Genomic DNA, 54,922 nt, shown 5'->3' on the forward strand with positions numbered 1-54,922 from the left:
TCGTTCACCACACACCCGAGATTGCAGCGGAACAGGCCAAGGCGGCAGATGCCCGGATCACCGCAGGTGATGCACCCGACATGTGCGGAATTCCCTTGGGGATCAAAGACCTGTTCTGCACCAAGGGCGTGCCGTCGCAGGCGGCGTCGGGCATCCTTGAGGGCTTCAGGCCGGAATACGAAAGCACTGTCACGACACAGTTGTTTGACGCGGGTGCTGTCATGCTAGGCAAGCTCAACATGGATGAATTCGCCATGGGCTCGTCCAACGAAACTTCGGTCTATGGCAACGCCGTGAACCCGTGGCGGCGGGGCAACGAAGATACCGCGCTGACACCCGGCGGGTCGTCCGGTGGGTCGGCCTCCGCCGTTGCTGCGGATCTGTGTCTTGCGGCCACGGGCACCGATACCGGCGGGTCCATCCGCCAGCCCGCCGCCTTCGTGGGCATCACCGGCCTCAAGCCAACCTATGGTCGCGTTTCGCGCTGGGGGATCGTCGCTTTTGCCTCTTCTCTGGATCAGGCAGGGCCGATGACGAAAGACGTGCGCGACAGCGCCATCATGCTGCAGGCGATGTGCGGTCACGATCCGAAAGACAGCACCAGCGCCGACCTGCCCGTGCCGAATTTCGAGGCCGCTTTGACTGGCGATATCAAAGGCAAAACCATTGGTATTCCAAAGGAATATCGGGTTGATGGGATGCCGGAAGAGATCGAAAAACTCTGGTCCGATGGCATCGCGATGATGAAGGATGCCGGGGCCAAGATCGTCGATATCAGCTTGCCGCACACCAAATACGCGCTGCCTGCCTACTATGTGATCGCCCCGGCCGAGGCGTCATCCAACCTCGCCCGCTATGACGGTGTGCGGTTCGGCCACCGCGCGAAGTTGTCCCAAGGCGACGGCATCACCGAGATGTACGAAAAGACCCGTGCCGAAGGCTTCGGGGCCGAGGTGCAGCGCCGGGTGATGATCGGCACCTATGTGCTGTCGGCGGGCTTCTATGACGCCTATTACAACCGCGCGCGCAAGGTCCGCGCGTTGATCAAGAGCGACTTCGAACAGGTGTTCGCGGATGGGATCGACGCGATTTTGACGCCCGCAACGCCGTCAGCAGCCTTCGGCCTTGGCGAAAACATGGACCCGATCCAGATGTATCTGAACGACGTCTTCACGGTGACGGTGAACCTCGCCGGGCTGCCCGGTATTTCGGTTCCTGCGGGCATCGACAAGCAAGGTCTGCCGCTGGGATTGCAGTTGATCGGGCGCCCCTGGGAAGAGGCCGATTTGCTGAACACGGCCTACGCGCTTGAACAGGCCGCCGGATTTGTAGCCAAACCGGCGAAGTGGTGGTAACTTCCGCGAAAAGGCGAAGACAGCAGGTATCCAGTTATGAGAACGAGTCTGATCATTGCAGTGGCGTTTGCGTCACTGACCGCATGCGGCAGCACGGAAACACAGCGCGCTGCTGGCGTGGGGTTCAGTGACTACGCGCAGTTTGAAATCGAACGCGCCCGGCGTGAAGCGGCCCTTTCGGCCCCCCGCCAATCGATCGTTCCGCAGCCTCAGGTCAACAGTATCCCCGGCGCGCCAGGGCAACAGACAGGTGGTGCGATCGCTGCAAGCGAATTGGCGGCGGCGGGTATCGGGCAGAACCAACCTGTGACGTTGCCGCCGCAGACCGCCCCGGCCGGAGCACCCGGCCGCACGGGTGGCCTGGACGCGGCACCGGGTAATCCCGCGCCGGCCTTGGCCAACAACGCCAGCGGTATCTCGGATGAGCAGAGCTTTGATGCCGTGTCGAATCGTGAAACGATCGAAAGCGACGCGGAACGCCGCGCCGCCCAAGCGGCGGCCCGTCAGGAAATCCAGCCGACCGCGGTGCCGCAACGCCCAAGCTCGACCGGGCCCAACATCGTGGAATACGCGATCAATGCGCCGAACGTGAAGGGACAGGAGTGGTACAGCCGTTCGCTGTTGTCCGGGCAGGGGCGGTTCCAGCGGAATTGCGCCCAATATGCGAGCGCGGACGAAGCACAAAGGGCGTTCCTCGCCCGCGGTGGCCCGGAACGCGATCGCTTGGGCATTGATCCCGATGGGGATGGCTTTGCCTGTGGCTGGGACCCGGCACCGTTCAAGCAGGCGGCCGGCAACTGAGTCTGACAACCTACCAATCGCCGAATTGCGGGCCGCGCCGCGACGGCACACGGCCCGATATGGTGGTGATCCATTACACGGCAATGGAAAGCGCGATGGCGGCGCGCGATACGCTGTGCAATCCTGAAACCGAGGTTTCTGCCCATTACCTGATCGCGCCTGATGGCGAGGTCATGCTGCTGGTGCCTGAAGAAATGCGCGCCTGGCATGCCGGGGCCGGGCGATGGGGGGATGTGACGGATGTGAACAGCCGCTCGATCGGGATCGAACTGGCGAATGACGGCCGTAGCCCGTTTGCGGCGGCACAGATGGATGCGTTGACCACCCTGCTGAAAGGCATTCAGGCCCGTTGGGACATACGGCCAGAGCGGGTCATCGGGCATTCCGACATGGCGCCTGGACGCAAGATCGATCCGGGGCCGCGCTTTGACTGGCGTAGGCTGGCGCTGGAAGGTTTGGCTGTTTGGCCTGGGGACGCCAAAGCCGATAAAGAGCAGTTTATCCCGTTACTGCGCGCGTTCGGATACACGGCGGATGCGCCTGACGATGTGCTGATCAGCGCCTTCCGCTTGCGGTTTCGTCCGCATAAGACCGGACCATTGGATGCCTGCGACCTTGCGATGATCGCCGATCTTGCCCGACGTTTCCCCGTTGACGCAAACGCCGCTTGGGCCTAACGAAATGCTTGCGCGGATGGCTGGATGGCCGCGGGCCTTTGGGCGCGAGGAAAGTCCGGACTCCACAAAGCACGGTGCCGGGTAACCCCCGGCGGGGGCGACCCCAGGGAAAGCGCCACAGAGAACAGACTACCTTGCACGCAAGGGAAAGGTGAAACGGTGGGGTAAGAGCCCACCGCGCGAGCGGCAACGCAAGCGGCACGGCAAGCCCCACCGGGAGCAATGCCAAATAGGGACCGCGCGCCTTCGGGCAGGGCTGCTTGGCCCCAGCAGGTCCGGGTTGGCAGCTAAAGGGCGTCTGGTAACAGGCGCTTTAGACGAATGGTCATCTCGGGTGGTCCGCCACCTATGACAGAATCCGGCTTACAGGCCATCCGCGCATAACGTCATCTTGCCTTTGCGGTTGACAGGCGCGCCTTGCGGCGTAAAAGGCACCTTCAGTCAGATTCATGCGATGTGCCAGCCAGGCCCGCAACCAGGAGAGATGAGACATGGCGAAGCCGACCACCATCAAAATCCGCCTGAACTCCAGCGCGGGGACCGGGCATTTCTACGTCACCAAAAAGAACGCACGCACCATGACCGAAAAGATGGTCGTGCGGAAATACGACCCCGTCGCGCGCAAGCACGTCGAATACAAGGAAGGCAAGATCAAGTAAGGATCAGCCTCTATCGCGACAGTGAACGGCCTCGCTTTTGCGGGGCCTTTGTCATTGGGATATGAGGGTCAGCAGCAAGGCGAGGATCAGACCACCCTGCGCGATGAGCGTCAGAAACATCCCGTAAAAGCGCAACTGCCATGGCGTGCCGTGGATGCCGAAATAGGTCGCGTGCATCAGCCGACCGATCGTAAATGTCGCGGCAAGCGGGATCAACAGCCAGCCCGGCCCGTTCTGTACCTCGATCAGCCCCATCAAAATGAGAGCCAGTGGAATCTGTTCCGTCGCATTCGCCTGCCCCCGGATTGCCTTGGTCAGCACGCGGTCGTCATTGTCGCCAAGTACAACTCCGTCGCGGCGACGAATGAGGATGACTTTGATGGTGAGCGCCAGAATGAACAGGCCATTCAGGAACGCGGCAATGCTTGTGATGGTCAGGGCCATATCGCCTCTTAGAATGCGGAGTTGATGGTCAGACCGACCGAGAAATTATTACGCGTAAAGCGGCCAACGTTACTTTCGTCCCGCCCGCCGCTGATCGTCAAGCCGGGGCTGAAACCGGCATATTCAATGTTCGGAAAGCCGAGGTTGATGCGGTAAAAGACACCCTTGTCGTTGCGGGTATCGGTCCAGAAGGGCGGGTTGGGGTCTGGGTACTCGGCAACGCGGATACCGGCATTTAAACTCACAGCTGCGGGACCGATCAGGTCCGAAAATGCATACCCGTATTCCAGTTTCCATTCTTCAAAGGTCTGACTGGAAGCGTCGCCATTGCTTGTCACATAGCCCAAAGTGCCAGAAATGCGGTCGCCGCTATCCAACCGATAACTCAACGTGGTGCGATAGGTGTTTCGTGCGCCTTTGCCCAATCCTTCGCTTTCGAAGTCTTGCCATTCCCTTTGTGCGGACAATGCGAGGGTTGTCCGGTCCGAGGCGCGCAAGGACCGATTGAATGAAATGCGCCGAAAGTCATAGTAAGGCTCTCCGCCGAAGTCGAATGAACCCGCAGCGATCTCGGCACCGCCGATACCGTTTGAAAAAGCGCGCTGATAGCGTAGCGCCGCTTGATAATAGTCTGTCGAAAATTCACCGGAGTCGACGCGGACCGTCTCGCTTTCATTGCCTGGAACAGGTTGTGTTTCGTCTTCCAGCTGCACGCGGCTAAGCTGGTATTGAAATGCGACACTCGCGCGGTTGCGTTCGTTTTCGAAGAACCGGTAGGACGTGCCAAAGCCAAGCGTCGCGCGGACGCCGGCCAATGCGAGAGAGTCGGCAGAGAGGTTGCCGACAAAATTGCCCAAATCATCGACCTCGTTCTGCTCCGCACCCCCATTCACATTGTTCGACGGCACGACCGAGAAACTCAGGTTCGTCGACCACGGATTCCTTTGCGTCACAACCCGTGCGTCCTGCAACGTGCGTGCGCGTTCTTCAGGGTTGGGCGCGTTGTTCAACGCCCGCCGCAGCCAGAACGTCGCCAGCGTGAACCGCTCTTCATTCGTGGCCGCCAGAGCCGTCAACCGGGCGGCCTCATACCTTTGTTCGTCAGTCCGCGACAGCGCGAAGGCGCGAGCGCCCGCCCGACGGCCCTCTGCCGCCTGTCCGACGCGCGGAGCACCCGCCGCAAGGATGATCAATGCGATCCGATCATCCGGGTTCGCCTCGAGAAGCGCCTGCGTAATTTGCAGGGCAAGTTCCGTATCACCCGCCAGAAGCGCCTGCCGCGCGATCACCCGCGCTTCGCCCAGCGGAACGTCTACCGTCGTCTGGGCCAAAACCGGCTGAGCCAGCAGCCCCAAAACCAATGTCAGTGCCTTGATTGCTTTCATTTCGCCTCACATGTGCGGGTGTTCCGCTTTGCTCTGTCATCGGCCGTCGTTAGGCAATAGCAACGCATGCACAAAGCAGCAACGTCATATGCGTCAGCAGGCTTTTGCCTCATTCACCCATTCCCTATAGTCGGTCCACGACCAGTTCATATTGCCGGAGAAGCACATGCCCATCACCCCAGACCAACAGGCCGAAATCGACGCGCTTCGCGCCAATCCGCAGCCCACCTTGCGGGCGGTGGCCCCGGGGATGGAACAGCACCTTTACCAGGTACATGACGTTTTGGACCACGGTTTTATTCGCGTGATCGACTATATGGGCGATGACGCGGCGATCTGTCAGGCGGCGCGGGTGTCTTACGGCAAGGGGACCAAGTCGGTGTCCAACGATGCCGGGCTGATCCGCTATCTGATGCGCCACTGGCATTCGACCCCGTTCGAGATGTGCGAGATCAAGCTGCATGTGAAGCTGCCCGTCTTCGTCGCCCGGCAATGGATCCGGCACCGGACGGCGAATGTGAACGAATATTCGGCGCGGTATTCGATTTTGGATCGGGAGTTTTATATTCCGGAGCCGGACAAGCTGGCGGCGCAATCGGTCGTGAACAATCAGGGCAGGGGGGAAGCGCTGTCGGGCGATGAAGCGGCCCGTGTGCTGGAGTATCTGAAGGGCGACGCCGCCCGCTGCTATGACCATTATCAGGAAATGATCGGGCAGGAGGACCAGCAAGGTCTCGCCCGCGAACTCGCCCGCATGAATCTGCCCGCCAATATCTACACCCAATGGTACTGGAAGGTGGATTTGCACAACCTCTTCCACTTCCTGCGGCTGCGGGCAGACAGCCACGCGCAATACGAAATCCGGGTCTATGCGGAGGAGATTTGTAAGGTGGTGGCCGACTGGGTGCCCGCGGCCTATGGCGCGTTCGAGGACTACCGGATGGGCGGGGCGACGCTATCGTCAAAGGCGATTGACTGTTTGAAGCGCATGCTCAAAGGTGAAAATGTGACGCAGGAGACCTCGGGCATGAGCAAGGGGGAATGGCGGGAGTTTGAGGGGGTTTTGAACGACCCCGCGTAGTGGGGAAGAAACGCTCCAGTGGAGCGTTTTATGTTGAAAACGGGCGCGCCGCGAGGCGTGGCCAGGGAGAGTTCTTTTTGGGTGAAAAGAGTAAGCGTCTTGCGAGTTTTATAGAAAGCCATCCATTCTGTGCTTTTTGTGGTGGTGATGTACCGACCCAAACGATTGAACATTGCCCACCCAGAGTTTTCTTCTTAGGCAAACAGCGACCTAAGTCACACGAATATCCAGCTTGTCAGCGCTGTAATCATGGTTCAAGTGCTGGCGACCAAATTGCTGCGTTATCAGCTTATATAATGGGATCTGCGCTAAACCAGGAACTACCGTTTGAACACTTTGAAAAGCTATATTCAGGAGTAAGAAACAATCAACCCGAAGCGATTGACTACTTTGGTGGGAATGATCAGAATATCTGGGCCAAAGTGAATGGGCTCTTTATTCCACTGGTAAAGACCTCGGTTGATAATCAGATATTTCATGATTGGTTGAATCCTTGGGCGGCCAAGTTGGGTTATGCGTTATGGTACGAACACCACGGATCGGCTTTGCCCGAAACCGGCGGCGTTGGAGTACGCTGGATGACAAATGAGTCGATACTTCAAGGCAAGTTTCCAAACGATGTCTTTCAGCAACTGGGCCATTCAGGCGAGGTTCGTCAAGGCAACTGGTCAACATCAAAACAATTTTTCTATCGGTATGGAGTAAATGAAAAGGAGCGATTTGCTTTCTTTATGCCTATCATGTTCGAAAGCTGCGGCGTTTTGCTCTACGCATTTGAGAACAAGGAGCAACTTGCGCGTTTTCCGAAAATGGCCGCCTTTTCCACATCTGCAAGTGAGGGAATATCGCCGTTAGTGCATAGTTAACCAAACTTCCGCCCGGCATCGCTGGGCAGCGCCCGGACCTCCCCCACGGGGAGGGCGCTTCTGCAACGTCAAACCCCGCACAACTGTCGCATTGGAATTGACCGGCCCGCCACGCACGCATGTCGTTGCGCCCACCCCGAGGTCCGTGCGCTGCCCTACTGTCGTGCCCTGATTGCTGCGCCCCCTGGGCTCCGCCCGTTCGCGCCTCAAACGATCCCCCGGATCGTTTGCGGGACGGCGCTCACCCCCGAGGTCCGGGCGCTGCCCTTAATGCAGCATGCGCCGCCCGCCGCGACGATAACGCCCTCAACACGCGGCAGACATTGGAAACCTGCCCCGCATTTTCAAGTCAGGATAACCTTTCCTTGTGCATACATTAATGAATGCCTAACTGATATGCGAGTGGCGCGCGGTTCTGGCCGGGTGCTCAACATATGAATGCTCGCGTGCAGGTGGGGCGTGTGCGGGGCAAAGGAGGGTTATTTGGTTTTTTTCCGCGCAATACCGTTTTCACTGAATGTTTTCATCCGCTTTCTCCCCATCGCCCCATTCCTCGCTATTGTGATGTTCTGCTATATGATCGTTGCCTGGGTCGTTTCATTGATCCTCGGCCTGATCTCACCGCCATTGGCGCTGTTGGTGATCTTCGGCGTCGCGCTGGCGGCGGCTGTCGTCCCGGCGATGGTCGGTATTCGCCTCGCATTGCAAAGCCGCGGTGTGACGCCTGCGGTGACGTATGGCGAGCTTTTGCTGCCCTCGATCATGTATGGAGTGATCGAGGCTGTTTTGAACTGCGTTCTGGTCGCTGTGGTTTTGTGCATATTCGTCTTGTTGGCCCCGATTGGGTTTGGTGATGTTTTCCGCCTGCTGCAGACCGGAAATCTCGATATTCTGGAAAACGTCACCGGTGTTGATCCGGTTCTGGTCGGCGGGGCCTACTTTGCGATCTCGGCAGGCTATCTGGTGATCCGGTGCCTGCTGCTGGTACCGCTTGGCGCGGCGGCGATCGGACGCGATCCTGATGGGTCTTTTTACACACCGCTGAAGAATTTCGGCGCTGGCTTCTGGCCGCTGATGCTCTTGTCGATATTATCGGCGATCCTCATGTATTTTTCGGTATTCATTGCGGTATTCGTCGTATCGCTTTTCGCCGATGCAATGAGCTTTGCCGAATTGATGGTGGCGATGGACGCGGCAAATGACGGTTTTTGGTTTAGCGGTATCCCGGCGATCGTTTGGGGCGTCATTGCAGTGACCTACGCGGTGACGTTGTTGGGTTTCGCGCTGCAATGCGCTGGCGCTGCGCTGGTTTGGTTGCAACTTGCCGATGGTCCGGGCCCGGATGGAAGTGTCGCTGTGCCGCGGATTGCAGAGGACGATCTGCGTGATCTTCGGAAAAGCCGTATGCCTATGCGCCGACAGTAGGTCGGCGGTGATGTGGCCCTTCTGCAACGATGACCATCGCCCTCTTTAGGCGGCGATATATGATATAACGCATTGACCAGACTAAGAAAAAGTCAGCGCAGAACGCTGGTAGATCCGACTAGGCCATATTCCGCTGTTGCTGATCTGCAAAAGTTGACGCCACGACATCCTCACGCATTAACGATTCGTTAAGTATTGAGAGACAGCTTGAGATTGTACCTGCAAACGTATGCAGATTGCGATTTCAGTCAGTCAAGATCGGTGTCACACCTCTGAATTTGGTAAATTTTCGTCGATTTGGCTTATGACCCCACGTCACTGGGGGAATGTTAACGTCAGGTTCCCCTCACGAGCGGGGGGTGTTGTCCGGTACAAACGTTTTGAGAAATCATTGCTGGGGACGAACATGAACATCAAGACTGTTGCGACACACAACGACAACGATGCCAAGCGTCGGGCTTTCTCACCTATTCAAATGGACCTGGTCGAGCGCCTCGCGCTCGAGGCCGATACACGGACCGCCACCATACCTCTGATGCAACAAGATGCACGCGGTGTGCAGAACAGGCTGGCTGCCTAATCCAACGACACGGATGCGGGCGCGTCCTAATTCTCGACTGACAGATTTCCCGCCATCTTGCGTCCGTCGCGCCCTTCTATCAGATCGAATGAGACCTTCTGGTCGTCCGCCAGTCCGGTCAGTCCAGATTGCTCCACCGCAGAAATATGTACAAAGATATCAGACCCGCCATCCTCGGGTGCGATGAATCCATAACCTTTCGTCGTATTGAACCATTTTACGGTGCCACTTGGCATTTATCCGTCTCCTCTGTGTCGCGCCCTCATGGGCTGGGCAGGTCTTGGGCCCCGCGACAAAGCGGTCTTCCCTTGGCCTTGTAGTTGTAAAATTAAGTGTTTTAGGAAAAAGGCAAATGACAGGACGTCACACCCGTAAATGTGGCGATCTTTCGCACATAAGGAGAGTGAATTGCGATTTTTTGGATTGAAATCATGCGATACCTGCCGCAAAGCGCTGAAATCCTTGGCAGAAGCTGGATACACGCCAGAGGTGATCGATGTCCGCGCAGACGGGGTAAGCGCCGCCGATCAGGCTGCGATGGTGGCTGCTGTCGGTGACGCGGTTGTGAACAAGGCATCGACCACCTGGCGCAATCTGTCAGAGAAAGAGCGCGCGAACACACCAGCCACGCTGTTGGCCGCTTATCCCACGTTGATGAAGCGGCCTGTGATCCAGCACGACGGTCACTGGACGGTCGGTTGGAAAAAGGACGTGCAAGCCCGTTATCTTGATCAGCCCTGACGGAAGATCGCACGATCCAGCGATAATGCACCGGCACCTTTGAATACCAGGATCAGCAGACACAGCATCCAGAGCGCCCGCTGGTCCATGATCAAGGCGTCCGATGGTCCGTCAAACCAGGCACCCAGCGTGCCTTCATGTGCGATCCCGCCATGGCCATAGAGGTCGGTCAGGGATTGCACCACGATGAAGCCGATCATCCCCAGCGCGGCAAGCCGCGTCAGCAGCCCCACGATTATAAAAAACGGTAGGACGAATTCGGCGATCGTGCCGCTGACCACTACCGCCCAGTGGAAAAAATTCAGCTGCGATATGTCGTAGCCGACCGCCTCCATCGCCTTTGGGAATATCTGCACGTACGCGCCCGAGCCTGGCGTGAAAATCCCGAAGATGCCATCGCCCACCTTGGTCAGCCCGGAATTCCAGAAATACATCAACAGGACACCGGCGAAGACGAGCCGCGCAAGCAGGGGGAGCACTTCATCCCCAACCCGGTTCAAAGGTGCCGTGACGGGTTCAAGCGGGGAATTTACCATGTTCATCTTTCGAGGCCTTTCAATAAATCTCTGTCACCGCACCCTGGCCCAAAAGCAGCCCCAGCAGTGCACCGATGTCGCAATCACCGATCGCATCGCCCAGCGGCACGCCATCGATCAACGCTGCCATGCAGTCTGCCGTGGCTGTGTCGAGCGGATGTATCTCGGGGTCGAATTGCACCCGCGTGACAAGCACAGCCTCCGCCTGCATGGCGGGTTTGGGCGCGTCAGATCGGGTGTTGGCGCGGTGAATGCCGTAGATCGGGTAGTTCGAGCGGACAAGGCATATGGCCGGTGCGAACCGCAGTCGCCCAGCGGCCAAAGCGTCGGGGGCCAAAGCACCTAATGCCTGCGGGTCCAAGGGGGCTGCGTCCGCTGCATGATAAGCGTGGCGCAAGGCCAACTCTAGCCGGGCTATATCCGGCAGATAGGGTACGGACTGGGCTGGTCCAAAATTGCTGAGAAAGGCGGGCATCTCTGCCCCGTAGAACATCATCAACGGCGAAGAAGGCGGATGCTGGCGCAGGAAAACGCCGGCCATGGCCTTGAAGAACTGATCACCGACCAGTTTGCGAATGACCGGAAACGCGGTTTCCAGCGCCTCGGTCAGGCTGACGGCGACGTTGTTGCGGTAGACATCGAAGCGTTTGCGCGCCGCCTGTCCATCCGGGTTCCGCAGACCATCGGGCGCAGGCATATCCGGGTTCAGCAACCCGTCGCGAAATGTCGCCTGATCGACATTCATGCCGTTAACGTGGCGAGCGCTTTTTGCGCCCGCGCGACCTCATCGGCAAGCACGGGCCATGCGGGCACGTCGGTATCCCATTCGACCAAGACGGGTCTGGCCCCGGACAGTGCCAGCGTTTCATCCAGTAGCGTCCAGACCGGATCGGCGACCTCGCGGCCGTGACTGTCGATCAAAAGGGGCGCGCCGGTTTCGTCCTCGTCTTCGTCATGCCCACCGACGTGAATTTCACCCACCGCATCGAGCGGAAAGGCGGCGATGTAATCCCGCGGTGATATCTGGAGGTTGGTCGCGCTGACGAAGACGTTGTTGACGTCCAAAAGCAGGCCGCAGCCTGTACGCGCCACAAGGGCGCGCAGGAAATCGATTTCCGACATGTCGGATCCAGCAAAGGCGAGATAGCTGGACGGGTTTTCCAACAGCATCCGGCGGTCCAAAGTGTCTTGCACCTGATCGATATGCCGTGCGACGCGGTCGAGCGTTTCGGCATTGTAGGGCAGTGGCAGCAGGTCGTTCAGGAAATGGCTGTCATGGGTGGACCAGGCCAGATGTTCGGAAAAGCTGGCGGGGTTCAGCCAGCCGACCAGATGTTTAAGGCGCGCGAGGTGGTGTGGATCAAGGTCACCCTCGCCCCCGATCGACAGGCCGACGCCGTGCACGGAAATGGGGAAACGTTCGGACAGGTGGCGCAGCTGCGCGATGGGACGACCGCCGTCACCCATATAGTTTTCGGCATGGATTTCGAGCCAGCCAACAGTGCCGGAATCCTGCATGATCGCACTATAGTGCTGAGGTTTGTAGCCGACGCCAGGACGGTTAGGCAGTGATTTTGATTGCATGGCGTCGAACATCAAAAGGCCCCGTCGGTAAGGTTGTAAGGTGGGTCGGAACCCACCTTACATGTTGATCCGTTTATGCAGGCAGATCGCGATCCAGCTCTTCCAACGACCCTTCGCGAGGTGTGCCATCTGCCATTGTGGGCAATTCCATCGTTTCGCATGTGCCTTCGGGCACCAGCGTCCAGGCGTTGCCTTGATAGTCCACGGTGGACGTTCCCGCACAGGTCGTGCCCGGACCCGCGGCGCAGTCATTCTCACCGGCCAGCGAAACGCCATAGCATTTCACGTCGCCTGCAGCGGCGGCGGTTGTGGACAGACCGGTCAGCGCAGTTGCGACAGCACCAGCCAGGGCGAGGGTTTTGGTTGTATTCGACATCGAAAATTCCTTCGTCTCGGTTTCGTTATGCATTTATCGCATAGCGGCGATGCGCAGACTTTAGCCCGCGGACATGACGGGATGCCACTCACAGCCCCGTGCATCGCGTTTCTGTGAGTATACGTGACGATTTGACAGAAAAATACTGAAATATCCCTTAAAAACAAAGGGCCCGCTAGATCATTGTCTGGCAGGCCCCCCAACAATGCCTGTTGGGATTGTTACAAAAGGTCGGGTGGCTTGGCGGAAACCGACAATGTGCTCACGATCTCGTCCAGCGGTTTGACTTGGGTCTTCGTTTCGCCAAGGTGCCGCGCAGTCACCGTCCGTTCGGCCACTTCACGCGCGCCGAGCGCAAGAATCACGGGGACCTTGCCCACCGAATGCTCGCGAACCTTGTAGTTGATCTTTTCGTTGCGCAAATCGGCTTCGGCCCGGACGCCAGCGGCTTTCAGAGCCTCCACGACTTCGGCCGCGTAATCGTCGGCGTCAGATACGATCGTGGCAACCACTACCTGCCGTGGCGCCAGCCAGAAGGGGAGTTTGCCTGCGTGTTCCTCGATCAGGATACCGATGAAACGCTCGAATGATCCGAGTGTCGCACGGTGCAGCATCACCGGGCGATGCTTTTCTCCGTCGGCGCCTATATAGCTTGCGTCAAGCCGTTCTGGCAGCACGAAGTCGACCTGATGCGTGCCGCATTGCCAATCCCGGCCAATCGCATCGGTGAGGACAAATTCGAGTTTCGGACCATAAAACGCCCCTTCACCGGGGTTCAATTCCGGCTCGATGCCCGCTGCGCGCGTCGCGGCAAGCAATGCCGCTTCGGCCTTGTCCCACGTTTCATCTGATCCAGCCCGCTTTTCGGGGCGATCCGAGAACTTGACCTTGAATTCATCAAATCCGAGATCGTGATAAATCGACGAAAGAAAATCGATATAGACCGCTGTTTCGCTTTCGATCTGGTCTTCGCTGCAGAAGATATGTCCATCATCCTGCGTAAAGCCGCGTACGCGCATGATCCCATGCAAGGCGCCCGAGGGTTCATAGCGGGCGCATGACCCGAATTCCGCCATGCGCAGCGGCAGGTCACGGTAAGATTTCAGGCCGTGGTTGAAGATTTGCACATGACAAGGACAATTCATCGGCTTCAGCGCATTGACGCGGGTATGGCGCGGGTCATTGACCCGTTCGTCGAAATTCTGGGCGTTATCGCCATCTTCGGTCCGGCTTTCATCGACTTCGACGATGAACATGCTTTCCTGAAATTTTTCCCAATGGCCTGATTTTTCCCACAATTTCCGGTCGACGACTTGTGGTGTATTCACCTCCACATAACCGCCCGCCCGCTGCTTGCGCCGTATGTAATCCTGCAACTGCGTGTAGACGGTCCACCCGTTCGGATGCCAGAACACCTGACCCGGTGCCTCTTCCTGCATGTGGAACAGGTCCATTTCGCGGCCCAGTTTGCGATGGTCGCGTTTGGCGGCCTCTTCCAACCGGTGCAGGTAAGCCTTCAAATCCTCCTTGTTGCGGAAGGCCGCGCCATAGATGCGCTGCAGCATCGGGCGGTTCGAATCTCCGCGCCAGTAGGCGCCCGCGATGGACATCAGTTTCCAGCTATCGCCCGGTACTTGCCCCGTATGTTGCAGATGCGGGCCGCGGCAGAGGTCCTGCCAGTCGCCGTGCCAGTACATGCGTAGCGGTTCATCGCCCGGAATCGCATCGATCAGTTCGACCTTGTATGGTTCGCCTGTGCTTTCGTAATGCTTAATGGCCCGGTCGCGGTCCCAGACTTCGGTCCGCACTTCGTCCCGCTTGTTAATAATTTCCTTCATCTTTTTCTCGATAAGGGCGAGGTCTTCGGGCACGAACGGCTCTTTGCGGTCAAAATCGTAATACCAGCCGTTTTCAATGACGGGGCCAATGGTGACTTGGGTCTCTGGCCAGATCTCCTGCACCGCCCGCGCCATGATATGCGCGAGGTCGTGGCGGATGAGTTCCAGCGCAGGCGCTTCGTCCTTCATCGTATTGATCGCAATGGACGAATCCGCTTCGATCGGCCATTGGAGGTCCCAATGCTGATCGTTGACGGTGGCCGAGATGGCCTTTTTGCGGAGGGATGATGAAATGTCCGCGGCCACGTCGGCAGGGGTGATGCCAGCCTCGTAGGAACGGCTGTTACCATCAGGAAAAGTCAGGGAAATCTGGGCCATTGGCCTGGCAGCTCCTCGTCAGTTTGGCGCCCACGGAACGCCCGGTTGCGGGTTATGTGTCGAGCCTAGATGCCGCGATGCGGCGTTTCGGTCAAGGGGCAGTTGCCATGTGAACATTTGCATACCCAGATATACGTTGACTGCGACGGGTAGGCCGTTAAAAACGACATCAGTTTCCGATGGGAAACCCAGATGTTGAGGAAACACCATGCCCCGCTACAACAAACAGTTCGAATTGAGCATTGCAGACGTTGACCTGATTGAGGAAGCATTGCGGGCGCGGGGGCGCGAATTGTGCAAGATGCGCCGGGCGTTGTCAGAGGAAAACCCGGCCCATCTGGAATCGATCAAAGTGATTGAACAGGACCAGCGCGAAGGGGAAGAGCTATTGGGCCGGTTGCATGATCAGAAGATCTTTTACCGACCCAAAGCGGCGGTCTACGTGGGCGGATGAGCGTGTGCACAGGACGTGCACACAGCGTACACACACTGTGCGCACACTTGTCACACATCAGCCTGCCGCGAACACGGCGTAAGCCATGATCAGGCAGCAGACCCAACCCAGTGTGAAGATGATCGGTCGTGCGGGAAAGCCCGCCCAGCCGGTGATGTAACCCACCGCATGAGCGACCCGTAGCCAGAAGAACGTGATGGCGGTCCAGTAAGTCAGGGCGCTGAAGCCGTCTACCCGGTCCACGAGGAACACCAACAGCGCGAAGGGCACGAGCTGTTCCAGCAGGTTCAGATGTGCACGGTAGGCGCGTTGCACCCAGGGACGCTGCAATCGCCAGTTCGCAGCTTTGACGAAACCGTCGGGCGCATCAGCGGGGAGTGATCCGACCGGGGCTGTGTTGACCCCGACGATGAACGGAATCCAGAGCGAGGCGGCGAAGATGCCAAGACATGTCAGGATGCCGAGTTCTGTCGGTAGGCTTTCCATCACGCAGCATTTCCGAATTTGGCAGGTTGACCGGTTTCAAGCCACGTTTTCAGACCGGACAGCATCCGCTGCCAACCATCGGCGACACCTTCCTGACCGGCGGGAATGTCATAATGTTCCAGCGTCAGCTTGCAGAGCGGACCTTCGGGGTCGAGCAGATAGACAAAGCTGGATTTGTCCATTTCGACATCCGGCCCGGCCCAATGCGGCTCGAACGTGCTTTCGATCCGGGTTTTGGGGGTCAGATCGGTTTGCGTGCAGACCAGCATGATGTTGTCGTCGGGCGTGTGATACACGAGGCGATTGCCGTCGAGTTCGATCCGGTTGGCCATAAAATGGTAATTGGCCATTCCCTCGGGTTTGGTCAGCGCATCCCAGAGCGCATCTTGGGTGCAGCGAATGTAGGTTTGCATGACGAAATCAGGCTTTTTCGACATCGGTTTCTCCAGTTCAGTTTTCAGATCGGCCATGGCCCTTGCAGCCGGGCGGGCGAGGAGTGGTTCGACCCAGCGGTCGATCACCTCCTGCAGGGGCATGGCGTTGAGATAGTGATATTTGAACCGCCCCACCTTGCGCGGGACGATAAGGTTCGCATCCTCAAGGACCTTGAGGTGTTTCATGACCCCGAACCGGGTCATGTCGAGTTGCTCCTCCAAATCACTAAGCGATTGGCCGTCTTTGGCGCGCAGGCTGTCAAGAAGCGCGCGGCGGGCGGGGTCGTTGAGGGCTTTGAAGATCGCATCCATGTCCTTACTATAGGTGATTAAATAGTCACGTGACAAGATAGTCACCTAATAAAACTTGCGAGCCGCCGCGAGGTGTGGTGCTATAAGTCCATGGAAAACAACGCTGAAACCCCGACATTCGTAACGCCACAAAAACGTCGTTTGGCCTATCATCTGACCGATGGGACCGGCCCAGCTGTCGTGTTTCTGGGCGGATTCAAATCGGATATGCAGGGAACCAAAGCCGTTTTTCTGGAAAAATGGGCCAGCGATTCGGGGCGTGCTTTCCTGCGGTTCGATTATTCGGGTCATGGCGAAAGTGGCGAAGAATTCACCGATGGCTGCATTGGGGATTGGTTCGAGGATGCCTGTGCGGCCATCGGATTGCTCGCCGGTAAGGTCGTGCTGGTCGGGTCGAGTATGGGCGGGTGGATTTCCCTGCTGATCGCCCGCGAATTGCCGGAGCGGGTGGCTGGATTGGTCACGATTGCTGCTGCGCCGGATTTTACCGAAGACGGCATGTGGAACAGCTTTACAGATGAACAGATGGCTGAACTGATGGCCGGTCAGGTGGCGTTGCCGTCTGACTATGGCGCACCTTACATCATCACCAAACGCCTGATCGAGGAGGGGCGGGAGCGGTTGGTGCTGCGCGATCCATTGCCCTTGCCGTTCCCGGTGAGGTTTCTGCAAGGAACGGCGGATGCAGATGTGGATATGTCGGTCGCCTTGCGCTTGCTGGACCACGCCGAGGGGCCGGATATGCGGCTGACCTTGGTTGATGGGGCGGATCACCGGTTTTCGGATGATGAATGCCTCGATTTGATCCGGGTGTCCGTTGAGGACGTTTTGGGGCGGGTGGGTTGAAACCCACCTTACGTGACGTTTCGCTTTGGCAGTGATGACGCGCCTGTCTAACCTGCGCGAAATCGTGGGAGGAGTGAGTGATGGCGTTATCGTTAGGCCAAAAGGCCGGCTGGGGTTTGGCCGATATGGGCATCAATGTCTTTGTCGTGGTCAAGCAGTTGCTGGTCTTTACCTATCTGACCACGTTTCTGGGCGTGCCTGCGTCGGTCGCTGGTTTCGTGACCTTCGCGGTCCTGGCCTTTGACGTCATCACCGACCCGTTGGTGGGATATCTGTCAGACCGGACGAATACCCGCTGGGGACGCCGCGCGCCGTGGATCGCCATTGGCGCCGTCGTGCTGGCGGCGGGGATCGTGGGTATGTTTGCAGTGCCTCAAAGTATGTCGTGGCAGGCGAACATGGCTTGGGTGATTGCGTTCTTCGGGCTGGCCACGATCGGGTTCACCTTTGTGACGATTCCCTATGGGGCCATGGCGGGCGAGATGACGCAGGACCCGCGGGAACGTTCGACGATGATGGCGTTTCGGATGACGTTCGCCTCTTTCGGTTTGCTGATCGCAGGGGCGATGGTGCCCGCGTTGGCGGGCGACACGCGGGAGGGGTATTTGCGCGCGGTGTTGATCGTGGTGCCGCTGGTGATCGTGGCGATCTGGGGGATGCTTTTGGCCACGCGCCGCGCGCCGCAGATCCCGTCGGCAGCATCCGAGAATTTCGCCGGGATCGTTCGGCTCGTCATGCAGAACCGGGCGTTTGTGGTGCTGGTTCTGCTTTATGGTGTCCTCACGCTGGCTGTTGCGCTGATCGCGGCCGGGCTGCAACTCGCCTCGCTTTACCTGATGCAGGACGATGGCGATGGGCCATTGTCGGGGCTTGTGAGGGCACTGGGTGTGTTTTCGACGCTCTTTGCGATGTTCATTGTGGGCTCCGTGATTTCTCAGTTCATCTGGGTCAAGGCGAGCGCGGCATTGGGCAAGACCTGGGCGCTGATCGTCGGGACGATGCTGTATATTGCCGTGCTTTTGGCGATCTGGTTGAACCTGCCCGCCATAGGCGTAACCACCATGGCGGTGTTGTTCCTCTGTGCCGGCTTTACCAACGGTGCGTATCAGCAGATCCCTTGGGCGATGTATCCTGACCTGATGGATGTCACCCGCAACGAAAGCGGTGAGGCGATCGAAGGCGCTTTCAGTGCGGTTTGGCTGTTTGGCCAGAAGGTCGCCAATGCAGTTGCCCCATTGGTGCTGGGATTGGTTCTGTCATGGGCCGGTTGGCAATCATCGGATAGTGGCGTCGTTCCGCAGACACCGGAGGCGCTGGATGCCCTGAAGAACGCATTGACATTGGTGCCGGCGGGTATCTTTGTACTGTCCATTCTGGGCCTGATCCTGATTTACAGACCCGTCAGTAAACACGTGGCGTCGCATGGTTGATATTTCTCAGGTCGATGAGTGGTTGGCTGCGGAAGAGGCCAAGGTACCCAATCTGCGGCCTCGTTGTGAAAAGCGGGTCGTCTGGGTCGGCGAAAAGGCCGTAAAGACGCCTTTGGCGCTGCTTTACATCCATGGTTTTTCCGCCTCACCTGAAGAACTGCGACCGCTTCCTGATCTGATCGCGCAGGACCTGGGCGCCAATATCCACTTCACGCGCCTGGCCGGGCATGGTCAGGATAGCGCCGCGATGGCAACGGCGACATTGGACGCCTGGATGCAGGATGTGGCCGAGGCGGTGAAGATCGCGCAAACCATCGGGGATGAGATCATTCTGATGGGTTGTTCGACGGGTTGTACGCTGGCGACGCTGGCGCTTGCGCAAGGGTTGGAGGCGAAGGCGGCGATCTATGTCTCGCCCAATTTCGGGTTGCGTAACCGGTTGGCGCAATTCGTGCTGGACGCGCCGGGCGCGCATCGGTGGGGGCGTTACGTGGCGGGGGCCACGCGGTCGTTCGAGCCAATCAACGATTTGCACACGGCCTATTGGACGACTGTTTACCCGACAGAGGCCGTGCATCCGATGGGCGCCGCCGTCCGTGCGGTGCGCAAGGCGGATCTTTCGCTGATCAAGGTGCCGCTGTTTCTAAGCTGGAACGAGGCTGATACCGTCGTGCATCCCAAGGATACCCGCGCGGTTGCCCGACGTTGGGGTGGGCCGGTGCTGGAGGACATCATCACGCCCGGCCCGGGCGACGATGAAGGGGGTCATGTCATGGCGGGCGATGTGTTCAGCCCCGGTCAGACTCGCCCGATGGCTAAGCGGATTTCGGCTTGGTTCCAGACGATATGACAGCCTTGCGGTGTTGTCGCCGCAAAGGCAAGATACACAGGATATAGTATCTGTTCCCAACGAGAGCCCCTGACTTATGCCCAGTGAAACCCTGGTGATGATCCCGCCACTGATGTGCGATGCGCGCATCTTTGATCATCAGATCAAGGCGTTGGGCAATGAACATGCGGTCATGTTTGCACCCGTCACGCGCGGCGAGCGGATGGAGGAAGTCGCCAGTCAGATCCTGACCTGGGCGCCTTCGAAATTCGCGCTTGCCGGTATGGGCCTTGGTGGCATGGTCGCGATGGAAATCCTGCGCCGCGCGTCAGAGCGGGTCACGCGCGTTGCGCTGATCGACACCAGCGCGCAGGCCGACACCCCCGAGATTGCGGCAGGTCGCGAGGAACAGATCATCGCCGCCCGATCCGGTCGGTTTGATGATGTGTTGCAGCATGAGGTGAATTCAACGTGGTTGGCGCCGAACACGGACAAGGCTGCGGTGATCCGGCTGTTGAAGGAGATGGGGCAGGGGCTGGGGGCGGAGGTTTATGTCAGGCAAGCGCGCGCATTGCAGCGCCGCAAGGATCAGCAGGCCACTCTGCGGCAGGTCAGGCAGCCCGCCGTCGTGATTTGCGGGCGATTCAACGGGCAGTTTCCGCTGAAGCGACAGGAATTCATGGCCGAGATGATCCCCTATGGATCGCTCGAGGTGATCGAGCAGGGTGGCTATTTGTCGACGATCGAGGCGCCGGATGCGGTGACCGACAGCCTGCGCAGGTGGATGAAGATGCCGATGGTGTTGCGGCCTTGACGTAACGGCAGGACGCGCATAGGTGGAGTGCAGGCCAAGGTCGCCTGCCGCGCGCGCCCGGACTTTGGGTTTGGTGAAGACCTGTACACCGATATGATCTGCTTTGACCGGGACGACCCCGTCAGCAATGCGCGCACTGATTTTTGAGTGGTTTGTCCCAAGATCAAGGAGATCACAATGAACGCTTTACGCGATCCGAAAGCCATGGCAAAGGCCCTACGCAAAGCGCTGGCCGAGCACGACGTCGACCTTTCCCACGGCACGTGTCTTGAAGTTGTGGCCCGTCAGTTGGGTTATGCCGATTGGAATACCGCATCCGCCGCCATGAACGGTACTTTCGGCCCTCTGCAGCTGCCGATGGGATGGCAAGTGGCCGGGTCGAACGCGACGGATTACCGTGTTGGCATTGACCCGGATCAACCCGGCCATCCCGTCACGATCCAATCGCTGGAACACCGCGGCCCTCATACCGGTTTTGCGACACTCGTTCAGATGGTGGATGCCACGCCGTTTCAGGGCCAACGTTTGCGTTTGACCGCGGAACTGTCCTGCGCGCACGTGACAGGTGCTGCCACGATGTGGATGCGCATCGATGATGCGGTTGGCCGTAATATTCGGTTGGACAATATGGAGGAACGACGAACCGATGGCGTCATATCCGGCACGTGCGATTGGGTGGCACGACAAATCGTTTTGGATATCCCCGACAACGCAGACAGCCTGCATTATGGGTTCTATTTGCGCGGCGAAGGGCAGTGCTGGTCACGCGGCTTCGATCTGCGTGAGGTTGGACAGGATGTGACTGTCACGTCGACCGCGCGGCGTGTTTTGGAACAACCGATGAACCTGAACTTCGCCGAAGCCTCGATTATGGCGTAAGGCAAGAGGGGCGGTTTAGGCCGCCCCTTTGTTGCCTTTGAATTTCACCACATTATCAGCGGTGCCCGCTTTTTTATCCGCAGCCGCGCTCTTGGTCTTTGCAGGTTTGGTGGCGGTGGATGACTTGGCCTTCGGTGCCGCCGGTTTTTTGGCGGCTGGCGCCTTGGTCGGTGCAGTCTTGGCGGCCGCCCGCGTCGACTTTGGCTTTGCTGCTGTTGCCGCAGGTTTCGTGGTCGCTTTGCGGGTTGCCTTGGTCTTTGCGGCTGGCTTTTCAACCGCGGTCGCCTTTGCGGCGGTCGCCGGTTTGTCAGCGTTTTTCGGTTTCGCCGTCGTTTGTTTTGGCGCTGCCGGTTTGGCCACTGGCGCCGCTTTGCGCGCTGCGGGTCTGGGTTTGGCTGTTTCGCCGCTATTCGCGTCAATGAAATCCAGCACCAATGGCCGGATGTTATTCCGCCAGGAACTACCCGCAAAGATACCGTAATGGCCCGCACCAGGTTCCAGATGCGCGGCTTTCTTGTCGTCTGGCAGACCGGTCAACATGGGGAGGGCGGCCAAGCATTGGCCGGGGGCCGAGATATCATCCTCTTCCCCTTCGACGATCTTGACGGCGACGGTCGTGATCTTGCCGAAATCGACCTTGCGGCCCGCGACGACGAAATCGTTCTGCGCGATCTCGCGTCCTTTGAAGATGCGTTCGACCGTCGATAGATAGAATTCCGCCGTCATGTCCATCACGGCCAGATATTCGTCGTAGAATATGTTGTGACGGTCGTGTTCGGACGCTTCACCCTTCGCCACGCGGATGATTTCATCGCGGAAGGAATTGGCGTGTGTTTCGGCGTTCATCGAAATGAACGAGGCGAGTTGCAACAGGCCCGGATACACCATCCGTCCCACGCCATCATATTTGAAGCCGACGCGCTGGATCATCGTTTCTTCCAACTGACCCATGGTGACGGTGCGGCCGAAATCGGTGACTTCGGTATGGTTCGCCTCGGGGTCGACGGGGCCGCCGATCAGCGTCAGGGATTTGGGCTGTGCCTTTGGGTCTTCCTCGGCCAGATAGGCGGTCGCGGCCAATGTCAGCGGCACGGGCTGGCAGACCGCGATCACGTGCAGGTCCGATCCCAGCTTTTTCATGAAATCGACGAGGTATAGCGTGTAATCCTCGATATCGAACTTACCCTCGCTGACCGGAATGTCCCGGGCATTGTGCCAGTCGGTGACGTAAACGTCGCAATCCGGCAGCAGGCTGATCACGGTCTTCCGCAGTAGCGTGGCGTAGTGGCCGGACATCGGCGCGACAAGCAGCACACGCCGCGTGCGGTCGGGTCGATTGCCGACGCGAAAGCGGATCAGGTCGCCAAATGGCCGTTCCACCACGGTTTCGATGGTGACCACCATATCGGTGCCGTCGGTGTTTGTCTGAACCGGAATATCCCAATCAGGCTTGACGACCATGCGCGAGAATGACCGTTCCGTCACCTCACCCCAGGCCTTGAGCCAGTCAATGGCGGGGTTCGCCCCCCAGGACATGATCGGATAGCCCGCAAACGCCCTTGCAGTCGCCCCCAACCACTGGTTGGTGTTGCGCATGCTTTCCATCATGTCGTAGGTCATCATATACTTCATCACACATACTCCGGATCGCAGACGCGCAGATCATGCTGCGGGTGCAGCATAGGCACAGGAACGTTAATATGACAACAAATGATTTGGTTGGTGGTGCGGCATCCGGGCAGAATGTTGCAAAACTGGAAGCCAATCTGGCCAAGGTCGAAGAGTTGACCCAACGCCTGCTGAAAGTGATGGGTCATGCACGTCCGATCCCGCCGGCGCTACAGGGCCCAAGTCAGGAGCTCTACGTCAAGGCGGCGACCGCCTATATGACTGAAATGATGACAAATCCGGCCAAATTGCTGGAACATCAGCTGGAGTTCTGGGGCAAGTCGGTCAAGCACTATGTGGAGGCGCAGCATCTGCTGGCCCAGGGCAAGCTGGAACCGCCAGTGGACGAAACACCAAAGGATCGTCGCTTTGCTCATGAATTATGGGAGACCAATCCGTACTTTAATTTCATTAAGCAACAATACTTGATGAATGCTGCCGCAGTGCAGCAGACGGTCGAGGATATCGACACGCTTGATTCTGAGGAAAAGAAGCGTTTGCGCTACTTTTCCCAGCAGTTGGTCGATATGATCAGTCCGACAAATTTCCTGCCGACCAATCCCGAGGCGTTGGCTTTGGCCGCGGAAACCGAAGGGGAAAGCCTTGTCGCCGGGTTGGAGAACCTGATTTCGGATATGGAAGCCAATGATGGCGACCTTGTCGTCACTTTGGCGGACAAGAAGGCGTTCAAGCTGGGCGAGAATCTGGCGACGACACCCGGTTCGGTCGTATTCCGCAACCATATGTTCGAGCTGATCCAGTATGCGCCGGCAACCGAGAAAGTGTATTCAACGCCGCTGATCATCTTTCCGCCCTGGATCAACAAATTCTACATTCTGGACCTGAAGCCGCAGAACAGCCTGATCAAATGGGCGGTGGAGCAGGGATATACCGTGTTTGTCGTGTCGTGGGTGAACCCCGACCCGGCCTATCGTGACACGTCGATGACCGACTACGTCGACGACGGGTATCTGACGGCGATCGAACAGGTAAAGACGATCTGCAACGTCAAAAAGGTGAATGCCGTCGGGTATTGCATTGCGGGTACGACGCTGGCGCTGACTTTGGCGCTGATGAAAAAGCGCAAGGATACGTCGGTGAATGCAGCGACCTTCTTTACGACACTCACCGACTTTTCGGATCGTGGTGAGGTCGGCGTTTTCCTTGATGACGATTTCGTCGATGGGATCGAGGCGGAGGTGAGTGAGAAGGGTATCCTCGATTCATTCTTCATGTCCCGGACGTTTTCGTTTCTGCGGTCGAATGATCTGATCTACGGCCCCGCGATCAAAAGCTATATGATGGGAAAGGCGCCGCCCGCTTTTGATCTGCTCTACTGGAACGGCGACAGCACCAATCTGCCGGCGTATATGGCGGTGGAGTATCTGCGCGGCCTGTGTCAGGACGATCTGTTTGCGACCGACGGATTTGAGGTCTGTGGCGAGACCGTTCATATCAGCGAAGTCACCGTACCGTTATGCGCGATTGCATGTGAAACGGATCACATTGCCGCGTGGAAAAGCAGCTACCAAGGCGTCCAGAAGATGGGATCGAAGGACAAGACATTCATCCTGTCCGAGTCCGGCCATATCGCGGGGATCGTGAACCCGCCCAGCAAGAAGAAATATGGCCATTACACCAACCCCGAACTGGGCCTGACAGTCGATGACTGGTACGATGCGGCGGACAAACATGAAGGGTCCTGGTGGCCTGCCTGGGACACATGGTTGTCACAAAAGTCTGGTAAAAAAGTCGCGGCGAGGAAGCCGGGAAGCGACGATTTCCCAGTACTGGCGCCCGCCCCAGGCACATATGTGCAGGCTAAGTAGCGGTTTCCCATAGGTAATTTCGCAACTGCAGAAAAAAATGCTGCACTGCAGAAAAAAACCTTGAAATGCTGCGGCGCAGCATGCATATTGGTGTCACAAGATAACCGCGGAGGGGGCTCCGCACCGACACTGAAAGAGAGACTGACAATGGCTACTAAGACACAAGACTTCACCGCCATCTTCAAAGACATGATGGGCGCATTCCCTGTCGATACGAAGGCAATGGAAGAAACGTTCAAGAACCAGACGACACTGGCTGAAAAGATGTCCGGCGTTGCGCTGGACGCCGCTGGCAAATCGGCTGAGCTGTCCGCAAAGTGGACACAGGACACAATTTCCAAGATGGAAGCGATGTCCAAAGCGAAGGCAGAACCTGCCGATTACGCAAAAGCGATGACCGACTTCGCTTCGGCACAGGCTGAATCTGCTGCTGAGCACATGTCCGCTTTTGCTGAAATCGCGAAAAAAGTGCAGACACAGACCATGGAACTGGTTCTGGCCGCTGGCAAAGACTTTTCTGAAGACATGACAGCCGCTGCCAAGAAAGCCACGAACGACGTGACAGCTGCTGCCAAGAAAGCAACTGCTGCCAAGTAAGTGCATTCCCAAAATCGCCCCCGCCTCCCTGGGGATTGATTTTGAAAAACGGTCCGCCTCGCGGGCCGTTTTTTTCTTTTTGGTTCCCGGAGCGAGTTGGCCTATGGCTCAGCACGACCAATTCTGATCCGGGTATCTAAGAAGGCGTGATTGAATATGGCACTATTCCAACTGACCGAGGCAGAAGAGCGTGCCGCAAAAAAAAGTCTTTTTCAGTATATTCATGATCGCGCGCTGGGGCGCATAGGCAAAATTGACCATTACTGCGATTCGACATGGGAGCAGGCATGCCGCTTACTCTGGCGCTTTGATCCCGGAGGTAGGACTCAGGACGGGTACAGCCCAACGAAGACATACGCTGAAATCTCGGTAACGATTGACCAAAGTGACTTAACGTCCTTGCCTTGTTTGGCGGCGTTCTTGGATACTGCATTGTGCTTAAACAATCACTTCCATGGGATCGGGGCGAAGAGGCTTAGCGAACCAATGATGTTCGATGAAGCGCTGGAGCCGATTTTACGCGACTTGGGTCTGCTGGACAAAGACGGTACGCCGACAAAGCCTTTGCTCATCGACGCAATCGATCGCTATCACTTTTTTGACCAGAACAGTCATAAGCTTTCTTTGGAGGCGCAAGGCTTCGTAACTCAGTTGGCGGAGGAGGTTTGGCGGAGCGCGTCCGCCGATGACAAAGCATATTTGATCGACGCATTTGAAATGGGTAAGTCGACAGGCTTGGACAACTGGCTCGTCAGCCGCTGGCGTTTTGGTGAATGGCTAAGTGATGGAGCATGGGAGAAGGATTCAGAACTATTCGGGTCCCATTCGGCCATTGGCTGGCTTTTGATCGAGAGTATCAAACGAGGTTTAGAGGAGGGACGCTACCCCGTCTAACAACACCTCACTGGATCAGCCAAAGATCGGTTTGCGATGTCTTGTGCTTGCATAGATTGCCGGACCACAAAGGCTTTTATCCAATTACCACCACTGCAGCGCCGACCTTACGTCCTGTGGCGACAAGGCGATGGGCATCAACAATGTTGTCTAACGGAAAAACCTGGTCGATCACCGGTTTGTATGCCCCTGCGCTGACCCACCCAGCAACCATGTCCAGATCATCGGCGCGTTCCGCTGCGACACCTGACAGGACCTTTTGTCTTTCTGGTCCGGATCGACGCAGCATGTCGCGTAGCCCGCCCGCCACCAAGGCAAGGCGCCCACGTGGCGCGACGGCTTTCATCACTTGCAAAGCCGGGTTTTTGCCGATCGTGTCGATGACCACGTCATATTTGTGTTGTCCGTCAAAAGGATCGACCGTCCGATAGTCAACAACAGCGTCGGCGCCGATGTCTGTGACCTTCGCCGCATTTGCCGCGCTGCAAACCGCGGTGACATGCGCGCCGAGCTGCTTGCCGATCTGCACGGCGGCTGACCCCACATCGCCCGAAGCACCGATGACAAGCAGCGTCTCACCGGTTTTCAGCTTTGCCTTGTCACGCAGGAAACCGATTGCCGTCGTAAAGCCGAAGGGCAGGGCGGCCGCGTCGGTGAAACAGATCGCGTCGGGCAGCTTTGCGACGGCGCCCGTCGCTTTGACCGTCTGGTATTCTGCATAGCAACCAAGCCGTGCGCCGGTCATCCCAAATACCCGTTCGCCGGGGGAGAAACCGGTGACACCTTTGCCGACTTCGGCAATTTCCCCCGCGAACACGCCACCAAGGATAGGGTTGCGTGGTCGTTTCAAGCCAAAGGCCAGTCGCGCCATCCATCCCATCCCCGCCGGGAAATCCGCGGCGCGCACGCGGGCATCGGCGCTTGTCGCGGCGGTGGCGTGAATGCGGACCAGAAGCGTATCGGGCTTTACCTGCAACATCGGACGCTCTGCCTGTTGAAGAACTTCGGGTGGTCCGTAGGCCGGGCAGATGATTGCATGCATGTGAAGTCCCTCGCCAGTCGCTCAACTGATCAGCTAAGCCTACCGGCGTACCGCGACAAGAGCGCACGGGGCGCCAATGGCGCCGAAACCACCGCTCTATTTGCTTGGATGCAGCCCCGGTCCAGAAATCCGTGATGTTATCTTCCGACTGGCCTTGCCCCGGTCAGGCCGCTAGAACGGCGCAAACGACGTACAGGGCAGGCTGACATGGCGGACGGTATTCAACCGCAACCCGGAATTATGGACATCGCGCTTTATCAGGGGGGCGCGTCGCATCTGGATGGTGTCGGCAATGTGCTGAAATTGTCGTCGAACGAAAACCCCTTGGGCGCCAGCGAGGCCGCGAAAGAGGCCGTTACGCGCGCGGCCCTCGATCTGCATCGGTATCCGCCCACCGACCACGCAAGCCTGCGACAGGCGATTGGTGACGTGTGGGGCGTTGACCCGGCCCGCGTGTTTTGCGGTGTCGGGTCGGGTGAGGTCTTAAAACTATTGTCCGAGGCCTATGCCGGTCCGGGCGATGAGGTGGTGTTCACCGAACACGGCTTTTCCATGTACCCGATCTATGCACGCGCCTGCGGGGCGACCCCGGTGGTCGTGCCAGAGCATGAGCGGGTCGTGGATGTGGAGGCCATTCTGGCCGCGTGCACCGAAAGGACGCGACTTGTCTTTATCGCCAATCCCGCCAACCCGACTGGTACGATGATCGGGCCCGCCGAAGTGTTGAAACTGGCCGACGGTTTGCCAACAAGGGCGCTGCTGGTGCTGGATGGCGCCTACGCCGAATATGTCGACGGTTTCGACGCCGGTAAGGCGTTGGTCGAAGCCCGTGAAAACGTCGTGATGTCCCGCACATTTTCCAAGATTTACGGGCTGGGCGGTATGCGCGTGGGATGGGGTTATGGCCCGCAGGCGGTCATCGATGTGCTGAACCGGATCAGGGGGCCGTTCAACCTGTCGGCAGCCGCGCTGGCCGCGGCCGAGGCCGCGGTGCGTGATACCGACCACACCGAACGGTGCCGGATCGAGAATGCGAAATGGCGCGAATGGATGGCGACCGCCCTCGCCGAGCTTGGCGTGCCGTCCGATACCTCGACGGCCAATTTCATCCTCGCCCGTTTCACCGACCGGACCGAGGCCGAGGCCTGTGACGATCACCTGCGCAGCGAGGGGATCATCGTGCGCAGGGTCGCCGGTTATGGCCTGCCGCATTGTTTGCGCATCACCGTGGGCGATGAAAGCGCCTGTCGCCGTGTGGTCCATGCCGTTGCCCAGTTCAAAGGGGCTGCCTGATGGCAGTGATCTATGAACGTGTCGCTTTGATCGGGCTTGGCCTTATCGCAGGGTCGATGGCGCTGGCCATCCGCCGCGCCGGGCTTGCCGATGAGGTTGTCGGCTATGCCAAATCCGCCGAAAGCCGCGAGATCGCACGCGAGATCGGCTTGTGCGATCGGGTTTGCGAGAGCGCGGCCGAGGCGGTGGATGGTGCCGATCTGGTCGTCCTTTGTGTGCCGGTAGGCGTGATGGATGAGGTCGCAAAAGAAATCGGGCCGGCCCTGAAAAAGGGTGCGACGGTCAGCGATGTCGGCTCGGTCAAGCGCACGGTCATCGATGCTGTGGCACCATATGTGCCTGATGATGTGCATTTTATCCCCGCCCATCCGCTGGCGGGAACGGAGCATTCGGGGCCACGGTCCGGCTTTGCGGAACTTTTCGACAATCGTTATACGATCATCGTTCCTGTCGAAGGCAGCGATCCGGCGGCGGTCGAGCGTCTTGCGGAGTTGTGGCGCGGTATGGGGGCGTTGATCGAGGAAATGGACCCCGATCATCATGATCTGGTGCTCGCCGTCACAAGCCATACGCCGCATCTGATTGCCTACACGATGGTTGGCGTCGCCGATGATCTACGCCGCGTGACGGACAGTGAGGTCATCAAATATTCCGCTGCCGGTTTCCGTGATTTCACCCGCATCGCGGCCTCGGATCCTGTCATGTGGCGCGATGTCTTTCTGAACAACAAGGATGCGACGCTCGAGATTTTGGGGCGCTTCACCGAAGAACTCTTTGCCCTGCAGCGCGCCATCCGGCAGGGGGATGGCGATCATCTTCATGACTATTTTACCCGAACCCGCGCGATCCGCCGCGGCATTATCGAAGCCGGGCAGGATACCGACGCGCCGGACTTTGGCCGGATCAAGGCCGGGCGCGACTGATGCGCCTGTGGGGGGCGATCGTCGCGCTTTTCCTGCCTCTGGCCACGCAGGCGGCGCCGCTTGACATTTCCCCTCGGCCAATCGCGCGCGTTGATGCCGCACCCAAGGTCGTTTTGTCCCAACGCAACTGGCTGCGGGCGGAAGATGCACTCTGGGCGCGGACGCCCAAATTTATGGTCGTCGTCAATCAGGGCGTCCCGGCTGTGCGCCCGATAGGGCGGGGCGGCGAAGCAACACTGCGCGTGGCCCGCGTCAAGCCGCAGATGCGCCCCTATACCAGGCCCGATCTGGCCCTTGGTGCGCGGACGCGCCCGCTGGCACGGGCGGAGATGGGGTTGTTCGCCTTCAGCCCGCTCGCCTTGGCAGAATCGATGCGCCCGCTGCTGCGGCCCGCTTCGATGGTTGCGGCTGCCGAAGAACGGCGTCGGGCCCGACTGCGCGGGCAAGTCTGTGGCGATGTCGCGATTCAGGGCGAAACCCTGGGCCGTGTCAGCGGGCGCGGAGCGTGCGGGATCGAGGGCGCCGTCAAGGTCCGCTCGGTCGCTGGTGTCACGCTGTCGCCGCGTGCGACCATCGATTGCCCGACAGCGCGTGCGTTGAAGCAATGGGTGGAGCGGGGCGTGGTGCCCGCTGTCGGCAGCGAGGGCGGCGGTGTGTCGTCACTGCGGGTTGTCGCGCATTATGCCTGCCGGACCAGGAACAACCAGCCCGGCGCCCGCCTGTCCGAACATTCTTTCGGGCGGGCGATCGATGTGGCGGGGATACGGCTGCGTGACGGAACCGAGATGACGCTGCTGACCGATTGGAACAGCGCCGATGACGGCGCGCAACTGCGGCAGATGTGGCGCGCGGCATGCGGGCCGTTCGGTACCGTGTTGGGCCCGGAAGCGAACCGATTTCACCGGGATCATTTCCATTTTGACACCGCGCGCTATCGCAGTGGGCCTTATTGCCGTTAACTTTTCCGATCGTGACACTAAGTGATCGGGAAAGGAGATTTTCATGGAAAGCCTTGCCCAAGACCTCGCTACGATGGTGCGCACCCCCTTACACGACAGCCACGTGACCGCTTTACGCGAAATCGGGGTTGAGCGTGACTGGGACAAAGGCGCGATATTGCAGGATTATGGCAAACCGGCGATGACCTTTCACTATGTCGTCGATGGTGGGGTCGAGGCGGTCGACCCCCGCACCGGACAGCGCTATGGAAATTCGCATCTGGGGCCGACGCAGTTTTTCGGAGAGATCAGTTTTTTGTCCGGCGGCAAGGCCATGATGGGTGCCCGTTGCATGGAAAAGTCGCGGATCATCACGGTCGAGCGTGAGCCGATGCTGGAGCTTATGGGCCGTATCCCAGAGATGTCGGATATCATCATCACCGTCTTTGCTGCCCGTCGTCGCAGGCTGTTGGAAAGTGGTGAAGCCAGCCTGACCCTGATCGGTGCCGAAAAAGACCGCAATATCCGCCAGATCGCCGCCTTTGCCGGGCGCAACAAGATACCGTTTCGGAATCTGACACTGGGTGAGCATGAAGCCGAAGCCGTGGCGCACTCCTGTAATATCGGCGCGGCCAAGCCTGCGGTGATCTTTGGCAAACATGACGTCGTGGCCGATCCGACCCCTTCGAAGATCGCGGGCATGCTTGGTCTTGATATGGCTGTACGGGATGATCGTTTGTTTGACGTACTGATCGTCGGGGGTGGCCCGGCCGGTGTGGCGGCGGGGGTGTATGCGGGGACGGAAGGGCTGTGTGCGTTGGTCATCGAAGACCTGACCATTGGCGGGCAGGCGGGCACGTCATCCCGCATCGAAAACTACATGGGCTTTCCGACCGGCATTTCGGGCGCCGACCTCGTCTGGCGCGGCGAGGTGCAGGCGATGAAATTCGGTACGCAATTTGCCGTGCCCCGCCGTGTCCACGCGCTGGAGCGGCGCGAAGATGGCGTGTTCTGCGCGACCTTGGACGACGGCGATGAAGTCTGTGCCAAGGCGGTCGTCGTCGCCACCGGCGTGCAATATCGACGCCTGCCCATCGACCGGCTGGAAGAGTTCGAAGGGATCGGCATCTACTACGCCGCCACGGACGTCGAGGCCCGTTATTGCCGCGACACGGATGCGATTGTCGTCGGCGGTGGCAATTCGGCAGGGCAGGCGGCGATGTATCTGTCGCGCACTGCGCGGCATGTGCATGTGCTGGTGCGGGGCAAAAGCCTCGCGGCGTCGATGTCGGACTACCTTTTGTCGCGGCTGGAGGCCGATCCGGCGATCACAATCCATTACCAGTGTGAGATTTGCGGGCTGGATGGCGACGGGCATCTGGAGAAGGTGACGATCAAGGATAAGGCGGCCAGCACCGAGCGCGATGTCGATGCGCGGGCGGCGTTCATTATGGTCGGTGCCGCCCCGAATACCGCGTGGCTATCCGGTCTTGTCGAATTGGACGACAACGGCTTTGTCCTGACCGGTCAGGCGGTGGGACGCGAGACACCTTATGAGACGTCGCATGACGGCATTTTCGCCGTCGGTGACGTGCGGGCCGGGTCGGTCAAGCGCGTGGCGTCGGCTGTGGGTGAAGGTTCGGTCGTGATTTCGAAAGTCTGGGATGTAGTGCAGGGCTGATCAAAAGGTGCGCTGCCGCGCATTCCCGGTTCTGATAAAGGTGATGCGACGCAGACCGCGGAGTGCTGTGCACGTGGAAAGCGCAGATGCCTCCGGCGGGGATATTTGGGGCCAAAAGAGGATGTGCTTGAAGGCTTTACCCTTGTCCGTGCTGGTTCTATAAGCGCGCCGATGACCGATATGATGATCATACGCATTATCTGCCCGGCGGCCTGAATGCGCCTGCCGGGACAAGGTGTCTGCGCCTGCGCACCGCCCCTCATCTTACCCGATATTCTGACGAAGGACGCGACAGATGTGCGCCGAAACCACTGATTATAAAGACACCCTGAACCTGCCCCGCACCGACTTTCCCATGCGTGCGGGCCTGCCCAAACGCGAACCGGATTGGCTTGCGCGTTGGGAAGAGATTGGGGTGTATGACAAGCTGCGCGAGAAAGAGGGGCGCACGCCCTTTACCCTGCATGACGGCCCGCCCTATGCGAACGGTAACCTGCATATCGGCCACGCGCTGAACAAGATCCTCAAGGATATGGTCGTCCGGTCCCATCAGATGATGGGCCACGATGCCCGTTACGTGCCTGGCTGGGACTGCCACGGTCTGCCCATTGAATGGAAGATCGAGGAACAATATCGCGCCAAGGGCCAGAACAAGGACGACGTGGATGTCGTCGATTTCCGGCAGGAATGTCGCAAGTTTGCCGACCATTGGGTGGGCGTGCAGCGGGACGAGTTCAAGCGGCTCGGCGTGACCGGAAACTGGTCGGATCCCTATCTGACTATGAACTTCCACGCGGAGCGGGTAATCGCCGAGGAATTTCAGAAGTTTCTGATGAACGGGACGCTGTATCAGGGGTCCAAGCCCGTGATGTGGTCGCCGGTGGAGAAGACGGCCTTGGCTGAGGCGGAGGTGGAGTATCACGACCGACAGACGGATGCGATCTGGGTGAAGTTTCCGGTAAAGGCATCCAACTACTCTGAGGCCGTTACGCTGCCTTATGGCAGCTCCAAAGAAGTAGAGAACGCGGCTTTGGAAAAAAGTCGCAAAGTTTGGAAAAAGCACAATGACGAGCTGAAGACTGCGGCGGTTATCATCTTTACTACCACGCCTTGGACCATACCGCAGAACCGGGCCATTTGTTTCGGTGATCACATCTCCTACGGTCTATATGAGGTTATCAAAACACCTGAGGAGTGTTGGGCTCGGGTCGGTGATAAGTATCTAATTGCCGACAAGCTAGCAGACGAATTCTTTGCTAATGCGCGTGTTGATCAAGATGGTTTTCAGCGGATCAGACAAGTTCACAATGATCAACTGGCAGCACTGAAATGCAGCCATCCACTGAACGCTGATGCTCTACTGCATGCGAATCTTGATTACCATGTGGAGTGGGACTTCGATGTTCCCATGCTCCCCGGCGATCACGTGACCGATGACGCAGGCACAGGCTTTGTCCATACCGCTCCGTCCCACGGCGATGACGACTATGCAATCGGGGTCAAGCATGGCTTGCCGATGACCTATAACATCCTCGATGACAGCTCTTACCGCGCTGATCTGCCGTTCTTTGGAGGCGAGTGCATCCTCAAACCCAATGGCAAACCCGGTGGCGCCAACAAGGCGGTGATCGACAAGCTGGTCGAGGTCGGTGCTCTACTTGCCCGCAAGCGTATCACGATCTCGGATGCCCATTCGTGGCGGTCCAAGGCGCCGGTGATACGGTTGAACCGGCCTCAGTGGTTTGCGTCTATCGACAAAGCGGTGGGCGACGGTCAAGACACCTATGGCACGACGATCCGCGAGCGGGCTTTGCGCTCGATCGATGAGCTTGTGACCTGGACGCCGAAGACCGGTCGCAATCGTCTTTATGCGATGATCGAGGCGCGGCCGGATTGGGTGCTCTCGCGTCAGCGGGCCTGGGGTGTTCCGCTCACCTGCTTTACGAAGAAGGGGGCGCAGCCGACCGACCCGGATTACCTGCTTCGCAATGACGCGGTGAATGCCCGTATTCTTGAGGCGTTCGAAGCTGAGGGTGCGGATGCCTGGTACAAGGACGGGGCGAAGGCCCGGTTCCTCGGCAATGACGTGAACCGAGATGATTACGATCAGGTGTTTGATATCCTGGATGTGTGGTTTGACTCGGGATCTACCCATGCCTTTGTGCTGCGCGACCGTGAGGACGGGTCCGAGGACGGGATGGCCGATGTCTATCTGGAAGGCACCGACCAGCACCGCGGGTGGTTCCATTCGTCGATGCTGCAGGCTTGCGGCACGATGGGGCATGCGCCCTATCGCGCCGTTGTGACCCATGCGTTCACGCTGGATGGCAAGGGCGAGAAGATGTCCAAGTCGTTGGGCAATATCATCGCGCCTGCCGAGGTTGTGAAGCAATATGGCGCGGATATCCTGCGCCTTTGGGTGGCGACGACCGATTACAAGCATGATCACCGGATCGGGGATGAGATCCTGAAAGGGGTGGCGGATAGCTATCGCCGGTTGCGGAATACGTTGCGGTTTATGCTGGGGTCTTTGAGCGACTTTACCGAAACCGACCGCGTTGAACCGGCGGAGATGCCGGAGTTGGAGCGCTGGGTGCTGCATCGTTTGGCGGAATTGGATGGCGTCGTGCGTGACGGCTATGCCAAGTACGACTTCCAGGGTGTGTTTCAGGCGATCTTTACCTTTGCGACTGTGGATCTTTCGGCGTTTTACTTCGATATCCGCAAGGATGCGCTTTATTGCGATGGCGATACGGCGCGGCGCAAGGCGGCGCGGACGGTGCTGGATATCCTGTTCCACCGGCTGACGCGATGGCTCGCGCCGATGCTGGCCTTTACCATGGAAGAGGTCTGGCTGGAGCGGTTCCCGGGCGATGACTCGTCCGTGCATTTGGAGGACTTTGCGGAAACGCCCGATGATTGGGCGGATGCTGAACTGGCTGCGAAATGGTCGGTTGTGCGCAAGGCACGCCGTGTCGTCACCGGCGCGCTGGAGGTTGAGCGGACCAACAAGGTGATCGGTGCTTCGCTGGAAGCCGCACCGACGGTTTATGTGACCGCAGAGGTGGCCAAGGTGCTGGAGACGGTGGCATTTGATGACATGTGCATCACGTCGGGGATCACGGTCTCGACCGATGCGGCCCCTGACGGTGCGTTCCGGTTGGATGATGTCGCAGATGTGGCTGTCGTCTTTGCCCGCGCGGACGGCGAGAAATGCCAACGCTGCTGGAAAATCCTGCCGGATGTCGGCTCGCATACCCATCCCGGTGTCTGTGGGCGTTGTGACAGCGCCCTGACCTGATGGAATACCGCAACCCCGATGCTGTGGCTCGGATGCGCGCGGACTTTGCGCGGCAAGGGGCCATGGCGTCGATGGGGATTGCGGTGGCGGATGTGGCGCCGGGGCGCTGTGTGCTGGAGATGCCGTTTAACGCGGATTTCTCGCAGCATCATGGGTTCATGCATGCGGGCGTGATCACGTCGGGCATGGATAGCGCCTGTGGGTTTGCGGCTTTCACGCTGATGGAGGCCGAGGCCGAGGTGCTGACCGTGGAGTTCAAGTGCAACTTCATGGCGCCTGCGAAGGGGAAGCGGTTTCGGTTTGAGGGCGATGTCGTCAAATCGGGCCGCACCCTGACCTTTACCGAGGGGCGGGCGGTGGCTTTGGCTGGTGAACGGGAAACGGTCGTCGCGACCATCACGGCGACGATGATGGCGGTCCGGGGCCTGAAGCCATGATCAACCGGAGTCAGGTCGCGGCTGCACTGATCGAACGAGCGGCGGGGTTGCGGCCGGATACCACCTTTTGCCCGTCCGAAGTGGCGCGGGCATTGACCGATGACTGGCGACCATTGATGCCCCTTGTGCGGGATGTGGCGGCAGATTTGTCCGAGCTGCGGGTGACCCAGAAGGGCCAACCGGTTGATCCGCGCAGCGCCAAGGGGCCGATCCGGTTGGGGCGTGCATGAATGTTGTCGTCGAAAGCCCTGTCGGTCCGCTGGGTGCCGATAGCGATGGTACGGCGATCACGCGGCTGATCTGGGGTCGGGCGGGCAACGTAGACAACGGGCCGCTTGGCATGCGTTTCGAACAGGAAATGAGCGCCTATTTCGGCGGTGACCTTCGTGATTTTACGCTGCCCTTGGCACCGGCCGGTGGCCCATTCCAGCAAGATTTTCTGCAGGCCCTTCTTGCCATTCCTTACGGTGAGACGCGGACCTATGGCGACCTTGCGAAGGATCTTGATGTTTCGGCTCAAGCAATCGGGCAGGCCTGCGGCGCCAATCCGATCGCAATCCTGATCCCTTGTCACCGTGTTTTGGCCGCCAATGGTCTGGGCGGTTATTCCGGCGCCGGTGGGATCGAGGCAAAGGTGACCCTGCTGAAACTGGAAGGCGCGGCTGGCTTGCTTATTTAGCGGCGACGCCGCGCGTGCTGCCGCGCTCTGGGATGATCTGCTGTGCGACACCCGCAAAGACCAGATAGACCGACGTGATCACCAACCCCCAATGCGCCCAGCTTTCGGGGTGGAAATCGACCCAGGCTGCCCATCCGGCAAAGAACGTCCAGGCCAGCGCCATGGGCAGGGTCAGCGAACGCCAACGTTCGGTGCGGACCGGGTGCACGAATTTCAGTGGTACGAACATCGCGATGGCGAGTGCTGTGACAAGTGCCAGCGACACCCAGAAATTCGGTTCCAGCGCAAAGATCACAAGCACGACCATGTTCCAGCAGCCGGGAAAGCCGGAAAACGAATTGTCGCGCGTTTTCATCCGCGTATCGGAAAAATACATGGCCGAGGCGAAGGTGATGATGATGATCGCCGACCACCCCGTCCAGCCGGGCAGCAGGTCCGATTTGAACAGGGCATATGCGGGTACGAAGACATAGGTCAGGTAGTCGATGATCAGGTCAAGCAGGACGCCGTCAAATGCGGGTGCGTTCGTCTTGACGTCGTACTTGCGCGCCAGGGGGCCGTCGATCCCGTCCACGAAGAAGGCGACGACCAGCCAAAGAAACATCAGGTCCCATTTTTCCTCGACCGCGGCGAGCATGGCGAGCATGGCAAAAACGGCACCGGTTGCAGTCAACAAGTGGACGAAAAGGGCTTTGGCGCGAATGGTCATCAAATTCTCATGCGGGAAAATGCGGTCGGGGGCAATGCTTAACCCCGTATCTCACCGCGCGCGGGGGTGGGATTTTTCGTAGATATCCATCAGATGCGCGGCATCCACGGCGGTGTAGGCCTGCGTCGTCGAGAGCGAGGCATGTCCCAGCAATTCCTGAATGGCGCGCAGGTCACCCCCGGCCTCCAGCAGATGGGTCGCGAAGGAATGACGCATGGCATGTGGGGTGACCGTCGCGGGCAGGCCCAGCATCAGGCGGGTCTGTGCGGTCACTTTCTGAACGGCACGCGGACCCAATGCCCCACCTCGCACCCCGCGAAACAATGGGGCGTTTTGATTTATCGGATAGGGGCAAAGCCGAACATATGCGGCCACGGCATCCGTCGCTGCAGGCAGGACAGGTACGATCCGTTCTTTCCCGCCCTTGCCTGTGATGCGCAAAACGTCGGGTAAGGGGACGTCGGCGCCGGTCAGTCCCAGCGCCTCAGATATTCGCAATCCGCAGGCATATAGAAGGGTGACAACCGCGATATCGCGGGCGGCGATCCAGGGTTCGCGGGCCTGCGTGCCCACGTCATCCATGAACTGGGCAGCGGCGTCCCGGGTCAGGGGGCGGGGCAGTTTGCGCTGAAACTTCGGGGATCGGGCGGCCAGAACCGCTGTCGGTTCGAACCCTTCGCGTGTCGCCAACCAGCGATAGAATGTCTTGACGGCCGAAAGGCTGCGCGCCAAGGACCTCGCGCTGACACCGCGCCCGCGTTCATGCGCCATCCAGGATCGCATATCGCGCACGCTGATGCGCGATACCGGGCCCAGACCCTGTGCTTCACCGTTATGTTGGGTCATGAACGCCAGAAAGCCCAGCAGGTCCGCCTGATAGGCTTTCAGTGTGTTTTCCGCGGCCCCGGCCAGCGCGCGCTGATGGTCCAGCCACGCCGCCAAGGCATCGGAAAGCGCGGGTGATATCACGCCAGCCAGCGCCGCATCACCCGTTCGAACACGCCAGAGAAAAAGTCGAGAAGGTCAGTGCCTTGCTGCGGGCTGAACTGGTGCGGATCCTTGGCACCCATCACAAGCATGCCGGGCAACTTGCCGGGGCCGAGGTCAAGTTGCAGGCAGGCCTCGGACTCGATCGTATGGTCGACACCGGCATACAGGGTGCTGCTGATCTTGTGGGTTTGGCGCAGGGTGACCTTTCGTGCCGGTACATTGCGGCCGAGCGTCAGATAGCCATCGACGAAGCCCTCGGGCATGATGATGACGGCGGGCCCGAAATCGGCATCTTCCGTTTCGCTTTCGGTTTCGATTACCAATCGGATCGCGTCAATCCGCAGGATGTCGGTGATGTCCGTCGTCAGCGTGGTCAGAAATGTGTTCAAATCCGCAGGTTCCATCATGCGCAAAATGGCGCGATGTACCTGATTGGTGCCCGCCAGATTGTCATAAGCGGCGGCGATCACGTTGCGGTGGGTGTCTTCCAGCCGATCGAACCGCGCCTCGAGCCGTTCCATCGCGATCGCCCGCAGATCGACGATATTTTCACCCTGCCGGTCATCATTTGCGCCGACCAGCGCGCGCATCAGGTCGTGATCTTCCAAAAGGACATCGGGGTTCGAAATGATCTTCTCGCGAAGATCATGAGCCATAAGTGTTTTGTTCATGTGCCTGCCTTGGTTTTTGTTTTTTGACACGCTAGCAGAGGTTTCCGCGCATTTCTTCATTTAATTCGCATACGGGTGGCCGGGGTTGCATTTGCGTCGCACCCCCGCAGTGACGGCCAGATTTCGGGCACATCATATGTGATTTGATGTGCTTCGTGTGTGGTTGGCGGTTCCAGTTTGCGGCTGAGGGCCAGAACAACATCATGGGGTACCCTTTCTGCCCGGTCGCTGTTCTGCCGACGCAACTGATCGGGTGGCACCTCGAGATAGACAAGGTGAATGCGGGCGTTGTAGTCGCGCAAAAGCCGCAGCACCTTACCCCGCATCTGGGCGGTGATATTGGTGGCGTTCCAGATGAAATCCTGCCCTGCCCGCAGGTGGACGCGGGCCTGTTCATAAGCGGCCTGAATGACCGCGCCCTGATTGTCCGTTGGTGAAATGCCGGCCGCTGTGCGGATCGCATCGAGACTCACCACAGGCAGGTCGGGCAGGTTGGCGGCGATCCACGTGTCCTTGCCGGTGCCGGGCAGGGCGGACATGACATGGACGGTGCAGCGGAAATCCTCTTGTGCGGCGTAATGCGGGTCGCGGTCGTCGCGTTCCAGAAAGGCCAGACGGCTTTCGGCATTCGCGAAAGGGAAGGGCCCGCGCGCGCATCCGGCCTCGGCAAAGCAGGTTTCAGCCAGTGCCACATTGTCCAGCACCGCCTGCTGGTCGTCGCAGATGCGCCCCAGCGCGTCGGCACGTGCGTGCAGGCACAACAGATCGGGCCGACAGATCAGCGATGTGGCGATGGCGAGCCGTTCCGGTTTGGGCCGTTCGATCAGCCAGAAGGGCAGTTGGTGCTTGGCGATGATCCCACAGATTGCTTCGCGCCAATGGAAATCCACCTGCGCGTCGCGCAACAGCCCGCGCGCCATAGATGCTCCCAGTCGCGAATGCCCGCGCGAAGTGATCCGCCCGTTTTCGTCGTATTTGGTGGTGGCGGGTTTGCCGATGTCGTGCAGGCATGCGGCCCAGAACAGCATACTGCGGTCCGTGTCGGGCAGCGTGCGCCAGTCGGGTTGCGCAACCAATGCCGCGACTACCATCCGGGTATGGGTGCCTGCATCGCCTTCTGCATGGTGGATCGGGTCCTGTGGGCAGGTGTCGAGGGCCGTGAACTCTGGCCCGGTACCCCAAATGGCATGCCAGTCGATCTGCCAATCCGGGGCCCGTGGGACAAGGTCAAGGAGTTGGGCAAAGTCAGGCCGTTTCATCGTAAGCCCCCTTCACCCCAAGTACGGGTGCAAAGATATCCACCCCGTCTGCCAGTTGGTTGGGCAGAATGGGTCGGTCCTGCCAATGCCCTTCGGATGCAGTGATGGCCTGCAGGAAATCGTGGCGCACGTATTTGTAGCGTTCGGTGACAGCGCTCACCGGTTCGACCTTGATATAAAGCCCCTCGGCCAGATCGCTGTCTTCGGTCTGTTTGGCGACGAAATCGGCGCGGTTGCCAGAGGCGATGGCGGCCTTGTCCAGTGCCTCGCGCAGCTCGGCGATGCGTTTGTCGTCGTTCAGGTCCCCGGTTTGCAGGCGCGACCCTTCGATATGCCGCGTGCGCGGGTACTTCAGCAATGTCATTGGTTTTTTCACGAGAATTGGACAGGCCTTGGCCCGTCATTTGCAAACATAACGCAACCGTCCAGCGCCTGATGCGCGGACGGAAACTTGGGTTTAGTATGCGGCGGGCTACATGGCCTTCTCATGGGGCAAAGGGTGACGGGGATACACCGGTTAACGTCGGCAGGGTCGAAGATCAAGGGGCTCAGCCGTCGAACTCGGCAAAGCTGATCAAGTCCTGCAGGAATGTGACCCGATCAGCGGTGTATTGGGCCAGGCATTGCGCCTGGCCGGCATCGGCGGCAAAGGGATTGGGGCCGTAGACCTGGCAATCCAGATTGCGGCTGATCGCCCATGTGCCCTGCGCCACCTCCAGCGTTTCGATGAAATCGACGGTCTGCGTTTGCTTGAGGTCGGCGATCGCGGCGGCAAAGCGGGTTTCGATCAGCGTGTCCCACACGGTGGCCTCTGACCCCCAGCAATCGGTCGCGTCACTTGCCGGGTCACAAAGACCCGCCGTGATGTCGATATCGCGCTGCCGCCCCAGACAGGTCGCCGCCGGAGTGTCGGGGCCAAGTCGCGCGAGGCAAAAGCCCAACGGGTCCTCTTGACCGTCCCCGGACAACTGCGCCAACTGTCCGATCCCATCGAACGGGTTGTCGGGTGCGACGGTGCCCGCGTCACAGATCAGCGTTTGCGTCTGACCATCGGGCAGCCTGACGATGATACCGCCTTCGGCGATTGCGACGGGATCGACCCGTTGGCGCGACTCGGTAAACATCTCATAGCCGTAATTGCCGTTAAACAGTGTGACCTGTTCGCGGATTGTGCCATCCTCATCGACGGACGGGTCGTATTCTACGTCCTGAAAGTCACGGATCATCTCAAGCGTGGGTGCACCATTGGTCGGGCCGAACGCATAGGTGATGACCTCGCCCGAAAGGCACAGGTTTAGCGTCCGCGCGCCGCCTTCGACGGTGCAATACATCAACAAACTGTCGTCCCGCCCGCAAGCCTCGGCCACCTGTGCCGGCGCATATGCGGGCCAGACCGCGATCGTCAGAACCAATGCCGTATGTGCCGTCTTGGTTCTGATGATCATTGCCAATCTCCTTAGACGATCTTGATCCCGGCCTTTTCGGCGTCGGCCATGAAGGTCGCCAGCCCCTTGTCGGTCAGCACATGGTTCGCCATGGCCTTGATCACCTTGGGTGGTGCGGTCGCGACGTCGGCGCCGATCTTGGCGCATTCGCTCATATGGTTGGCGGACCGGATGGAGGCGGCGAGGACCTGCGTCTCGAACCCATAATTGTCATAGATCGTACGAATATCCTCGATCAGGTCCAGCCCGTCCATGTTCAGGTCATCGAGACGCCCGATGAACGGGCTGATGAAGGTGGCCCCGGCCTTGGCGGCCAGTAGCGCCTGATTGGCCGAGAAGCACAGCGTGACGTTGACCATGGTACCTTCGTCGGTCAGCGTCTTGCAGGTCTTCAGGCCCGCCCATGTCAACGGCACCTTGACGGCGATATTGTCGGCGATCTTGGCCAGTTTGCGCCCCTCGGCCAGCATGTCGTCCGCTTCGAGCGCCACGACCTCGGCAGAGACAGGCCCGGAAACGATAGAGCAGATTTCCTTGGTCACTTCCAGAATGTCGCGCCCTGATTTGGCGATCAGCGAGGGGTTCGTCGTGACCCCGTCCACCATGCCAAGGTCATTGAGTTCCTTGATCTCGTCGATCTCGGCGGTGTCTACGAAAAACTTCATCATGTCTCTCCGGGGAAGGGGTTGGCGTTTGCTCGGGCCTCGTTTACCTCATGGGGCAGCGGGGGAAAACCCTGAACGGGTAGCGGTGACAGGAGCGGCGCATGGATTTTCAGCTTTGGCTCGCCTTTGCATCGGCCTCTATCGCGCTTTTGCTGATCCCCGGACCGACGGTGATCCTTGTGCTCAGCTATGCGCTGAGCCAGGGGCGCAAGGTCGCGGTGGCCTCTGCCGCGGGGGTGGCGCTGGGTGACCTGATCGCAATGAGCGCGTCATTGGCCGGATTGGGTGCGCTGGTGCTGACGTCGGCGACGCTTTTCACCGTGATCAAGTGGGTCGGGGCGGTATATCTGATCTGGATGGGCATTGGCATGCTGCGCACCACAGGACAGCATGCCAGCTTGCGCATGATCGACGCACCTGCGTTGCCCGCCGGGCGGATCTTTCGCAATGCGGCGACGGTCACGGCGCTGAACCCGAAATCGATCGTCTTTTTCATCGCCTTCGTGCCGCAATTCGTCCGGCCTGAAACGGCGCTTTTGCCGCAATTTGCGATCCTGATCGGTACGTTCGTCGGTCTGGCTGCGGTCAATGCGCTGGCCTATGCGTTGTTGGCCGACCGCTTGCGGGCGACCATCAAGCGCCCCGCGATACTGGCCTGGCTGACACGTGCCGGTGGCGGGGCGTTGATCGCGATGGGCGCGCTGACGGCCACCCTGCGCCGTGCCGCCTGATTTCTTTCACGAAGGCGATCTGGTGGGCGTGTTAACGACCCAACCACTGGACCGTTTGCTGGATTACAAAGCACCCGAAGGTGGTTGCCATCTCGGCGCGTTTGTCGAGGTGCCGCTGGGCCCGCGCAAGGTGCTGGGGGTGGTCTGGGGGCCGGGCAAAGGGGATTATGACCGGGCCAAGATACGGTCGGTCATCCGTGTGCTGGACGTGGCACCCATGCGGGATGAGATGCGCACGTTTCTGGGCCGCGCCGCCGACTACACGCTGACACCCATGCCAGCGATGCTACGGTTGGGGACCCGCGCGCCGGGGCTGGGCGATCCGCAATCGATGCGCAAGGTCTATCGCTTGGGCGACCGTGAGCCTGACCGGATCACCGGTGCGCGCGAAAAGGTTCTTGCGGTGATGGAGGATTATGGTGGCCTATCCTTCACCTTGGGCGAATTGGCCGAGATGGCGGGGGTGGGGACGTCTGTGGTCAAGGGCCTGGTGAAACAAGGTGCCTTGCGCGAGGAAGAAGCACCGCGCGACACCCCTTATCCCGCGCTTGACCCCAATTACGGCGGCAAGACGCTGAGCGCCGATCAGGCTGCCGGGGCGGACGCGCTGCGCCGGGCTTTGCGCAGCGATACATATGGTACGACCTTGCTGAAAGGGGTGACCGGGTCGGGCAAGACCGAGGTTTACCTAGAGGCCGTCGCCGAATGCTTGCGCATGGGGCGGCAGGCACTGGTGCTGTTGCCTGAAATCGCGCTGTCAGGTGAATTCATCACACGGGTCGAAGCGCGGTTCGGGATGAAACCTGCCGAGTGGCATTCGGGTGTGACAATGACCGAGCGACGGCGGTGCTGGCGGATGGTCGGGCAGGGGGAAGCGCAACTGGTCGTGGGCGCCCGGTCGGCGCTGTTTCTGCCATATCAAAACCTTGGCCTGATCGTCGTCGATGAAGAACATGACACGTCCTACAAGCAAGAGGATGGGGTCCTTTACAATGCGCGCGACATGGCGGTGCTGCGCGCTGCGATCAACGGGGCGCAGGTGGTGCTGGCCTCGGCCACGCCATCTCTGGAAAGTTGGGCGAATGTCGAGGCGGGCAAGTACGCCAGGCTGGAGCTGACGTCGCGTTTCGGGGCGTCGGTCATGCCCGAGATGGCGGCGATCGATATGCGGGCCGAGGATCTGCCGGCGGGGCGGTGGGTTTCACCCACCTTACAGGCTGCCATCCGGGCGCGGTTAGATAAGGGTGAGCAGTCGCTCGTGTTTTTGAACCGGCGGGGCTATGCGCCGGTGACGCTCTGCCGGGCGTGTGGGCATCAGATTGGGTGCGATCATTGCGATGCGCGGATGGTGGAACACCGGTTCCTCAAACGGCTGATGTGCCACCAATGCGGCGAGACGACGCCGATCCCCACAAAATGCCCGTCATGCGATGCCGAGGATCGGCTGTCAGCCGTCGGCCCCGGTGTAGAGCGGATGGGCGAAGAAATCGCCGGTCTTTTCCCCGACGCCCGGATCGCGGTGCTGTCATCCGATCTTTACGGGTCTGCCCGCGCGATGAAGGCACATATAGAGGAGATTGCGCAAGGCGGGACCGATATCATCATCGGGACTCAGTTGGTCGCCAAGGGGCATAATTTTCCACTGCTCACGCTGGTCGGCGTGATCGACGCCGATCTGGGCTTGCAAGGGTCCGACCTGCGCGCGGCAGAGCGGACGTTTCAACTGATGCGGCAGGTGGCGGGACGTGCCGGGCGGGCGGAAACGCCGGGTGAGGCGCTTTTGCAGACCTATCAACCCGAGCATCCGGTGATCCGTGCGATTCTTGCCGGAGATGAAGAGAGTTTCTGGAAAGCCGAGGCCGAAGAGCGAAAGGCCGCGGGGGTGCCGCCCTATGGGCGTATGGCGGGGATTATCCTGAGCAGCCCGAACGTGCAGGACGTGTTTGATCTGGGCGGCGAAATGGCCCGCCGCGACGCGCCCTTGCGTCAGATCGGCGCGCAGGTGTTTGGACCGGCGCCTGCGCCTATCGCGCGGGTACGGGGGCGGCATCGGGTGCGGCTTTTGATCAAGGCCGACAAGGCGGCGCCGCTACAAGGGGCGTTGGCCAAATGGACCGCGCAATTCCGATTGCCAAGCAACCTGCGGATGGCGATCGATATCGACCCGCAGAGTTTCTACTAGGCCTCGCCGTCGGAAGTGCCGATGTTTTCGCCCATGGCCTCGCGCCAGTGCTTTCGGCATAGCGATACATAACGATCATTACCGCCAATCGCCACCTGATCGCCCGACGTGAGCACCTGCCCATATTCATCCTTGCGCACCACCATCGTCGCCTTTCTCCCGCATTTGCAGATGGTGCGGACTTCGCGCATCTCATCTGCCAATGCCAATAGGGCGGCTGAGCCCGGAAACAGCTTGCCCAGAAAATCGACCCGCAACCCATATGTCATGACCGGCACGTTCAGATCGTCGACCGCGCGGGCCAGTTCCCAGACCTGGCGACGTTCGAGAAACTGTGCCTCGTCCACGAACACGCAGGCGCAATCCTCTTTCGCCAACCGCTGTTCGATCTTGGTATAAAGATTGTCGCCCGGCGCGAATGTGTCGGCATTGGCCCCGATCCCGATGCGGCTGCCGATCCGGCCTTCGCCCGCCCGATTGTCCAACTGCGCGATCATCAAATAAGTCTTCATCCCACGTTCGATGTAATTGTGGGAAGCCTGCAGCAGGACGGTCGATTTGCCTGCATTCATGGTCGAATAGTGAAAATACAGTTTAGCCATAGCGCCTAGTTATCGTTCTGAAATCCGTCATTGCAAGATTTCTGCGCGCATCATTCGGTTCCAACCGGAAGTTTGCGCATCTTCGCAACAGTTCGATTGCGCATTTTACGATGACACCTGCCCGATGGCTCGGTACAAACGAGGGCAGCGTAGGCGGTCGGAGGTGGTTATGCAGGATATCGCGGGTTATCTGAAAAAACATTCAGAGGCGCTTGTCAAAGATGTGGGCATCGAAACGGCTTGTAGCTTGACCGGGCGGTCGAAGGCGACGCTGGGCCGCTACTACTCGGCGGCGGAAGAACACGCCGATCGCTTTATGCCGGTCGATGCGGTCGCCATGCTCGAAGCGAAGTCATCATATCCCTTTGTGACCGGGGCCTTGGCCGAACTGCGTGGCATCACGATGTCCTACGACCCGAGCAAGAGCAACACTGATGGGGGCGTCAATTCCGACGTCATCAAGCTCAGCCAGCGCTTTGCCCTTTTGATGGCCGAATACAACCGGTCGATGGAAGACGGCATCATCTCGGTCAACGAGGCAAAGCGTCTTTTGCAGGAAACCAACGCGCTGCAAAAGGTCCTGATCGATATGAAAATGCACCTTCAGGAAGACGAATCCGGTGATTGACGGGGATATGCCCAACATCGTGGCGGACGCTCTGGTCAAACCGGATATCGCGGCGTTGACGGGGCCGGATGATCCGGGGCATCCGCCGCGAATTTTGCTGCTTTACGGGTCGCTGCGTCAGACCAGCTATTCGCGCCTATGTGCCGAGGAGGGCGCGCGGGTGCTGCGCTATCTTGGTTGCGAGACGCGGTTTTTCAATCCGTCCGGTCTGCCGCTCCCTGATGACGCGGATACGGATCACCCCAAGGTGCAGGAATTGCGCGATCTTGTCATGTGGTCCGAAGGGATGGTCTGGTCCAGCCCGGAACGGCATGGGGCCATGACGGGGATCATGAAAACGCAGATCGACTGGATTCCGCTTTCACCGATTGGTGGGATCAGGCCTACGCAGGGTAAGACGCTGGCTGTCATGCAGGTCTCGGGCGGGTCGCAATCGTTCAATGCGGTCAATCAGTTACGCATTCTGGGCCGTTGGATGCGGCTGGTGACGATCCCGAACCAATCGTCGGTCCCCATGGCGTGGAAAGAGTTCGAGAACGGGCGAATGAAGCCATCCTCCCTCTACAACCGCATCGTGGATGTGATGGAGGAGTTGACGCGGTTCACCCTGATGACGCGCGGGCGGCCTTCCTTGACGGATCGGTATTCAGAGCGGGTGGAAAGCCTGCAGGATGTGCATAAGCGCGTGAGTGGCTAGATGATCGGGACCAGTGGCACGCCGCAGGCTGCGAGGGTTAGAAGCATTAAGACTACGAGAATGCGTTTCATTTCTTCAGTCTTTCTCAGGAACATATTGGCGTAAAACGTTCATAAACTTTAGGCTCTCACACCCATAGATGTTAATCCTGCAGTAGTCGGACCCGCGGAAAACAGCGCCGGGCACGAAAGACCAGCTTTTCGTCTGCATCTCAAACGTGAGCGACGCTAAACTGATCGGCGCCGTGTCAAAGCGATCTGCCCAATCTGGGACGTGCATCTTCTTAACGTCGCCAAATCTCACCTGAGCGTTGCAGGGATGGAAAGTGATGCCGTCTTGGGTGACAGTGATTTGTTTGACGTTGCGGGCGCTCAGAACGAAAGTGAGTCCGAGCAGGATGGCTACAACAATCCCAAAAATGGGTGCTGTTGCAGGATCAGCGACTAGGAAAGGTACTGACGCGAAGGCCAAAGCAAGGAAGGCCCACCCGGTATATTTCGGCAGGTTCCGCCGAACATCGAAGACATGATTTTCGGCTGTTATAGTGGCAGTTTCTCGGTTCAAAAGCGAAGCCTCGCGTTTTTGATGATCGGCACTTTAGGTCCGTTCCACAATCACCGACCCAACCGAATACCCCGCCCCGAACGAGCAGATGATCCCTTTGTCACCATGCTCTAAATCATCCGAGTATTTCGAGAAAGCGATCATCGACCCCGCCGACGACGTATTGGCGTAATCCTGCAGGATATTCGGCTGTTCACCCTCCTCCGGTGTCCGCCCCAGTACCTTTTTCCCGATATAGTCGTTCATCGTCTTGTTGGCCTGATGCAGCCAGAGCCGTTTCAGGTCATCGGCTGTCACGCCGGTATCCGCCATATGATCGGCGATGTGTTTGCTGACCAGCGGCAGCACCTCTTTGAACACTTTCCGCCCGTTTTGCATGAACTGCATGTCACGGCGGTCCTCCATCTGGTCCTGCGTGCGGCGGAGATAGCCGTTGTTGTTGCGGATGTTGTTACTGAACTGGGTGGCGCAGCGGGTCGAGAGGATATTGAACCGCGGATTGGTTAATTCTTCGTCACGCTCCAGCACGGCGGCGGTGGCGACGTCACCGAAGATGAAATGACAATCGCGGTCGCGCCATTCCAGATGGGCCGAGCAGATTTCGGGGTTGATCACGAGCGCGCGGCGGATGGAGCCGGATCGGATCATATCGGCGGCTGTCTGGATGCCGAAAGTCGCGCTGGAACAGGCGACGTTCATGTCGAACGCAAAGCCGCCTGCGCCCAGAAGCTGTTGAATTTCCACAGCAATCGCCGGGTAGGCGCGTTCCATGTTCGACGCGGCGCAGATGACCAGATCGATGTCGCCGGCCTCCACACCCGCCTGCGCAAGTGCCTTTTGCGCCGCATCCATCCCGATCTCGGCCATGTAGCCGGGTTCGTCATCCGACCGAGGTGTCAGTTGCGGGAACATGCGCGCCGGATCAAGAACCCCTTTTTTATCAAGGACATAGCGCCGTTCGATCCCCGAGGCTGCGATGATGAAATCGGTCGAGGAATGGGCCTTGGCCTCGACCTTGCCACTCGCGATCGCATCGGCGTTTTCGGCATTCCACAGATCCGCGTAGGCGTTGAATGCAGCGACCAGTTCGTCGTTGGTGATGACCTGGGACGGGGTGAAAACTCCGGTTCCGGTGATGGCGACGTTGTGCATGGGCACCCCCCTTTTTGGTCCGGGCACGATAGGGCCGGAGGGGCGGGAATGTCCACCGGTGGCGGTGCGTCAGGCATGTGTGCACAGGGCGTACACACAGCGTACACACAGCGTGCGCACGTTTGTGTGTCGGCCCGATAACCATTTTTGGCGAGGTTAGCCCCCCGCAAAGGAGGCCCGCGCCATGGATGAACCGATCAAAATGACCAAGACCCAGCGGATCAACTGGAGCTATGCCGTCGATGCCGCGCGGCAGGTGGAGCATGACATCCATGCGGTCATCCGCGAGGAACAGACGATCCCGCCGGACTGGCACGAGATCTGGAAAGACCACGACCGGCGCGATCCAAAGCGGCAGCGGGTGACGATGCGGATGGATGCGGACGTGGTAAAGTTCTTCAAGGCGATGGGCGAGGGATATCAGCACCGGATCAACCGGGTGCTGCGGATGTATATGCACCACCGGCTGGCGGGCCTGGTCGAGGGGCCGGATACGACAGATTACGTGTTACGGCCCGATCAGGTGGTGATCAAGGAGAGGGGCGGCGGCCCGGTCGAGTTCGACTTCGACGCGATCCGCAACCGTGTGTCCGCGCAAATGGACCGGCTGCGGGCGGCAGAGGTGGAGCGGCACGATCGGGACGGGTGTCTGTGTCTGATCTGCGAGACGCGGGCGAAGGGGGAGGATTGGCTTTAGGGGGTGAGGTTACAATGCCGTAAATTTTGATCCTTTGCCGACGGGTAACTGGAAAAGGCCGTTTGCATTGTTCGCACGTTGTTGGACCAGCCGATCCCATTGCCAGAGGATCGTTGCCGCTTGTTCCGTTATCGATTGCCTTTGGACGGTTTTGGCCAAATAAAATGCTAGCACGCCAGAGCTTAAGATCGCTTGTCTTTCCGGTCCGCGCTTAGCGTTGGCAAGGTCTTTGGATATCACGATCCAACCACTTTCTTTGCCAAGCGCCGTAAAGTAGTCGATATCGCTAATGTTAGCTGAAAATTTATCTCTTAGCGCATAGGCCTCGTGTCCATCGATGGAAATCAATGGGTTTAGCGCATGAGCGATTGATGGGGGCATATTGTGGTCGAATAAGACCTTAACCATTCATCTCATCAAGCAGTTTTTCGAATCGGATCGCCTCATTCACCAGCCGAATTGGTATGTCGTAAATCTTTGACAAATAGCGCACGTCTTTGAATGTTTGGTATTCTTCAAACAGTGTCGATGTTGCTATTCCGAAGTCGTCAATTATGGGGCTTCCAAATTGGCGTCGGGGATCAATAACGACATCGCGTGTCTTATGAGGGCGCCATCGCGCAGCAGTATCGTCTTCGTATTCGAGATCTTTGACCGATTGCTTGACGATTTCGGCAAAGACTTTCTGACCAGGTCGCCCCTTTGCAAGGCTTACAAACTCTCCATCTTTTTCGACCGCTTCCATCAGAATTTCGCTACCGTCAGTCTTAAACTCAAGATTAGAGAGAGGTCTCTCAACGCCAAACTGTTCTTGCGCGAACTTGATGGCAAATCTGATTGCTTGGGTTGATATGCCTGCCTGCTTAAAGGCTTTGACTACCCGCACTTCAATCAGATCGGCGAAGCTCAGTTCAGCAGTGTCGTCCAGTTCTTGGTAATATGCATGCCAAAGAGGCTCCGTAGGCCCACTACCGCGTGTCCAACGGCGGATTTCCTGCGCGGATCCGCCAACAAGCCGCGCGGCTTGGCGGGGCGAATAGATCCCTTTTCCAAAAATATCGATATCCAATGGCAATGTGGTTCCAGCCTTTCGTGACGTTCGTACCTAACAATATATTGGCGGACTTACCAATCCCCAAATTGGGTCTGCGATTACCTCTTACCCCTCAATCCGTGCCGCCATAATGGCAATCGCTTTCTGATACACCCCTGCCGCGTTCCATTCCTGGATGACGCGGAAGTTGGGCTCGCCCTCTTGGTATCCGGCGCCCGGGCGCCAGCCTTTTTGCCGCAGGAAATTCGCGGTCGAGGCGAGGCTGTCGGTGATGTTGGTCAGGTCGATCACGCCGTTGCCGTCTCCGTCATAGCCATAGGTGATCACGTTGCCGGGGAGGAATTGGGTGTGACCAAGCTCTCCGTGCATGGCGCCGACGGTGGTGGCCGAGATGCTGCCTTGGTCGACCAGCCGTAATGCGGCGAGCGCGTGGCCGGTGAAGAAATCGGACCGCCTGCAATCGTAGGCCAGCGTCGTGATCGCCGACAGCACATTGGCGTCGCCCATGAAGCGGCCAAAGCCGGTTTCCATCCCGTGGATGGCGACGACGACGGCGGCGGGGACGCCGAAGGCGCGCTCGATGGAATCGTAAAAGGCGGGGTTGGCCGCGATCCGCTGCCGTCCTTGCGCCACGATCGTGTCGGCCCCGCGGATGCGCATGAAATCATTAAGGCTGTAGCGGAAGGATTTCTGGTTCCGGTCGGCATTGATCGTGCGCGTGGCATAGGATGTCTGGGCGAGGGCCTGCAGCCCGCGTTGCCCGATCCCGGCCGCTGCGGCCTCTTGCGCGAATTGCTGTTTCCAGATGGCGAAACCGCTGGAATCGTTGCCACATTGCGCGGCGAGGGCAGGGGTGCCGGCGAGGCAGGCGACAAGGGTCAGGTGTTTGAGCATGCTAAGTCTCCTGAATTTTGGCGGTAGGCTAGCAGACCTTACCGTTTTCGCCATTGGAAAGGGCGAATGCCTGCCGCGCTGTCGCTGACGATCTGGGTAATCTTGGCCGCGCGGGTTTCCGGTTTCTTGGCGTTCAGCAGGATTTCCAGCGCGCCGCGTTTGACCGAGCGGGGGAAGGCGGTCCAGTTGGTTTCTGCGCCCGGTGTTGTGTCGAACGCGGTTTGCAGGTCGTCGGGGATGACCAGGTTTTCCACGTCATCCAGCGCGGTCCATGTGCCGTTTGCCTTGGCGCGGGCAATGGCGGCCTCTCCGGCGGGGTGCATGAGCCCGGCGGCGGTGAGGCGGGCGACCTTGTCCTTGTTCACCCGGCTCCAGTTGCCGTTTGGCTTGCGCGGGCTGATATAGAGCATGGATCGCGCGTCGTCCTTGGTGCGCGGCAGGCTGTCGACCCAGCCGAAGCAAAGGCAGATATCGGTGATATCGGAGGCCGGGACGTGGCGGTTGGGGTCGGATTTCTTGTAGGTGACGACCCAGACGCCCTCTTTCTGGGTGTGGTGCGCGGTCAGCCAATCGCGCAACTGGGTTGGGCTATCGATTGCGATTTGCTGGGCGTTTTCGAGGGGGCGTTTGGCCATGGGCCAAGGCTAGCGGTCAATCCGGGGGCGGTCCATCCTCGTCGCCTGCCATGATTTCAGCCAGGCGTTTGCGGCCGCGGTTGATCCGGCTTTTGATGGTGCCCATGGCGACGCCGCAGGTTTCGGCGGCCTCTTCATAGGACAGCCCGCTGGCACCGACGAGGATCAGCGCCTCGCGCTGTTCGTCGGGCAGTTGGAAGAACGCTTTTTCGAAGTCCATGACGGCGATAATCTTGTTGCTGCTTGGGGCCTCGCCCGCGGTATGCAGCCAGCTATCCTCGGCAAAATGCAACTCGCGCCGTTTGCGCCGCAGGTCGGTATAGAACGTGTTGCGCACGATGGTGAACAGCCAGGCCCGCAGATTGGTATCAGTGCGGAACTGGTGAAAATTTTTCCACGCCTTGATGACCGCATCCTGCAGAAGATCATCCGCCGCCGTTTCATTGCGGGTCAGGCTTTGGGCAAAGGCCCGCATGTCGGGCAGAAAGGTGATGATGCGTTCACGCGGATCCTCTTTCGAGGCGCGCAGTGACCTCATGCACTTTTTGCCAGGTGCAGCCTGTCTTCCTCTTCCTTGAGGTGGTCGATCAGCGTGTGAAGGCGATCGGGAATGCCCGCGTCAACGGTTCTGCCAAAAATCTGGCGCAGCTGGTGGTCGATATCGTGGGTTGTGGTCTGCTGAACATTCTGTCGCATATGTCGTCCTGTATGTTTTTGGCGACGCACCGCGTGATGCAGGCGCCGCATGGTGAAAGCCAGCGCCGACATTGTTGTGTCGACGGCGTGCTCTCGGGACGATAGTCAGTGGTGGTTAATCAGTTCTTAATCGCGCTTGCCCGCGAACCGTTCGGCCCATTCCGCCCGTTCGTCATCGGTGATTTTGCGGAATAGGTTGTCGGGCACTGTGAAGGCGTGGCCGGGGGGGAGCGTCGTCAGCGCGGCGGGCACGTCGTCGGGCCAGCTGTCATCAGCCGTTTGCATGGCTTTCAGAAGTGTGGCGCTTGCGTCGGGGATAAATGGGGCCGAAAGCACGCCATATAGCCGCACAAGGTTCAGCGCGAGCCGGACTTGCATCGCCGCCGTTTCGGGATCGGTCTTGAAGGTCGTCCAGGGTGCGTTCGCCTGCAGGTACTCGTTGCCCAGCACCCAGATCGCGCGCAGTTCGGAGGCCGCCTTGCGCACCTCGATTGCGTTCATGTGTTTTTCGTAAGCGCGGATGCGGGTTGTCAAGTCGGTGATCAGTTGTTCTTCCGCAGGTCCGTATTCTCCGCCCTCCGGAACCGCTTCGCCGAATTTCGAGCGGCAGAATTTGGTGATCCGGCTGACGAAATTGCCCAGCACGTCGGCGAGGTCTTTGTTCACGTCGGTCTGGAAGTTTTCCCAGGTGAATTCGGCATCCGAGGATTCAGGCGCATGGCTGAGCAGCCACCAGCGCCAGTAATCGGCGGGCAGGATTTCGAGGGCCTGATCCATGAAGACACCCCGACCGCGGGAGGTGCTGAATTGCCCGCCGTCATAGTTGAGGTAGTTGAATGACTTGATGTAATCGACCAGCTTCCACGGCTCTTGCGATCCAAGGATCGTGGCCGGGAAGCTGAGCGTGTGGAAGGGCACGTTATCCTTGCCCATGAACTGGGTGTAGGTGACGTCGTCCGCGCCCTTGTCGGTCCGCCACCACCGTTCCCAATCGTCCCCTTTGCCCGCATCCTGCCATTCCTGCGCGCAGGCGATGTATTCGATGGGGGCGTCGAACCAGACGTAGAAGACCTTTCCTTCCATGCCGGGCCAGGTTTGGTCACCCTGCTTGACGGGGATGCCCCAATCCAGATCGCGGGTGATACCGCGATCTTGCAGGCCGTCGCCGTCGTTGAGCCATTTCTTGGCGATGGAGGTGGTGAGGATCGGCCAATCCTTTTTACTATCGATCCATTTCGCCAGATCGTCTTTCATCGCCGATTGCCGCAGATAGAGATGTTTGGTTTCGCGCACCTCCAAGTCGGTCGCACCGGAAATGGTCGAGTGCGGATCGATCAGATCGGTTGGGTCCAGCTGCTTGGTGCAGTTGTCGCATTGATCGCCCCGCGCGCTGTCGAAACCGCAATTCGGGCAGGTGCCTTCGATATAGCGGTCGGGGAGGAAGCGACCGTCGGCGACGGAATAGACCTGTTGCTCGGTGACTTCGCGGATCAACCCCATTTCGGCGAGACGACCCGCAAAGGCTTGGGTCAGCTTGTGGTTCTGGGGGCTGGAGGAGCGCCCGAAATGGTCGAAGGACAGGCGGAAACCATCGGCGATGTCGGCCTGCACCTGATGCATCTCGGCGCAGTAATCTGCGACCGGCTTGCCCGCTTGGGCCGCAGCCAATTCGGCGGGCGTACCATGCTCGTCCGTTGCACACAAAAACAGCACCTCATGCCCGCGCTGCCGCAGGTAGCGGGCGTAAAGATCGGCGGGCAGTTGGCTGCCGATCAGGTTGCCCAGATGCTTGATGCCATTGATGTAAGGAATGGCTGAGGTGATCAGATAACGGGCCATGGCTGTCCTGCGGATTGCAAACGTAACCCGCCCTTTAGCCTCCCTTGCCAACCAGATCAAACGGGAAGCGTGGTGCTGGTAATTCCGGCCGCGCGCCCTTATCTGGACGGCATAACAAAAAACAAAGGTGGGCAGTATGAAAACAGGTCTTTCAATCCTTGTTGCATTGGCGATCGCGACAGGCGCGCAAGCGCAGGATTTCTATGCAGGCGGTGCGCTGGATTACGCATATCCGCATTCCGGCGACAGCCAGTTGGTCGGTTCCGTGATCGGTGGTCTGGCGTTAAGCAACAACCCCGATCTGAATTACGGTGCCGAGG

Annotated in this window: 60 protein-coding genes, 1 other RNA gene and 1 pseudogene (2 of these 62 running past the window's edge); 33 read left to right on the top strand and 29 right to left on the bottom strand. The window is 59.1% G+C overall.

Annotation, left to right across the window (positions count from 1 at the left end):
- The 5 genes from gatA to rpmG form a co-directional block, all read left to right on the top strand.
- Positions 1–1,355 carry the 3' portion of an Asp-tRNA(Asn)/Glu-tRNA(Gln) amidotransferase subunit GatA gene (gatA, locus tag V8J85_RS00330; RefSeq protein WP_339953042.1) on the top strand. It extends 127 nt beyond the left edge of the window, so the window shows 1,355 of its 1,482 coding nt (coding positions 128–1,482); the start codon falls outside the window, past its left edge; its stop codon occupies positions 1,353–1,355.
- Positions 1,356–1,391: 36 nt separating this feature from the next.
- Positions 1,392–2,156 (top strand): hypothetical protein, encoded by a 765-nt coding sequence (locus V8J85_RS00335; RefSeq protein ID WP_339951077.1) that lies wholly within the window; start codon positions 1,392–1,394, stop codon positions 2,154–2,156.
- 59 nt (positions 2,157–2,215) lie between these two features.
- Positions 2,216–2,833 carry an N-acetylmuramoyl-L-alanine amidase gene (locus V8J85_RS00340; RefSeq protein ID WP_339951079.1) on the top strand — a complete coding sequence of 206 codons (618 nt, stop codon included), beginning with the start codon at positions 2,216–2,218 and terminating at the stop codon, positions 2,831–2,833.
- 12 nt (positions 2,834–2,845) lie between these two features.
- An RNA gene (gene rnpB / locus V8J85_RS00345) (RNase P RNA component class A) lies at positions 2,846–3,215 on the top strand.
- Between the two features lie 109 nt (positions 3,216–3,324).
- On the top strand, positions 3,325–3,492 hold the full coding sequence (rpmG, locus tag V8J85_RS00350; protein ID WP_011454349.1) for a 50S ribosomal protein L33: 168 nt from the start codon (positions 3,325–3,327) through the stop codon (positions 3,490–3,492).
- 51 nt (positions 3,493–3,543) lie between these two features.
- Here rpmG and V8J85_RS00355 read toward each other — a convergent pair whose 3' ends face one another.
- Both V8J85_RS00355 and V8J85_RS00360 read right to left on the bottom strand, forming a co-directional pair.
- Positions 3,544–3,936: an MAPEG family protein gene (locus V8J85_RS00355; RefSeq protein WP_339951082.1), complete on the bottom strand. Its 393-nt coding sequence runs from the start codon at positions 3,934–3,936 to the stop codon at positions 3,544–3,546.
- Positions 3,937–3,944: 8 nt separating this feature from the next.
- Positions 3,945–5,321, bottom strand: coding sequence for a surface lipoprotein assembly modifier (locus V8J85_RS00360; RefSeq protein WP_339951084.1), 1,377 nt, complete (start codon positions 5,319–5,321; stop codon positions 3,945–3,947).
- 166 nt (positions 5,322–5,487) lie between these two features.
- Between V8J85_RS00360 and thyX the strand changes: the two genes are divergently transcribed.
- The 4 genes from thyX to V8J85_RS00380 all read left to right on the top strand — a co-directional run bounded on the left by thyX (position 5,488) and on the right by V8J85_RS00380 (position 9,273).
- Positions 5,488–6,402, top strand: a complete 915-nt coding sequence (thyX, locus tag V8J85_RS00365; protein ID WP_339951086.1) for an FAD-dependent thymidylate synthase — start codon at positions 5,488–5,490, stop codon at positions 6,400–6,402.
- The gene (locus V8J85_RS00370) at positions 6,402–7,268 is read left to right on the top strand and encodes a hypothetical protein (protein WP_339951088.1); all 867 of its coding nucleotides are present in this window, start codon (positions 6,402–6,404) and stop codon (positions 7,266–7,268) included. Before thyX ends, V8J85_RS00370 begins: the two co-directional genes overlap by 1 nt.
- Positions 7,269–7,751: 483 nt before the next feature.
- Positions 7,752–8,693, top strand: a complete 942-nt coding sequence (locus V8J85_RS00375) for a hypothetical protein (RefSeq protein WP_339951090.1) — start codon at positions 7,752–7,754, stop codon at positions 8,691–8,693.
- A 406-nt stretch (positions 8,694–9,099) separates the two neighbouring features.
- Positions 9,100–9,273, top strand: a complete 174-nt coding sequence (locus tag V8J85_RS00380) for a hypothetical protein (protein ID WP_339951092.1) — start codon at positions 9,100–9,102, stop codon at positions 9,271–9,273.
- A gap of 26 nt (positions 9,274–9,299) precedes the next feature.
- Here the strand turns inward: V8J85_RS00380 and V8J85_RS00385 are convergent, their stop codons facing one another.
- Positions 9,300–9,509 carry a cold-shock protein gene (locus V8J85_RS00385; protein WP_339951094.1) on the bottom strand — a complete coding sequence of 70 codons (210 nt, stop codon included), beginning with the start codon at positions 9,507–9,509 and terminating at the stop codon, positions 9,300–9,302.
- Between the two features lie 172 nt (positions 9,510–9,681).
- On the opposite strand from V8J85_RS00385, the gene V8J85_RS00390 reads away from it, so the two are divergent.
- Positions 9,682–10,014, top strand: a complete 333-nt coding sequence (locus tag V8J85_RS00390; RefSeq protein WP_339951096.1) for an arsenate reductase family protein — start codon at positions 9,682–9,684, stop codon at positions 10,012–10,014.
- Here V8J85_RS00390 and V8J85_RS00395 read toward each other — a convergent pair.
- From V8J85_RS00395 to thrS, 5 genes are all read right to left on the bottom strand, one after another.
- A complete protein-coding gene (locus V8J85_RS00395) occupies positions 10,005–10,550 on the bottom strand; it encodes a DoxX family protein (protein ID WP_445285866.1) in 546 nt (181 codons plus the stop codon). The two genes, V8J85_RS00390 and V8J85_RS00395, sit on opposite strands and share 10 nt — an antisense overlap.
- A gap of 19 nt (positions 10,551–10,569) precedes the next feature.
- Positions 10,570–11,295 carry a DNA-binding domain-containing protein gene (locus tag V8J85_RS00400; protein WP_339951100.1) on the bottom strand — a complete coding sequence of 242 codons (726 nt, stop codon included), beginning with the start codon at positions 11,293–11,295 and terminating at the stop codon, positions 10,570–10,572.
- On the bottom strand, positions 11,292–12,146 hold the full coding sequence (bufB, locus tag V8J85_RS00405) for an MNIO family bufferin maturase (protein ID WP_339951102.1): 855 nt from the start codon (positions 12,144–12,146) through the stop codon (positions 11,292–11,294). The genes V8J85_RS00400 and bufB overlap by 4 nt, the downstream gene beginning before the upstream one ends.
- A 61-nt stretch (positions 12,147–12,207) precedes the next feature.
- Complete coding sequence (locus tag V8J85_RS00410; protein WP_339951104.1) at positions 12,208–12,510, bottom strand: BufA1 family periplasmic bufferin-type metallophore; 303 nt, start codon at positions 12,508–12,510, stop codon at positions 12,208–12,210.
- 221 nt (positions 12,511–12,731) lie between these two features.
- Positions 12,732–14,726 (bottom strand): threonine--tRNA ligase, encoded by a 1,995-nt coding sequence (thrS, locus tag V8J85_RS00415; RefSeq protein WP_339951106.1) that lies wholly within the window; start codon positions 14,724–14,726, stop codon positions 12,732–12,734.
- Between the two features lie 208 nt (positions 14,727–14,934).
- On the opposite strand from thrS, the gene V8J85_RS00420 reads away from it, so the two are divergent.
- The gene (locus V8J85_RS00420; protein WP_339951108.1) at positions 14,935–15,180 is read left to right on the top strand and encodes a hypothetical protein; all 246 of its coding nucleotides are present in this window, start codon (positions 14,935–14,937) and stop codon (positions 15,178–15,180) included.
- A 57-nt stretch (positions 15,181–15,237) separates the two neighbouring features.
- On the opposite strand, the gene V8J85_RS00425 is transcribed toward V8J85_RS00420, so the two are convergent.
- A complete protein-coding gene (locus V8J85_RS00425) occupies positions 15,238–15,666 on the bottom strand; it encodes an MAPEG family protein (protein ID WP_339951110.1) in 429 nt (142 codons plus the stop codon).
- Positions 15,666–16,412 carry an ArsR/SmtB family transcription factor gene (locus V8J85_RS00430; RefSeq protein WP_339951112.1) on the bottom strand — a complete coding sequence of 249 codons (747 nt, stop codon included), beginning with the start codon at positions 16,410–16,412 and terminating at the stop codon, positions 15,666–15,668. The genes V8J85_RS00425 and V8J85_RS00430 overlap by 1 nt, the downstream gene beginning before the upstream one ends.
- Before the next feature lie 90 nt (positions 16,413–16,502).
- Here V8J85_RS00430 and V8J85_RS00435 point away from each other — a divergent pair, with 90 nt between their 5' ends.
- From V8J85_RS00435 to V8J85_RS00455, 5 genes are all read left to right on the top strand, one after another.
- Positions 16,503–17,258, top strand: coding sequence for an alpha/beta hydrolase (locus tag V8J85_RS00435; protein ID WP_339951114.1), 756 nt, complete (start codon positions 16,503–16,505; stop codon positions 17,256–17,258).
- A gap of 80 nt (positions 17,259–17,338) precedes the next feature.
- Complete coding sequence (locus tag V8J85_RS00440) at positions 17,339–18,688, top strand: MFS transporter (protein WP_339951116.1); 1,350 nt, start codon at positions 17,339–17,341, stop codon at positions 18,686–18,688.
- Positions 18,681–19,538, top strand: coding sequence for an alpha/beta hydrolase (locus V8J85_RS00445; protein WP_339951118.1), 858 nt, complete (start codon positions 18,681–18,683; stop codon positions 19,536–19,538). The genes V8J85_RS00440 and V8J85_RS00445 overlap by 8 nt, the downstream gene beginning before the upstream one ends.
- Positions 19,539–19,614: 76 nt before the next feature.
- Positions 19,615–20,331 (top strand): alpha/beta fold hydrolase, encoded by a 717-nt coding sequence (locus V8J85_RS00450; protein WP_339951120.1) that lies wholly within the window; start codon positions 19,615–19,617, stop codon positions 20,329–20,331.
- 177 nt (positions 20,332–20,508) lie between these two features.
- Complete coding sequence (locus V8J85_RS00455; RefSeq protein ID WP_339951122.1) at positions 20,509–21,210, top strand: glyoxalase superfamily protein; 702 nt, start codon at positions 20,509–20,511, stop codon at positions 21,208–21,210.
- A gap of 363 nt (positions 21,211–21,573) precedes the next feature.
- Here V8J85_RS00455 and phaZ read toward each other — a convergent pair.
- Positions 21,574–22,842 (bottom strand): annotated as a pseudogene (phaZ, locus tag V8J85_RS00460) (polyhydroxyalkanoate depolymerase); the annotation flags it as partial.
- A 68-nt stretch (positions 22,843–22,910) separates the two neighbouring features.
- On the opposite strand from phaZ, the gene V8J85_RS00465 reads away from it, so the two are divergent.
- The 3 genes from V8J85_RS00465 to V8J85_RS00475 all read left to right on the top strand — a co-directional run bounded on the left by V8J85_RS00465 (position 22,911) and on the right by V8J85_RS00475 (position 26,198).
- Positions 22,911–24,707 carry a PHA/PHB synthase family protein gene (locus V8J85_RS00465; RefSeq protein WP_339951124.1) on the top strand — a complete coding sequence of 599 codons (1,797 nt, stop codon included), beginning with the start codon at positions 22,911–22,913 and terminating at the stop codon, positions 24,705–24,707.
- Positions 24,708–24,854: 147 nt separating this feature from the next.
- A complete protein-coding gene (locus V8J85_RS00470; RefSeq protein WP_339953043.1) occupies positions 24,855–25,304 on the top strand; it encodes a phasin family protein in 450 nt (149 codons plus the stop codon).
- A gap of 156 nt (positions 25,305–25,460) precedes the next feature.
- Positions 25,461–26,198, top strand: a complete 738-nt coding sequence (locus V8J85_RS00475; protein ID WP_339951126.1) for a hypothetical protein — start codon at positions 25,461–25,463, stop codon at positions 26,196–26,198.
- Positions 26,199–26,274: 76 nt separating this feature from the next.
- On the opposite strand, the gene V8J85_RS00480 is transcribed toward V8J85_RS00475, so the two are convergent.
- Entirely contained in the window at positions 26,275–27,240 is a 966-nt protein-coding gene (locus V8J85_RS00480; protein ID WP_339951128.1) for an NAD(P)-dependent alcohol dehydrogenase, read from the bottom strand.
- 207 nt (positions 27,241–27,447) lie between these two features.
- On the opposite strand from V8J85_RS00480, the gene hisC reads away from it, so the two are divergent.
- The 8 genes from hisC to V8J85_RS00520 all read left to right on the top strand — a co-directional run bounded on the left by hisC (position 27,448) and on the right by V8J85_RS00520 (position 36,492).
- Positions 27,448–28,533, top strand: a complete 1,086-nt coding sequence (hisC, locus tag V8J85_RS00485; RefSeq protein WP_339951130.1) for a histidinol-phosphate transaminase — start codon at positions 27,448–27,450, stop codon at positions 28,531–28,533.
- Positions 28,533–29,456 carry a prephenate/arogenate dehydrogenase family protein gene (locus V8J85_RS00490; RefSeq protein WP_339951132.1) on the top strand — a complete coding sequence of 308 codons (924 nt, stop codon included), beginning with the start codon at positions 28,533–28,535 and terminating at the stop codon, positions 29,454–29,456. Before hisC ends, V8J85_RS00490 begins: the two co-directional genes overlap by 1 nt.
- Positions 29,456–30,415, top strand: a complete 960-nt coding sequence (locus V8J85_RS00495; RefSeq protein ID WP_339951134.1) for an extensin-like domain-containing protein — start codon at positions 29,456–29,458, stop codon at positions 30,413–30,415. The genes V8J85_RS00490 and V8J85_RS00495 overlap by 1 nt, the downstream gene beginning before the upstream one ends.
- Positions 30,416–30,458: 43 nt before the next feature.
- Positions 30,459–32,075: an FAD-dependent oxidoreductase gene (locus V8J85_RS00500; protein WP_339951136.1), complete on the top strand. Its 1,617-nt coding sequence runs from the start codon at positions 30,459–30,461 to the stop codon at positions 32,073–32,075.
- Positions 32,076–32,370: 295 nt separating this feature from the next.
- Positions 32,371–35,376: an isoleucine--tRNA ligase gene (ileS, locus tag V8J85_RS00505; protein WP_339951138.1), complete on the top strand. Its 3,006-nt coding sequence runs from the start codon at positions 32,371–32,373 to the stop codon at positions 35,374–35,376.
- A complete protein-coding gene (locus V8J85_RS00510; protein ID WP_339951140.1) occupies positions 35,376–35,813 on the top strand; it encodes a PaaI family thioesterase in 438 nt (145 codons plus the stop codon). Before ileS ends, V8J85_RS00510 begins: the two co-directional genes overlap by 1 nt.
- Positions 35,810–36,043: a DUF3253 domain-containing protein gene (locus V8J85_RS00515; RefSeq protein WP_339951142.1), complete on the top strand. Its 234-nt coding sequence runs from the start codon at positions 35,810–35,812 to the stop codon at positions 36,041–36,043. Before V8J85_RS00510 ends, V8J85_RS00515 begins: the two co-directional genes overlap by 4 nt.
- Positions 36,040–36,492 (top strand): methylated-DNA--[protein]-cysteine S-methyltransferase, encoded by a 453-nt coding sequence (locus V8J85_RS00520; protein ID WP_339951145.1) that lies wholly within the window; start codon positions 36,040–36,042, stop codon positions 36,490–36,492. The genes V8J85_RS00515 and V8J85_RS00520 overlap by 4 nt, the downstream gene beginning before the upstream one ends.
- On the opposite strand, the gene V8J85_RS00525 is transcribed toward V8J85_RS00520, so the two are convergent.
- From V8J85_RS00525 to fsa, 7 genes are all read right to left on the bottom strand, one after another.
- Positions 36,485–37,201, bottom strand: coding sequence for a CDP-alcohol phosphatidyltransferase family protein (locus tag V8J85_RS00525; RefSeq protein ID WP_339951147.1), 717 nt, complete (start codon positions 37,199–37,201; stop codon positions 36,485–36,487). The genes V8J85_RS00520 and V8J85_RS00525 overlap by 8 nt on opposite strands.
- A gap of 51 nt (positions 37,202–37,252) precedes the next feature.
- Positions 37,253–38,170: a tyrosine recombinase XerC gene (locus V8J85_RS00530; protein WP_339951149.1), complete on the bottom strand. Its 918-nt coding sequence runs from the start codon at positions 38,168–38,170 to the stop codon at positions 37,253–37,255.
- The gene (locus tag V8J85_RS00535) at positions 38,167–38,862 is read right to left on the bottom strand and encodes a DUF484 family protein (protein ID WP_339951151.1); all 696 of its coding nucleotides are present in this window, start codon (positions 38,860–38,862) and stop codon (positions 38,167–38,169) included. Before V8J85_RS00535 ends, V8J85_RS00530 begins: the two co-directional genes overlap by 4 nt.
- Positions 38,863–38,918: 56 nt before the next feature.
- On the bottom strand, positions 38,919–40,121 hold the full coding sequence (locus V8J85_RS00540; RefSeq protein WP_339951153.1) for an AAA family ATPase: 1,203 nt from the start codon (positions 40,119–40,121) through the stop codon (positions 38,919–38,921).
- Positions 40,108–40,485 (bottom strand): hypothetical protein, encoded by a 378-nt coding sequence (locus V8J85_RS00545; RefSeq protein WP_339951155.1) that lies wholly within the window; start codon positions 40,483–40,485, stop codon positions 40,108–40,110. Before V8J85_RS00545 ends, V8J85_RS00540 begins: the two co-directional genes overlap by 14 nt.
- 184 nt (positions 40,486–40,669) lie before the next feature.
- Positions 40,670–41,566, bottom strand: a complete 897-nt coding sequence (locus V8J85_RS00550) for a lysozyme inhibitor LprI family protein (RefSeq protein WP_339951157.1) — start codon at positions 41,564–41,566, stop codon at positions 40,670–40,672.
- 11 nt (positions 41,567–41,577) lie between these two features.
- Positions 41,578–42,231 (bottom strand): fructose-6-phosphate aldolase, encoded by a 654-nt coding sequence (gene fsa, locus V8J85_RS00555; protein ID WP_339953044.1) that lies wholly within the window; start codon positions 42,229–42,231, stop codon positions 41,578–41,580.
- Between the two features lie 101 nt (positions 42,232–42,332).
- On the opposite strand from fsa, the gene V8J85_RS00560 reads away from it, so the two are divergent.
- Both V8J85_RS00560 and V8J85_RS00565 read left to right on the top strand, forming a co-directional pair.
- Entirely contained in the window at positions 42,333–42,962 is a 630-nt protein-coding gene (locus V8J85_RS00560) for a LysE family translocator (protein ID WP_339951159.1), read from the top strand.
- The gene (locus V8J85_RS00565) at positions 42,952–45,144 is read left to right on the top strand and encodes a primosomal protein N' (protein WP_339951161.1); all 2,193 of its coding nucleotides are present in this window, start codon (positions 42,952–42,954) and stop codon (positions 45,142–45,144) included. The genes V8J85_RS00560 and V8J85_RS00565 overlap by 11 nt, the downstream gene beginning before the upstream one ends.
- On the opposite strand, the gene V8J85_RS00570 is transcribed toward V8J85_RS00565, so the two are convergent.
- Complete coding sequence (locus V8J85_RS00570; RefSeq protein ID WP_339951163.1) at positions 45,141–45,746, bottom strand: thymidine kinase; 606 nt, start codon at positions 45,744–45,746, stop codon at positions 45,141–45,143. The genes V8J85_RS00565 and V8J85_RS00570 overlap by 4 nt on opposite strands.
- 169 nt (positions 45,747–45,915) lie before the next feature.
- On the opposite strand from V8J85_RS00570, the gene V8J85_RS00575 reads away from it, so the two are divergent.
- Positions 45,916–46,374 (top strand): hypothetical protein, encoded by a 459-nt coding sequence (locus tag V8J85_RS00575; protein WP_339951165.1) that lies wholly within the window; start codon positions 45,916–45,918, stop codon positions 46,372–46,374.
- 7 nt (positions 46,375–46,381) lie between these two features.
- Positions 46,382–47,071, top strand: coding sequence for an arsenical resistance protein ArsH (arsH, locus tag V8J85_RS00580; protein ID WP_339951167.1), 690 nt, complete (start codon positions 46,382–46,384; stop codon positions 47,069–47,071).
- 75 nt (positions 47,072–47,146) lie between these two features.
- Here arsH and V8J85_RS00585 read toward each other — a convergent pair whose 3' ends face one another.
- Together V8J85_RS00585 and V8J85_RS00590 are read right to left on the bottom strand one after the other, a co-directional pair.
- Complete coding sequence (locus tag V8J85_RS00585; RefSeq protein WP_339951169.1) at positions 47,147–47,635, bottom strand: hypothetical protein; 489 nt, start codon at positions 47,633–47,635, stop codon at positions 47,147–47,149.
- Positions 47,636–47,668: 33 nt separating this feature from the next.
- Complete coding sequence (locus V8J85_RS00590; RefSeq protein WP_339951171.1) at positions 47,669–48,787, bottom strand: beta-ketoacyl-ACP synthase III; 1,119 nt, start codon at positions 48,785–48,787, stop codon at positions 47,669–47,671.
- 184 nt (positions 48,788–48,971) lie between these two features.
- Here V8J85_RS00590 and V8J85_RS00595 point away from each other — a divergent pair, with 184 nt between their 5' ends.
- Positions 48,972–49,484, top strand: coding sequence for a BrnA antitoxin family protein (locus V8J85_RS00595; RefSeq protein WP_339951173.1), 513 nt, complete (start codon positions 48,972–48,974; stop codon positions 49,482–49,484).
- Between the two features lie 9 nt (positions 49,485–49,493).
- On the opposite strand, the gene V8J85_RS00600 is transcribed toward V8J85_RS00595, so the two are convergent.
- From V8J85_RS00600 to metG, 7 genes are all read right to left on the bottom strand, one after another.
- Positions 49,494–49,892: a PIN-like domain-containing protein gene (locus tag V8J85_RS00600; RefSeq protein WP_339951175.1), complete on the bottom strand. Its 399-nt coding sequence runs from the start codon at positions 49,890–49,892 to the stop codon at positions 49,494–49,496.
- Complete coding sequence (locus tag V8J85_RS00605) at positions 49,885–50,559, bottom strand: hypothetical protein (protein ID WP_339951177.1); 675 nt, start codon at positions 50,557–50,559, stop codon at positions 49,885–49,887. Before V8J85_RS00605 ends, V8J85_RS00600 begins: the two co-directional genes overlap by 8 nt.
- Positions 50,560–50,643: 84 nt before the next feature.
- The gene (locus V8J85_RS00610; protein WP_339951179.1) at positions 50,644–51,432 is read right to left on the bottom strand and encodes a lytic murein transglycosylase; all 789 of its coding nucleotides are present in this window, start codon (positions 51,430–51,432) and stop codon (positions 50,644–50,646) included.
- 38 nt (positions 51,433–51,470) lie between these two features.
- On the bottom strand, positions 51,471–52,067 hold the full coding sequence (locus V8J85_RS00615) for a YdeI/OmpD-associated family protein (RefSeq protein WP_339951181.1): 597 nt from the start codon (positions 52,065–52,067) through the stop codon (positions 51,471–51,473).
- A 16-nt stretch (positions 52,068–52,083) separates the two neighbouring features.
- Positions 52,084–52,605: a sigma-70 family RNA polymerase sigma factor gene (locus V8J85_RS00620; RefSeq protein ID WP_339951184.1), complete on the bottom strand. Its 522-nt coding sequence runs from the start codon at positions 52,603–52,605 to the stop codon at positions 52,084–52,086.
- Positions 52,602–52,835, bottom strand: a complete 234-nt coding sequence (locus V8J85_RS00625; RefSeq protein ID WP_339951186.1) for a NepR family anti-sigma factor — start codon at positions 52,833–52,835, stop codon at positions 52,602–52,604. The genes V8J85_RS00620 and V8J85_RS00625 overlap by 4 nt, the downstream gene beginning before the upstream one ends.
- 54 nt (positions 52,836–52,889) lie before the next feature.
- Positions 52,890–54,602: a methionine--tRNA ligase gene (gene metG / locus V8J85_RS00630; RefSeq protein WP_339951188.1), complete on the bottom strand. Its 1,713-nt coding sequence runs from the start codon at positions 54,600–54,602 to the stop codon at positions 52,890–52,892.
- 136 nt (positions 54,603–54,738) lie between these two features.
- On the opposite strand from metG, the gene V8J85_RS00635 reads away from it, so the two are divergent.
- Positions 54,739–54,922, top strand: partial view of an outer membrane beta-barrel protein gene (locus tag V8J85_RS00635; protein WP_339951190.1) — the beginning only. The gene runs 284 nt beyond the window's last position; only the first 184 of its 468 coding nucleotides appear in the window; the start codon lies at positions 54,739–54,741; the stop codon falls past the right edge of the window.

The organism is Yoonia sp. 2307UL14-13 (assembly GCF_037572755.1).
Taxonomy (GTDB): Bacteria; Pseudomonadota; Alphaproteobacteria; order Rhodobacterales; family Rhodobacteraceae; genus Yoonia.

Bases quoted from the DNA above. Each gene is read 5' to 3' on its own strand.
- V8J85_RS00335 (WP_339951077.1), top strand. From the start codon at position 1,392: ATGAGAACGAGTCTGATCATTGCAGTGGCGTTTGCGTCACTGACCGCA.
- V8J85_RS00340 (WP_339951079.1), top strand. From the start codon at position 2,216: ATGGTGGTGATCCATTACACGGCAATGGAAAGCGCGATGGCGGCGCGC.
- rpmG (WP_011454349.1), top strand. From the start codon at position 3,325: ATGGCGAAGCCGACCACCATCAAAATCCGCCTGAACTCCAGCGCGGGG.
- V8J85_RS00355 (WP_339951082.1), bottom strand. From the start codon at position 3,936: ATGGCCCTGACCATCACAAGCATTGCCGCGTTCCTGAATGGCCTGTTC.
- V8J85_RS00360 (WP_339951084.1), bottom strand. From the start codon at position 5,321: ATGAAAGCAATCAAGGCACTGACATTGGTTTTGGGGCTGCTGGCTCAG.
- thyX (WP_339951086.1), top strand. From the start codon at position 5,488: ATGCCCATCACCCCAGACCAACAGGCCGAAATCGACGCGCTTCGCGCC.
- V8J85_RS00380 (WP_339951092.1), top strand. From the start codon at position 9,100: ATGAACATCAAGACTGTTGCGACACACAACGACAACGATGCCAAGCGT.
- V8J85_RS00385 (WP_339951094.1), bottom strand. From the start codon at position 9,509: ATGCCAAGTGGCACCGTAAAATGGTTCAATACGACGAAAGGTTATGGA.
- V8J85_RS00395 (WP_445285866.1), bottom strand. From the start codon at position 10,550: ATGGTAAATTCCCCGCTTGAACCCGTCACGGCACCTTTGAACCGGGTT.
- V8J85_RS00400 (WP_339951100.1), bottom strand. From the start codon at position 11,295: ATGAATGTCGATCAGGCGACATTTCGCGACGGGTTGCTGAACCCGGAT.
- bufB (WP_339951102.1), bottom strand. From the start codon at position 12,146: ATGTTCGACGCCATGCAATCAAAATCACTGCCTAACCGTCCTGGCGTC.
- V8J85_RS00410 (WP_339951104.1), bottom strand. From the start codon at position 12,510: ATGTCGAATACAACCAAAACCCTCGCCCTGGCTGGTGCTGTCGCAACT.
- thrS (WP_339951106.1), bottom strand. From the start codon at position 14,726: ATGGCCCAGATTTCCCTGACTTTTCCTGATGGTAACAGCCGTTCCTAC.
- V8J85_RS00420 (WP_339951108.1), top strand. From the start codon at position 14,935: ATGCCCCGCTACAACAAACAGTTCGAATTGAGCATTGCAGACGTTGAC.
- V8J85_RS00425 (WP_339951110.1), bottom strand. From the start codon at position 15,666: ATGGAAAGCCTACCGACAGAACTCGGCATCCTGACATGTCTTGGCATC.
- V8J85_RS00430 (WP_339951112.1), bottom strand. From the start codon at position 16,412: ATGGATGCGATCTTCAAAGCCCTCAACGACCCCGCCCGCCGCGCGCTT.
- V8J85_RS00435 (WP_339951114.1), top strand. From the start codon at position 16,503: ATGGAAAACAACGCTGAAACCCCGACATTCGTAACGCCACAAAAACGT.
- V8J85_RS00440 (WP_339951116.1), top strand. From the start codon at position 17,339: ATGGCGTTATCGTTAGGCCAAAAGGCCGGCTGGGGTTTGGCCGATATG.
- V8J85_RS00445 (WP_339951118.1), top strand. From the start codon at position 18,681: ATGGTTGATATTTCTCAGGTCGATGAGTGGTTGGCTGCGGAAGAGGCC.
- V8J85_RS00450 (WP_339951120.1), top strand. From the start codon at position 19,615: ATGCCCAGTGAAACCCTGGTGATGATCCCGCCACTGATGTGCGATGCG.
- V8J85_RS00455 (WP_339951122.1), top strand. From the start codon at position 20,509: ATGAACGCTTTACGCGATCCGAAAGCCATGGCAAAGGCCCTACGCAAA.
- V8J85_RS00465 (WP_339951124.1), top strand. From the start codon at position 22,911: ATGACAACAAATGATTTGGTTGGTGGTGCGGCATCCGGGCAGAATGTT.
- V8J85_RS00470 (WP_339953043.1), top strand. From the start codon at position 24,855: ATGGCTACTAAGACACAAGACTTCACCGCCATCTTCAAAGACATGATG.
- V8J85_RS00475 (WP_339951126.1), top strand. From the start codon at position 25,461: ATGGCACTATTCCAACTGACCGAGGCAGAAGAGCGTGCCGCAAAAAAA.
- V8J85_RS00480 (WP_339951128.1), bottom strand. From the start codon at position 27,240: ATGCATGCAATCATCTGCCCGGCCTACGGACCACCCGAAGTTCTTCAA.
- hisC (WP_339951130.1), top strand. From the start codon at position 27,448: ATGGCGGACGGTATTCAACCGCAACCCGGAATTATGGACATCGCGCTT.
- V8J85_RS00490 (WP_339951132.1), top strand. From the start codon at position 28,533: ATGGCAGTGATCTATGAACGTGTCGCTTTGATCGGGCTTGGCCTTATC.
- V8J85_RS00495 (WP_339951134.1), top strand. From the start codon at position 29,456: ATGCGCCTGTGGGGGGCGATCGTCGCGCTTTTCCTGCCTCTGGCCACG.
- V8J85_RS00500 (WP_339951136.1), top strand. From the start codon at position 30,459: ATGGAAAGCCTTGCCCAAGACCTCGCTACGATGGTGCGCACCCCCTTA.
- ileS (WP_339951138.1), top strand. From the start codon at position 32,371: ATGTGCGCCGAAACCACTGATTATAAAGACACCCTGAACCTGCCCCGC.
- V8J85_RS00510 (WP_339951140.1), top strand. From the start codon at position 35,376: ATGGAATACCGCAACCCCGATGCTGTGGCTCGGATGCGCGCGGACTTT.
- V8J85_RS00515 (WP_339951142.1), top strand. From the start codon at position 35,810: ATGATCAACCGGAGTCAGGTCGCGGCTGCACTGATCGAACGAGCGGCG.
- V8J85_RS00520 (WP_339951145.1), top strand. From the start codon at position 36,040: ATGAATGTTGTCGTCGAAAGCCCTGTCGGTCCGCTGGGTGCCGATAGC.
- V8J85_RS00525 (WP_339951147.1), bottom strand. From the start codon at position 37,201: ATGACCATTCGCGCCAAAGCCCTTTTCGTCCACTTGTTGACTGCAACC.
- V8J85_RS00535 (WP_339951151.1), bottom strand. From the start codon at position 38,862: ATGAACAAAACACTTATGGCTCATGATCTTCGCGAGAAGATCATTTCG.
- V8J85_RS00540 (WP_339951153.1), bottom strand. From the start codon at position 40,121: ATGAAACGGCCTGACTTTGCCCAACTCCTTGACCTTGTCCCACGGGCC.
- V8J85_RS00545 (WP_339951155.1), bottom strand. From the start codon at position 40,485: ATGACATTGCTGAAGTACCCGCGCACGCGGCATATCGAAGGGTCGCGC.
- V8J85_RS00550 (WP_339951157.1), bottom strand. From the start codon at position 41,566: ATGATCATCAGAACCAAGACGGCACATACGGCATTGGTTCTGACGATC.
- fsa (WP_339953044.1), bottom strand. From the start codon at position 42,231: ATGAAGTTTTTCGTAGACACCGCCGAGATCGACGAGATCAAGGAACTC.
- V8J85_RS00560 (WP_339951159.1), top strand. From the start codon at position 42,333: ATGGATTTTCAGCTTTGGCTCGCCTTTGCATCGGCCTCTATCGCGCTT.
- V8J85_RS00570 (WP_339951163.1), bottom strand. From the start codon at position 45,746: ATGGCTAAACTGTATTTTCACTATTCGACCATGAATGCAGGCAAATCG.
- V8J85_RS00575 (WP_339951165.1), top strand. From the start codon at position 45,916: ATGCAGGATATCGCGGGTTATCTGAAAAAACATTCAGAGGCGCTTGTC.
- arsH (WP_339951167.1), top strand. From the start codon at position 46,382: ATGCCCAACATCGTGGCGGACGCTCTGGTCAAACCGGATATCGCGGCG.
- V8J85_RS00590 (WP_339951171.1), bottom strand. From the start codon at position 48,787: ATGCACAACGTCGCCATCACCGGAACCGGAGTTTTCACCCCGTCCCAG.
- V8J85_RS00595 (WP_339951173.1), top strand. From the start codon at position 48,972: ATGGATGAACCGATCAAAATGACCAAGACCCAGCGGATCAACTGGAGC.
- V8J85_RS00600 (WP_339951175.1), bottom strand. From the start codon at position 49,892: ATGGTTAAGGTCTTATTCGACCACAATATGCCCCCATCAATCGCTCAT.
- V8J85_RS00610 (WP_339951179.1), bottom strand. From the start codon at position 51,432: ATGCTCAAACACCTGACCCTTGTCGCCTGCCTCGCCGGCACCCCTGCC.
- V8J85_RS00615 (WP_339951181.1), bottom strand. From the start codon at position 52,067: ATGGCCAAACGCCCCCTCGAAAACGCCCAGCAAATCGCAATCGATAGC.
- V8J85_RS00620 (WP_339951184.1), bottom strand. From the start codon at position 52,605: ATGAGGTCACTGCGCGCCTCGAAAGAGGATCCGCGTGAACGCATCATC.
- V8J85_RS00625 (WP_339951186.1), bottom strand. From the start codon at position 52,835: ATGTCGGCGCTGGCTTTCACCATGCGGCGCCTGCATCACGCGGTGCGT.
- metG (WP_339951188.1), bottom strand. From the start codon at position 54,602: ATGGCCCGTTATCTGATCACCTCAGCCATTCCTTACATCAATGGCATC.